We start from the raw sequence: 46134 nt of genomic DNA on the forward strand, positions 1-46134 counted from the left end.
AGAGCCAGAACAGGTCTGCCATCATCGCCTCCATGCTGAAAACCGCGAACGTGAATCATAAAACTGCAGCGTCAGCAATATCTTGGTTCGGTTCAGACCCTAGAATGGAGGACCCCGGAGCGATCCGGGGCCATTTTTCTGTCGATGGGCGAGACATCACCCAAGCCACGACTTCAGGCGCCGCACGGCTTCCACGCAATCCCCTTCGGATCCCGCGAAGGAGAACCGTACATGGTGGCCTCCCTCGGCAGCGTCGAAATCGAGGCCAGGGGTCGCGGCTACCCCAGCCTGCTCCAACATCCGGCGGCAGAAGGACGATGCGTCGTCGGTGAGGCCGGCGACATCAGCGTAGAGATAGAAGGCCCCATCGGCCGGATGTGTTCGCCCCAGGCCGAGAGAGGGAAACGCGTCGAGCAGCAACGCCCGGTTCGCGGCGTAGCCGAGGCGGATCGTCTCTGCCTCCTCCGTCGCATCAAAGGCCGCCAGTGCCGCGACCTGCGACAGGTAGGGGGCCGAGATGTAGAGGTTCTGCGCCAATCGCTCGACCGGCCTGACCAGCCAGGGCGGGACAACCATCCAGCCGATGCGCCAACCTGTCATGCAAAAGGTCTTCGAGAACGAATTGATGACGATGGCGTTGGCATCGAATTTCAGCGCGGTCTCAGTGGGAATGCCGTAGCTGAGCCCGTGATAGATCTCGTCCGAAATGAAAGGCAGCCCAAGATCTCGGGCAGTAGTACAGAGCTCCGCCAGACGGGCAGGCTCGATGACCGTGCCCGACGGGTTGGCAGGGCTCATCACCAGGATTCCGGAGAGGGCCTCGCGGCGATGGAGGGCGCGCAAAGCCTCGCTCGTCGGAGCGAAGCGGTCCTTCTCTCGCTGGATCATGGGCGCGGGAACGAGGTCCAATGCGTGGAGGATGCTGCGATAGGCGGGATAGCCTGGCTGCGGCACCGCAATACGCGCCCCGGCATCGAACAGGCTGAGGAAAGCCAGCACGAAGCCTGCCGAGGAGCCGGTGGTGACCACAATTCGATCGGGTGCCACAGCGACGTCATAGGTGTCGCGATAATATCGGGCGATGCGCTCGCGCAAGGCCGGGATTCCGCAGGCATCGGTATATGGCAGCCTGCCAACTTCCAGAGCACGTTGCGCGGCCTCGATCACGCGGCGCGGCGCTGGAGCAGAGGGTTGGCCAATTTCCATATGGATCACGCCGTCGCCCTGCCTGTCGCGGATCGCGGCGGCCGCCATGATGTCCATGGCAAGGAAGGGCGCCACGCGACTCGCGCGGAGAGAGGTCTTGGCGGAAATGCTGATGTCTGGGCGATCGTCGGCTGGTGTCATGGCGCTGGCTTACTCTCCTGCGCCCTCCCCTTCCAGGCCACCGATCCGTTCCGCGTCTACGATGGGGGATCTGGTGAGTCGGGCGAACAATTGACCCGCCGCCGCGAAAACGCCTAACCCGGTGGCTAACGACCGGTTGTCCCGCGCCTGATCACGGCCGACGGGACGCGACCCCGCGAGGATCAATGCGCCTGCTTCGCCACCTTCTTTCGTCCGTTGCCCTCGTCGGCGCGCTCGCTTCCGGCGTTTCGAGCGCTATCGCGCAGGCCCCTGCTCCCGTGCAAACGGCCCCGGCCCCGGCTGCTGCCTTCACCGATGTGCAGCGCCAGGCGATTGAAGCGATCATCAAGGACTATCTCGTCAAGAATCCTGATGTCCTGCAGGAGGCCATCGCCGAGGGTGAGCGGCGCCAACAGGAGACGCAGAAGCTGGCGCAATCCGCCGCTCTGAAGGAATCCCGAGAGGCTCTGGTCAACTCACCTCACGGCGTCGTGGTCGGCAACCCGGCCGGCGACGTCACTCTGGTGGAGTTCTTCGACTACAATTGTGGTTATTGCCGAAAGGCACTCGCCGACATTCAAACGCTGCTGAAAGGTGATCCCAAGCTGCGCGTGGTTCTGAAGGATTTCCCCGTCCTCGGCGCGGAATCCCTCGAAGCAAGCAAGATCTCACTGGCAGCCAAGCAGCAGCTGAAGAGCGACAAGCTTTTCGAGTTCCACGTCAAGTTGCTGGAGAGCAAGGGTCGGGTCAATGGCGAGCGCGCAATCGCCCTGGCCAAGGAGATGGGCCTCGATATCGCCAAGCTGCAGAGGGATGCACAGGGGGCGGAGGTGAAGGCAGCGCTCGCGGAGAATGTCGGCCTCGGTGACAAGCTCGGCCTTTCCGGCACGCCCGCTTTCATCATCGGCGACGAGATCATCCCCGGCGCTGTCGGCGTCGACCCGATCCGCAAGACCATCGGTGACATCCGCCAGTGCGGCCACGGGAGTTGCTGAAGGCGTATGCTCCTCGGCGATTGTTCCGGCCTGCGCCTGTCGCTATCCGGAACGATCGTCTACGACCACTGCCCCGACCGCTTGGCTCAGCCGGCGCTTCGAACGCGATATCATGATCCCGATCCACGTCCTTCATGGACCGAACCTGAACCTTCTCGGCCGCCGTGAGCCCGGCATCTACGGGACCGCGACGCTCGACGACATCGAGCGTGACCTTCGTGCGCGCGCGGAGACACTCGGCGTAGCGCTGACCGTGCGTCAGACCAATCACGAGGGCGAACTAGTGGGTTTCGTGCAGGAGGCGGGCTTTGCCGGCGCCGGCGTGCTCATCAACGCTGCTGCCTACACCCATACATCCGTCGCCTTGCGTGATGCCATTGCCGGTAGCGGCGCTATTGCGGTCGAAGTGCATCTCTCGAACGTGCATGCGCGGGAAGCCTTCCGGCATGTCTCGCTCATCGCGCCGGTCTGTGCCGGAATTATCTGCGGTTTCGGTCCGCACAGTTACGGGCTGGGCCTGGAAGCCCTGGTGCGGCTGCTCCAGTCCCGTCTGCCCTCTCTCCCCTCGCTCTTGTCCGACGCTTCGTCGGACGCCAACTCTCAAGACTGACCGGAATGGCCAAGGTGCCGATGCCTAAGAACGAACCTTTCGATCCCGAGCTCGTTCGCGAACTCGCCAAACTCGTGACCGAGACGGATCTGACCGAAATCGAAGTGGAGAAGGGTGACCTGCGTATCCGCGTGGTCCGCCGGATCGAGCCCGTGCATGTCCAAGTGGCGGCACCTGCACCTGCCGTGGCGGCGGCCGCACCCGCGGCGGTGGCGCTGCCCGTGGCGGGCCCCGGCGCCGCCGGCGAACGGGCCAAGGCCGGGGCTGGTCATCCGGGCGCCGTGCCCTCCCCCATGGTCGGCACCGCCTATCGCCGGCCCTCGCCGGATGCAAAGGCCTTCGTCGATATCGGCTCCCAAGTGGCGGCAGGCGAGAAACTGCTTCTGATCGAGGCGATGAAGACCTTCAACGAGATCGTCGCGCCCCGCGCCGGAACGGTGACCGCGATCTTCTTCGAGGATGGTCAGCCGGTCGAGTTCGGCGAACCTCTCCTCGTCATCGAGTGATAGCGCCCCCCATGTTCGAAAAGATCCTGATCGCCAATCGTGGCGAGATCGCCCTGCGCGTCCTGCGCGCGGCCAAGGAACTCGGGATCGCCACCGTGGCGGTGCATTCGACTGCGGATGCCGATGCCATGCATGTGCGGCTCGCCGACGAGAGTGTCTGTATCGGTCCGCCTTCGGCCCGGGACAGCTACCTCAACATTCCCTCGATCATCGCCGCCTGTGAGATCACCGGCGCGGATGCGGTGCATCCGGGCTACGGGTTCCTGTCGGAGAATGCGCGCTTCGCAGAAGTGCTGGCGCATCACAATATCGGCTTCATCGGCCCCAAGGCCGAGCACATCCGCATCATGGGCGACAAGATCGAGGCCAAGCGGACAGCCAAGCGGCTCGGTATCCCTTGTGTGCCCGGCTCCGAGGGCGGTGTCGACGATCCGGTCGAGGCCAAGCGAATCGCGGCGGAGATCGGATATCCGGTCCTGGTGAAGGCCGCCTCCGGTGGCGGTGGCCGAGGCATGAAGGTGGCGCGTACGGAGGCCGATCTCGAACAGGCCCTCGACATGGCGCGAACCGAAGCGAAAGCGGCGTTCGGTGACGATGCCGTCTATCTCGAAAAATATCTCGAGAAGCCGCGCCACATCGAAGTTCAGGTTCTGGGCGATGGTCGCGGCAAGGCAGTCCACCTAGCCGAGCGCGATTGCTCGCTCCAGCGCCGTCACCAGAAAGTCTGGGAGGAAGGCGGATCACCGGTGATCGACGAGGCGACCCGTGCCGAAATCGGCGGTATCTGCGCCCGGGCGATGCAGGAGCTGCAATATATCGGCGCCGGAACGGTCGAGTTTCTCTACGAAGACGGCCGGTTCTACTTCATCGAGATGAATACCCGTATCCAGGTGGAGCATCCCGTAACGGAGATGATTACCGGGGTCGATCTCGTGTCCGAGCAAATCCGTGTGGCCGCTGGCCTGCCCCTCTCGGTGACGCAGGAGGACATCAAGGTCACGGGTCATGCCATCGAGTGCCGGATCAACGCCGAGCATCCGGCGACCTTCCGTCCGTCGCCTGGCCTCATCACCTACTTCCACCCGCCCGGCGGGCTCGGCGTACGCGTCGATTCTGCCGCCTATCAGGGATATCGCATCCCGCCGAACTACGATTCGCTGATCGGAAAGCTCATCGTTCACGGGCGTACCCGCCAGGAATGCCTCATGCGCCTGCGTCGCGCCCTCGACGAGTTCGTGGTCGCCGGCGTTGACACGACGCTTCCGCTGTTCCGAACGCTGGTGCGCAATCCGGAGGTCCTCGCGGGGGCCTACGACATCCATTGGCTGGAGAGCTTCCTCGAAAGCGGTGGCCTCTCGGAGACGACGACCTGAATGGCGCCGACAAACGGCTGAGAGGAACTGCTCCGCTTAAAGCTCGTTCTCTGGATAAGAAGTTTCTTATTGCGCGCAATCGAGGGTGACCGCCCGGCGCAATGGGAGCACGAACCCAGAAGGACGAACGTCATGCGCATTGCAAAGCTTACCGTCGCTGCCCTACTCCTCGCAGCCTCCCCCGCCTTGGCGCAGTCACCCTCAGGCAACGTCTCGCAGCCGGAACGGGCTGTGCCACAGGCCGGCACGACGACGGGTGGGCCGCTCGACAATCCGTCCACGCGGGATATGCCGCCGGCCACCGGCAGCACGAGCCGCCCAGTCGGCGAGAACGGGATGTCCCCGGGAGCCGGCGCAGTCGATTCGGCAAAGGGCGGCAATGCCGATCAGACCAACAAGGGCATGGGAGCCAACACCGGTTCCACCTCCGGCGGGCCGGCGCGCTAGTCACAGCGCTTTCTCGTTGCTTGATTTAGAACAGCCTGCCCCAAGGGGCAGGCTGTTTTGTTTTGACCAGCAGCACAGATAGTTCTTCTGCCTTGCGAATTGTTACGACGAAAGAATGTTTTCTTCGCCTCCGTACTCGAAGCTTATTGGTATCCTCATCCAAAAATAGAATTTGCAGCGCACTGGGACAGAAGAATCTACTCCCTTCAATGCTCGTTCCGAAGGAATGGGTCTTTGATGTCTGTTTTCACCCCCGGTGAGATGCGACACATTGCCGGCTCAATACATTTGGAACGTCTGGCGGCGATGAAACTTATCCGAACAGTCCGGCCCGGCCAGCGCCTCTTCTGACATCAATAGGCAGCTACCGAGAGGCCGATCACCTTCATGATAATCGAGATCTTCATGCGCACCCTGACCATCGCCGTGTTGGCCGTTTCCTTGAGCGCCACCGCCGCCTTCGCCCAGTCTTCATCCGCTTATACCGGTGCTTCCGACCGCATCGTCCCGCTGACTGCTACGCAAGCCGACGGTGCGAACGATCAGCCGCCGGTTTACGGCGCTTACCGTGATGCCGAAGGTCGCGTCGACGTCGAGGATACCGGCAGCGTGCGTAGCGGCCCCTTCATCTCGAATCGCGAGGCGGTGTTCGAGGATTCCGCGAAGGGCGGCAATGCCGAGCAGAATCAGCGTTCCAACCCCAATCTCGGCACGACTTCGGGCGGCCCCGAATTCTAAGATCGATCTTTTTCACAGGACGGGTCGGCGGAGCGAAAGCTCCGCCGTTTTTTGTTCGAAGCGACGCTGGGTGATGCATCGTCCCTCTGGCTTTCGCGCGCCCGAGGCGTCACATTGGGCGCCATGCAGCACGACCACGACGGCGACCGCGTGGACATCACTCCGCAGATCTTGCTGAAGGCCTATGCCGCCGGAATCTTTCCCATGGCGGAAGATGCTGATGACCCGACCATCTATTGGGTCGAGCCGAAAGCGCGCGGGGTTCTGCCGATCGACCGTTTCCACGTCTCTCGTCGGCTCGCCCGTACAATACGGTCTAACCGTTACGAGGTTCGAACAGACCTTTATTTCGATGGCGTCATCGCCGGCTGCGCCGCTCCGCGAGGAGACGGGGAGAAGACCTGGATCAACGCACGGATCCGAGAACTCTACCGCGCCCTCTACGATGCCGGCCACGCACATACGATCGAAGTCTATTCGGAAGGACGGATCGTCGGCGGACTTTACGGCGTCTCGCTCGGAGCGGCATTCTTCGGTGAAAGCATGTTCCACGTCTCCCGCGACGCATCTAAGGTTGCCCTTGTCCATCTGATGGCGAGGTTGCGGATGGGTGGATATCGCCTCGCCGACACGCAGTTCGTCACGGACCATCTGATCCAGTTCGGAGCCGAGGAGGTGCCGCGCCATGTCTACAAACGTCGGCTCGCGGAGGCGATCGCTGAGGAGGCAGTTTGGGATATCTGGCCGAAAGAGCGGGCCGTGAGCGGCGAGGAGGTGCTCGCCACGATAGCCCGGGAGACCTGAATCGCTGTGCGCGTCAGCGGGTTCTGTCGAGCGCCATGCGCAGGGCGAGACTTCCGAGCACACCGCCCATGATCCAGCGCTGGGCTCTCAGCCATCCGGGATTGCGCGACAGAAAGACGGCGATCGATCCTGCCGCCAAAGCGATCAGCGCATTCACCGCGACGCTGATCGAGATCTGGACAGAGCCCAGCATCAGTGTCTGTCGCAGCACCGAGCCGCCCGAGGGTGTCACGAATTGCGGCAGAAGCGCGAGATAAAGCATCGCGATCTTCGGATTGAGGAGGTTGGTGAGGAAGCCCATGGCGAAGAGCCGGCCCCGGCTATCGGGGGCGAGCCGGCTCACCTCGAACGGTGAGCGGCCGCCGGGCTTTAGCGCCTGCCAGGCAAGGTAACCGAGATAGAGGGCGCCAGTCAGTCTCAGCGCGTCGTATGCATAGGGGATCGCCAGGATCAGAGCGGTGATGCCGAAGGCGGCACAAAGCATGTAGACGACGAAACCCAGCGCGACCCCGCCGAGGGAGACCAGAGCCGCCCCGCGGCCCTGGCAGATCGCACGGGAGACCAAGTAGGCCATGTTCGGCCCCGGCGTCAGCACCATTCCGAGGGAGACGCCCGCGAAGGTCAGGAGGGTGACGGCGTCGGGCATGCTCTAAAACTCCGTTGCCCGGCCGATCCTACCGGAAGATGGCGTCGAAGATCGATTGCGGCTGCTGCGGCGGCGGAGCCGGAGCCGGGCCTTCGTTGGTCGGGAAGAATTTCCGCGACGGCTTCTGCTTCGGCTGCACCGGAACTCCGCGCGGGGCCTCCACATCGACCTGCCCGTTCGGGTTGACCTGTTGGGCCGTACGCGTCGGGTCCGAGTTTCGCTGGCGCTTCGTCCTCTCCGGCTTCGAGGCCATGGCGGGCACGTCTTCCTGCTCGCGGGCCTCGGCGATGATGTCGTTGCCACCTTTGCAATCCACGAGCCACACATCGTAGATCGGATGCTCGATGGCATGCAGACCCGGGCTCGCCGCGAACATCCAGCCAGTGAAGATGCGGCGGTACTTGTTGTCGAGGGTTACCTCGTCGACTTCGAGGAAGGCCGTGGTCTTCGGGCTCTCGGTGGGCGGGCGGCTGTAGCAGACGCGCGGGGTCATCTGCAGTGCGCCGAACTGCACGGTCTCGTCCACTGCGACTTCGAACGACACGATCCGCCCCGTGATCTTGTCGAGGCCGGAGAACACCGCGGTCGGGTTCTTGATCTTGTCGGCGAGAGCATGGCCGGTCATCGGTAGGCTGAGCGCCGCGGCACCCGCGAACAGAAGGCCGGCTCCGATGGCGGGATGCAGATGGCGGTGAAAGAGCATGCGGCTTACCCGGCGCGGGACGATGAGGCGTCTGCCCTAAGTCAGGGCGGTCGCGATGTCATGCACCGATAGACAGGCCAAGCATGGTGTAAAAAGGGCGGCCCCACAATGGGTATTGGATCCGGCATCGGCGGCCGCTCTCATTCGGCGAAGCGCTATTCCGGGCTCCAGGCCGCGTAGTCACCGCCCGTCACGGCCTTGTTGCCCGGATTGAGTTGAGACCCCTTCGGACGGTACGCCGCGTTGGTTCCGGTGAGATTCTCCACATGCGGCTTCTGCCACTCGCGCGGGGTGTAGCTCTCCTCACTCGGGGGAACGTCACCGTTATGGCAGAGCCAGCCGCGCCAGCCGGGCGGGACCTTCGATGCATCGGCATAGCCGTTATAGACGACCCAGCGGCGCTCCGGCCCGACCGAGCGGTCGATCAGCGGTCCGATGGCCTTGTAATAGGTGTTTCCGAAATCGTCTTTGCCGACCAGCTGGCCGTGCCGGGCCGTCATGACGGCAAGCGACATGGTCTGCCCGTTCCACCATGTGAAGATCCGCAGAAGCGTGTCCTTGAGAGCCATCGCACTTGCCTGAACCGGACCGGCGCGACCGCCCGTCCTTCGTTGGCCGGACTATGGTCAGGGGCTGGCACGAAGTCCAGCGCGACTCGGACGGGGGAGAGCTATCGGCGCGCGATCAGCGATCCGGCTTCTCGGGTGGTGCGGCGGGAATCACACAGCCGACGCGTCTTAACCAAAAGCTTACATCACCGAGGCGGCGTCCGCCCTGTGAACGCAGAAATTTTCCAGCCGGATTCCTGCAACGGAAAACAGCACTTATCGCCGCCGCCGCGATATCCACAGGTTTTACCGCAGCACCACAACATATAGCGCGGAACGTAGCCGGCACACACAAGTTGTTGACGTGGAGGGAGTGTCCGAGATAGCTTTCAAAGGTGGCCGGGACGACGGGTTCGGTCCGGTAGCCCTAAGCATTTTCGGCCATCTGACAGCGCGTCGCGAGCGTTCGCGAGCGCTAGCCTTCGTCAGACTTCAGTGAATCGGCGGCTGCGCAGGGCGCGGCGGCATCGTCGACTCTTCGACAAGGGATACAGGGTTCATGCGGTTCGAGCGGCGTTACACCACGGCCGGGCAATCCCCCTACGCGACCATCGCCTTCCGCAAGGCGTTGAGCGAAATTCGCAATCCGGACGGATCGATTGTGTTCCGGCTGGACGGCATCTCGGTGCCGGAGAGCTGGAGCCAGGTCGCCAGCGACGTGCTGGCGCAGAAGTACTTCCGCAAGGCCGGCGTGCCGGCGCGCCTGAAGAAGGTCGAGGAGAACGACGTTCCCTCCTTCTTGTGGCGCTCCGTGGCCGACGAGGCCGCCCTGGCGGAACTGCCGGAGGCCGAGCGCTCCGGCTCGGAGATCTCATCCACTCAGGTGTTCGACCGGCTCGCCGGCTGCTGGACCTATTGGGGCTGGAAGGGCGGCTACTTCACTTCGGAGGAGGACGCCTCCGCCTTCCTCGACGAGCTTCGCTTCATGCTGGCGAAACAGATGGTGGCGCCGAACTCGCCGCAATGGTTCAACACCGGCCTCCACTGGGCCTACGGCATCGACGGTCCGGCGCAGGGCCATCACTATGTCGATTACCGCACCGGCGAGTTGGTGAAGTCGGCCTCGTCTTACGAGCACCCGCAGCCGCATGCTTGCTTCATCCAGGGTGTGCAGGACGACCTCGTCAACGAGGGCGGCATCATGGACCTGTGGGTCCGCGAGGCGCGCCTTTTCAAGTATGGCTCGGGCACCGGCTCCAACTTCTCCATGCTGCGCGGTGAAAACGAAAAGCTCGGCGGGGGCGGCAAGTCGTCGGGCCTGATGTCGTTCCTGAAGATCGGCGACCGGGCGGCCGGCGCGATCAAGTCCGGTGGCACCACCCGGCGCGCAGCCAAGATGGTCATCGTCGACATCGACCACCCGGATATCGAGCAGTACATCGATTGGAAGGTGAAGGAGGAGCAGAAGGTCGCCGCCCTCGTCACAGGCTCCAAGATCGTTTCCAAGCACCTCCAGGCGGTGATGAAGGCCTGCACACAGTGCGAGGCCGAGGGTGATGCCTGTTTTGACATCGAGCGCAATCCCGTCCTCAAGAAGGCTGTGAAGGCCGCCCGCAAGGAGATGGTGCCGGACGGCTACACCAAGCGCGTCATCCAGTTCGCCCGCCAGGGTTTCACCAAGATCGATTTCCCCGTCTACGACACCGACTGGGATTCCGAGGCCTATCTGACGGTTGCCGGCCAGAACTCGAACAACTCCGTCTCGCTCACCGACGACTTTTTGCGCGCGGTGGAGCGTGACGAGGAATGGCATCTGACGGCTCGGACCACCGGCAAGTCCGTGAAGACGGTCCAGGCCCGCGAGCTCTGGGATAAGATCGGCGAAGCCGCTTGGGCATCTGCCGATCCGGGCCTGCATTTCAATACGACCATGAACGATTGGCACACCTGCCCGTCCGCTGGCCGGATCCGCGCGTCGAACCCATGCTCCGAGTACATGTTCCTCGACGACACGGCCTGCAATCTCGCGTCCGCCAACCTGCTGACGATGTACGATCAGGCCAGCGGCGAGTTCGACGTAGCTGCCTTCGAGCACCTCAACCGGCTTTGGACCGTGGTCCTTGAGATCTCGGTGATGATGGCGCAGTTCCCGTCGCGGGAGATCGCGGAGCTTTCCTATCGCTACCGTACCCTGGGTCTCGGTTACGCCAATATCGGCGGCCTGTTGATGAGCATGGGCCTGCCCTACGATTCGCATAAGGGTCGGGCGCTGGCCGGTGCCCTGACCGCCATCATGACCGGTGTCGCCTACGCCACCTCGGCGGAAATGGCTGCCGAACTCGGGCCATTCCCGGGCTACGACGAGAACGCGGATGCCATGCTGAAGGTCATCCGTAACCATCGCCGCGCGGCGCATGGCGAGGCTGCGGGATACGAGTTCCTTTCGATCGCGCCCGTCCCCCTCGACATCGCCAACATCCCTCAGCAGAATTTGGCGGAACGCGCCAAAGTGGCGTGGGACCGCGCCCTTTCGCTGGGCGAGGAGCATGGCTACCGCAACGCCCAGGCGACCGTCATCGCGCCCACCGGCACGATCGGTCTCGTGATGGATTGCGACACCACCGGTATCGAACCGGACTTCGCCCTGGTGAAGTTCAAGAAGCTCGCCGGCGGCGGTTACTTCAAGATCATCAACCGCGCCGTGCCGGACGCTTTGCGTTCCCTCGGCTACCGCGAATCGGAGATTGCCGAGATCGAGGCCTATGCCGTCGGCCATGGCTCGATGGGGCAGGCTCCCGCCATCAACCCGGGCTCCCTACGCGCCAAAGGCTTCACCGACGACAAGATCGCCGCCATCGAGGCAGGCCTGAAATCGGCCTTCGACATCAAGTTCGTGTTCAACCGCTGGACCCTCGGCGACGACTTCCTCAAGGACGTGCTTCAGGTTCCGGCCGACAAGCTCGCCGACCCGACCTTCGAGATCCTGCCTTTCCTCGGCTATTCGAGAAAGGACATCGAGGCGGCCAACACGCATATCTGCGGCGCGATGACCCTGGAGGGAGCCCCCTTCCTAAAGCAGGAGCATTACGCGGTCTTCGATTGCGCCAACCCGTGCGGGCGCATCGGCAAGCGCTACCTCTCGGTGGAGAGCCACATCCGTATGATGGCGGCGGCGCAGCCCTTCATCTCGGGCGCCATCTCGAAGACCATCAACATGCCCAACGACGCCACGGTCGAAGATTGCAAGAACGCCTACAAACTGTCCTGGACGCTGGCCCTCAAGGCCAACGCCCTCTACCGCGACGGCTCAAAACTCTCTCAGCCCCTGAACTCGGCCCTTATCGCCGACGAGGAGGAGGATACTGAGGAGGCCATCGAAGCTCTGGTGGCGCAACCGGCTACCGCCAAGGCCGCACAGCTCGCGGAAAAGATTGTCGAGCGGGTGATCGAGCGCGTCGAGCGTATCCGCTCGCGCGAGAAGCTGCCCGATCGGCGCAAGGGTTATACTCAGAAGGCCGTGGTCGGCGGCCACAAGGTCTATCTGCGGACCGGCGAATATGAGGATGGCCGCATCGGCGAAATCTTCATTGACATGCACAAGGAAGGCGCCGCCTTCCGATCGCTGATGAACAACTTCGCCATCGCGATCTCGATCGGCCTTCAATACGGCGTGCCGATGGAAGAGTATGTCGACGCTTTCACCTTTACCCGGTTCGAGCCGGCCGGATTTGTCCAGGGCAACGACGCGATCAAGAACGCTACCTCGATCCTCGACTACGTGTTCCGAGAACTGGCGATCTCGTATCTCGGCAGGATGGACCTCGCCCATGTCGACCCCTCGGAAATCGGCAATACGGTGATGGGCAAGGGCGAGGGCGAAGGGAGCCGCAGCGGCGGCGACAGGCCGGATCCGGTGGCGTCCAGCGTCGTCTCGCGCGGCCTGCTGCGCGGATCGGCCGACCGGCTCACCCTCATCCAGGGCGGCCCTGGCGGCGGCACCGTGGGCATCGGCTCCGGTAATTCCGGAACGAGCGCCCCGGCCGGCGGCATCGTTCACGCCCTGCGGGGAGCAACGGCATTGAAGGCCGAACCGGAGCTCGCGGGCCAAGCCGAAAACCTCATCACCGCCCTCCCCTTCGCCAAGGCCGAGCGCACTGTCTCGGATCGGCGGGCGGAGGCCAAGATGAAGGGCTATGTCGGAGAATCCTGCCCCGAATGCGCGAACTTCACCCTCGTGCGTAACGGAACTTGCTTGAAATGCGATACGTGTGGCGGGACGACAGGCTGCTCGTGATGGTGTTAGAGAAAAACTGCTATTACGACGGGCAATAGAGCATTGCGGTTTTATTAGTGTTTCTGTCTATTCGAATGACATGAAGCTGCGTTTGAAAGGACGGCGCGCGGAGAAATCCGCGCGCCGTCCTCTATTTACAATGTATTATAAGTTCCGAGCCTGATTGAGGCCCAGGAGCAAGAGCTTCGGAAAGCCTCTGGCCTGCTTGATCTGCACAAACACTGGCTCGACGATATGCTTCCTCAGGCGGTAGCGGCTCCGGCGGCCAGCACGTTTCATCCACGCGGCCATCGCTCGCATCGGGGGAGTCTTTCGTCAGCGTGAGAAGGCCGGCCGCATCCGCCTTTCTATGACTCGCCCGACCCGGAGCCAGCTACGCAGTAATCGGCCGCTCCCCCAGAGCAGCCAAGTTTACCTCGGTTGGTAAAGCATGCATCGCCGGAGAACGCGAACGGCTGACGCCTGAAATGACTGCGGACTTCGTCGATAATCGGCACCAGGGCGCGGGAGTCGGCGGAGGTCGTAAAAGGGCGATGCGCTACGATGATCTCATTCGCGTCATCGACGGCAATCTGCCCGTTGTCGCCCTGCACGAGGCCATCGCGCCTGCAGGATCCGGCTGTCCGGGTCGGTAAACGTGCGCTGTGCTCGGTCGGGCTGCCCCCGTCCACACCGGCCAAATGATGAAAAGGGTGGCTGTATCTCTTGCCCCGATCAAGAAAGCGAACGCCGCGATATCTCGCCGACACCTATTGGTCGACAGGAATCGACATCACGTCAACGTATGGCCGTAACGAACGCCCCGATCTGCGCTTTGGCAAGGGTCAAGGTATGGCCAAGTGGCTGATCGTTCAAATAAACCCGCCCCGCAGTCAAAGTCAGGGCGAGTGTCCAGAAGATCGCGATAGCGGCATTGCGCGCCCGACGATCGCCCTGCACCATGTGCGTGGTGCGGTCTTCTCCCACCGGCTCGCCATACGGATCGAAGCTGGTGACGTTGGCATCGGAACACGTGGTCATGGGCATTAAGATCGGGCTTTGCGTGCCAGCGATCAATGGATAAGACTTTTGAAATTCCCGCGGTATGGAGCGCGACTTTCTCTTTTCGTCGAGCCATGTGGAAGTTTTTTTCGGGGAGCCTAGAGGCAACTCCGAGCGGGTGGAATGGGCGTGAAGGCATCCTCGAATCTGACAATCCCGACGGGAGCGGCCACGTCGCATAGGCGATCGGCGCTTCTGCCGGGCATCGTCCTCTGCCTCGGTGTCACCGGGATCGCCATAGCCATCCAAGCCTGGGAGGAGCGGGCCACCGGGCACCCCTATATCGAAGCGCTCGTGATCGCGATCCTGTTCGGCATTGCGATCCGCACCGTCTGGATGCCGGGAGAGCGCTTCCGGGCAGGGATTGCCTTCAGCGCGAAGCAACTGCTCGAACTGGCCGTGACGTTGATGGGAGCGTCGGTCAGCCTCGGCGCCATCGTCGCCTCAGGACCCGCACTTCTCACCGGCATCGTCGGCACGGTGTTGCTGGCGATCGTCTCGAGTTACGCGATCTGCCGCGGTCTCGGCCTGCCGGCCCGGATGGCGATCCTGGTTGCCTGCGGCAACGCCATCTGCGGAAATTCGGCCATCGCCGCCGTGGCGCCGGTGATCGGAGCCGATAGCAAGGACGTCGCCGGCTCCATCGCCTTTACCGCCGTGCTCGGCGTGCTGATGGTGCTCGGCCTGCCCCTCTTCATCCCCCTCGTTGGCCTATCGGATCACCAGTACGGGGTGCTGGCGGGCCTAACCGTCTACGCTGTGCCGCAGGTGCTCGCCGCCACGGTGCCGGTGGGGCTGCTCAGCACCCAAGTCGGCACGCTGGTCAAGCTGGTGCGTGTATTGATGCTCGGCCCCGTCGTCATCGCCTTCTCGCTCATCGCCCATCGGCTTCCTTTGGAAGACGGAGTTCGGAAAGCATCGACGGGGCGGCTCGGCTTCACCAAGCTCGTACCCTGGTTCATTCTGGGTTTTCTCGGGCTGGCAAGCCTGCGTTCCCTCGGCCTGATCCCTGAGGCGGCCTCCGGGCCGGTGAGGCAACTGGCTGGATTCTTGACGATCATGTCCATGGCCGCCCTGGGCCTGGGCGTCGATGTCCGGGTACTGGCCCGCATGGGCGGGCGGGTGACGCTTGCCGTCACCGGCTCTCTGGCCGTCCTCCTCGCCATCAGCCTTCTTCTCATCCGCGCCCTCGGCATCTCTTGATCGCCTGATCCGCGGTGCGCCGAAATCGAGATCTTCGACCTCTCGCACCTGTACGGCGCCCGGCGTCTTCTCGATGAGGGGTTGAAGAATGCCCGTCCCCGCGTCCCTTCGTCACCCGCCTGAAGAACGCTCTTCCTGCCAATGAGCGCCTCCTCGACCTGCTCCTCGAGGAGCTGAAACGGATCCTGCCCCCGGGCGACCTGGACCGCCGCCGGCACCGGCCGGCATCCGGCCGAGGTATTGGATTGGGCGCATGCGCGCGAGGACGATGCGGTGCGGACTGGAAGACAAGATCCGTGTCCCGGAGCACCAATTGGCAGCCAGCAGCGCTGAACTCGTCGGGCTAGCCATCGAACGGGGTTTCGCCGCGGCCGGGACGTCGCCGACCCCTACGCGGCTCGGGAGCTTCTCGGTCTCGCGACCTGTGCCTTCTGTGCCAAGAGGGCTGCAGGCGAAGCTCTTCACCGCCTGCAGCCGCACCGGACGCGTCTTTCAGGGCTCCCGGTACCTCAAGGTTAGGACCGGGGCCGCGCCGTTCTCCAGCCGGCCTTCAGTTCACGCCGAGCAGTTCGACGTCGAAGATGAGCGTGGCGTTCGGGGGGATCAGGCCACCGGCGCCGCGTGCGCCATAGCCGAGGTCGGATGGGATGATGAGCGTGCGCTTGCCGCCGACCTTCATCGTGGCGACCCCCTGGTCCCAGCCGCCGATGACCTGTCCGATACCGAGGGTGAAGCTGAAGGGCTGGCCCCGGTCGCGGGAGGAGTCGAACTTCTTGCCGGGCTTGCCACCATCGTCGAGCCAGCCGGTGTAATGGACGCTGACCTTCTTGCCGGTCTGTGGCGAGGGGCCGGTGCCGACGACTTCGTCGCGATATTGAAGGCCCGAAGGCGTGGTCACGGTCTCGGCGGATGCGGAAGCGGTCATGGCGATCAACAAGGCTCCGGTGAGGGCAAGAAGCGGACGACGCATGCGGATGGTTCCTGTCTGGCGTGCCGAACGGGCCGAGTAGCACGGCTGCGCCCGCGCGTCAGCGCCTGCCCAAGACCCGCTTGATCAGCGCCTTGCAATCGCGTTCGATCATGACAAGGCGAATCCGTCGATCTACGGGAAGCAAGCGGGACGCCCGGCGCGGGGCGGCGACGACCTCGCAGATCGTCTCCCGGTCCGGAAAGAGATCCTCTAGGACGGAACCGGCCAATGTCGCCGAATCGAGCCGCTGGGCGAACCCCGTCTCGTGCAGCATCTCGATGATCCGTGCCTCGAGCAGGAGCCCCGGAGCGTTGGAGCGCTCGGTCTCGTCATAGGTCGTCTTCAGAAGCGTGGCCGTGCCGCCTGTCAGAAGGGCGAGGCTGATCGAGAGGGGGCGACCGTCGAGCCGAAGGATATCGGCGCGTAGGCCGATCGGGCCGCTCCCGTCGGCGAAGAGGGCTCGCGCAAAAGCCTCGTGCTGTGGCTGACAAGTCAGCGCCGTTCTGGCTCTGCCCTTCCATCCGGCCCGTTCGAGACTGAGGAAGCTGGTGACGGCATCGCGCAGGTGTGCGCCATCGGTGGCGACATCGAGGATGAGCGTACCACGCTTCGATAGACGCCGATCGCGACGGTTCAGATCCTTCAGGCGCGACCGGTTCGGATGACCTACGAGGAAGGCGTCATATGAGGTGCGGCGCTCTACGATCGGTCGTTCGAAACTGTGTGCGGTGCCATGCTGCCAGCCCGCCCGATCCATCGCCGCGAGCAGTTCGCCACCGAGCCTCGTCGAGGTGGGAAGCAGCGGCCAGCGCCAGAGATGGCCGCCGGAGGCGGATTGTAGACCCGCCACCAGAAGATCGAGAATTTCCTCCAGGTCCGGGTCGTCGGCAACGAGCGGACTCGTCTGCGTGATGAAGGGTGAGAGGAAGGGGCGTGCCACCTTCATTCCGAGCCCGCAGACATCGCGCTTGCATGCGAACGGTAGTAGCGCATCGAGGCCGCTCGGACCCCGCACGGCAACGAAAGCGAGATCCGTATCGCCTAGTCCCGCAGCGTGGTGGGCGGCGATGACGTGGCGGCTGTAATGCGGATGCGTGGTGAGCGCCCGGGCCATCAGCGCGTCCCAGGCACCGGGATCGGCAGCCAATTCCGAATATGTGACGATCGAGGCGGAGCGTCGGCCGTTCGTCCCTCGATGCTCGGTCTTCATGAACCCGCGCGGCTTGGGAACCGCAGAACCGGCGTCACGATGCCGTGTACGAGGAAAGCCGCCATCGCCATGCCGGCTCCGCGAAGGATGGTGGCCAGTGCCATGGCGATGGCGGCCCCCATGGCGCCCATCGACGGGACGAGGACCACACACAGAAAGGCTGCCACGGCCAGCGTTGCCAGTGTGATGGCGGCGCACAGACGTTCGCCGTCGATCATGGTCAGCAGGTCCTCCCCCGGCCCGAACAGGCTTGCACCGACATTGCCCAAAACCAGCACGGCGAGGAGCGGGAAGCTCGCGCCGAATTCCGGCCCGAACATCGCGAGCAGGAACGGTCCCGCCGCCACGATGACGAGACCGACCGTCACCGTGGCGGCGAATGTGAGCCGGGCCTGGATGCGGACGAAGCGTTTCAGGCCCGGAGCATCCCGGGACGCATGGATGGCGGCGAAACGCTGAGCGGTGGCCGCGGATGCGGCGTAATGCACGAAGGGGACGAATTGCTGGATCCGGGTCGCGACGAAATAGAGGGCCACCGCAGTCGGCGGCATCATCATACTCAGGATGACCACATCGATCATGGTGAAGGCGGAATGGGCAAGATCACCCGCCGCGATTGGCAGGCATGCCCGGAGCCAGATCCGCCAACGGTATCGCGGTGGCTCCGAGGGCAGAACGGCGCGAAGGCGCAGGATCAGAAGCCACGCTTGGATCGCCAGGGCGATCCCGGTGGCGACCAAGGTGCACGCGACGGCAACCCAAGCCTGCGCCGGCGCTCCCGCGGCGACGGCTCCCGCCATGGCGGCCATGATCAGGCACTGGCGGAGGAGATAGGGTGGCGCGATGGCGAGCACCGCCCAGTTCTGGCTGCGGGCGACGCCCTCGAGATAGTCTTGCAGGGTGAAGAGCGGCAGGACCAGCGCGGCGACGAGCAGTGGTCCGGCATACGGTCCTCCGAGGAGGGTACCCTGCATCCAGACCAGTGCGAGGCCGAGACATGCGACGGTGCAGGCGCACGCGGCACTCACCCAAGCGCCCCCGATGAGGAACCCCCGGACATGGACGAGGTCGGCCCGTGCTTGGTCGGCGGGCAGGAAACGGCAGGCGCCCTGGGCGAAACCCAGTGTCGAGGAATGCCCGAGGATGGCGATCCAGACCCAGATCGAGGCGAATATCCCGTATTCCGTCCGCCCCATCAGGCGCGCCATCAGCACTTGCGCCCCGTAGGCGAAGACGGCGGCAGCGATACGGATGGTGAAGACGTCGAGTGCCGCTCCCGCGGCACCTGCGCGGAACGTCTTGAAGCGGACGATCACCGCTCCGAAGGTGCGACCCTCCGTCCCATCAGTTGCTAAGCTCACGTCGCCCCTTCGAGATCTCAAGTCAGGCCCTGGCCTCGTTCCGGAAACAGGACGCCTGTCTTCGGACGAGGTCACGCAATAACCGGGGCTTTTTTTCGCATCGTTCCGGCGTCGGTGTTCAGAGCGACACCCGTTGCGGCCGGGCTAAAAGAAACCAAGTGCGCATGTCACCGTGCGCATCAGGGCTTGTCCTCCAGCGATGCACCGCCGCTCCGTGGGGGCGACGGCTTGACCGAAGCATCCTTCGGCGGCGCGACGATCAGGGCCGGCGCGCCGGCCGTCCCCGTCGCCGCAGGGTCGGGCTGTAGCAGGGAGAGAGTGATGGCCCGCGTCACGTGTTCGGCCATGCAGCGCAGGCCGAGGTCGTTGAGGCGGAACTGGCGCCCCAGCATGTGCGCTTCGCCCTTGTCGCTACTGCCGGACAGGTAGCGCATCGCCTCGTAGCGCTGTACCAGCGGAACGCCTTCGCGCAGGGCCACTTCCTGCACCTTGCGGACGATGCTGCTGTAATATTCGTCCTGGGCCAGCGACGCCGTGTAGACGGGATTGACCAGCACCACGTCGATATCGTGCGACTTAATCCACTGAACCGTTTCGTCGAGAGCGCTCGCGAAGGCATCGAGATCGACGCGGGCGAGTGCATCGTGGGTGCCGACTTGCCAGACCACGAGATCGGGCTCCACCTCTGCCACCATACTGCGCAGACGCTCCGCCGCGCCGGAGGCTATCTCACCCTGCATGCCCCGGCTCTCGACTTCCACATCCACATTGGGAAGCGAGCGTTCCAGTGCCGTCTCCAGCTTGACCGGATAGGTCGCCGAGGCCCCGGCACCGGCCGAGGACGAACCGATGGCCAGAACGCGGACCGGACGCTTCTCCTTGAGCGCCGCTTTGACCGAGTTCAACCGGGCGAGGGTGTAGAGCTTGGAGCCGGGAACCCGGCATTCGGGCGACAGGCTCACATCGACGGCCTCCGACGCCTCGCCGCCCGGAGCGGGCGCCGCTGCGGTCGGTGGTGAGACGATCGTCGCACCGCCCTCCGCCCTGGTCTGCGATGATCCGACGATCATTCCCAGTAAGGCGAGGCCGAGGGAAATCAGGAGTGCCGAGGTTTGCGCGAGCGCCATTCGACGAACCATGCAGTGAAGCCCAGAGCGAACAAGCCGAATCCCATGACGCCGACATCAACCAGGATGCCGCCCCCCGTCCAGAACCGCACGAGTTGTGCGGCTAGGCTCAGGAGCGAGCCGATGGAGAAGACTGCCAGTGAATTACGACCGAGTCCCGTCAAATATCGACCGACCGCGCCGACATGCGGGACGATGAGCGCGTAGACCCCCTGGAAGGCCAGCAGCACTCCGATGAAGTGGATCAGCCGGGCGGGCGCCAGGTAGGTCTTGTCGAAAGAGAAGACGAGGCGTGGATCGGGAACGAGCAACGGGTCGGGCCTGAGATCGAACACCGATAGCACGATGCCGAGCACGACGATGACGACACCCAGGGGCATCAGCCGCTTTGACCAGCGCCGGAGCGTGTCTGATTCGCGGTTCAGATCCTGGCCGACGAAGCCGAGTACGAGCAGGAGCTGCCAGCACAGAGGATCGAAGAACCAATCCCCCTCCCCCGGCCAGGATGGCAGGTTCCATTCAAAGACGAGGCTTGCGGCATAGAGGGAGAAGGACAGTCCGAGCGCCGCGACGCGGCTTACCCGGCCCAACAAGATAAAGACGGGCGCGATGCCGAGAAGCACCACATAGAGCGGCAGGATGTTGAAGAAGCCGAGCTGATGCGTGAGCAGCACGAAACCGACGGTGGTCTGTATAGGATCGGCGAAGAAGCCGCCGGCGTTGTGCCACTCCAGAAGAAGCGGATTATCGAGAAGTAACGCCGTCCCGGCGATCATGGCCAATGCGATCGCCATCGTCGTGATCTGGGCACGATAGACTTCGATCGTGCGTGAGAGCAGCCTCAAGATACTTTTGAGCCGCGATTCCGGCTGTCCGTCGCGCCCGCGCGTTGCGATCCCGATCGACCATCCGGCCAGGAAGACGAACAGCTCCGCCGCATCCGAAATGCCGTATTGCGAGTAGGTGTAGCGCTCGAACGTGTTGCCCGGGATGTGGTTGACGTAGATCGTCACGAGGGCGAGGCCGCGCCAGAAATCGATCGCGTTCGGTTCGCGCATAAGGGATCCGAACTCCGGAATGTCGGGCGGGTTGGAGGAGCGCGAAGCGGAATCGGAGGCCGCCTCGCCGCGCAACGGCACGGTCTGATAATGCGGTACGCCGCAATCTGCAAAGGCGGTATCCGATCCGTCCCGTACGGGATGGATCCGCACTGTGGCCGATTTATCGGGGACAGGGCCGGCGCGGAAACTTATGCTGCGATCATGCCGTACCCACCGGACACGACGATGTCAGCCAGTTCCGCCCCCGATGCCCAACCGATTCCCACGGGAGTTCCGGGGCTTGATGTGATCCTGGCGGGAGGATACGCGGCCCAGCGTGCCCATCTCATCGAGGGACGGCCCGGTGGCGGCAAGACGACCCTCGGCCTCCAGTTTCTTCTCGACGGCGCCGCGCGGGGCGAGACATGCCTCTACATCACCCTGTCGGAGAGCCGCCGCGAGTTGATGTCCGTCTCCGAGCGGCATGGCTGGTCGCTGGAGGGGATCGAGATCTACGAACTCGTTCCGCCGGAACTCAGCCTTGATTCGAAGCTGCAGCAGAGCCTCGTCCATTCGTCCGATCTCGAGCTCGGTGAAACCGTGCGCATGGCCTTGAGCGAGATGGAGCGGGTGAAGCCGAGTCGAGTCGTGTTCGACAGCCTGTCTGAGATCAGGCTGCTGTCACAAGGGTCGCTGCGCTACCGGCGCCAGGTACTCGCACTGAAGAGCTACTTCCTGCTCAACGACATCACAGCGGTGATGCTCGACGATCTCAGCGCCGAGCATGACGACCTCAACCTGCATTCCATCAGTCACGCCGTGATCCGGCTCGATCAGATAACGCCGGCCTATGGTGCCCCGCGGCGGCGCGTCCACGTCATCAAGATGCGGGGCACGGAGTACCAGGGCGGCTACCACGATTTCGTCATCCGTAAGGGCGGCATCCTGGTGCATCCGCGCCTGATCGCGAGCGACCATCCGAGCAGCTTCAAGACCGGCTCGGTGGAAAGCGGCGTCGCCGAACTTGATCGGGTTCTGGGCGGCGGCCTCGACCGGGGGACCACGAGCCTCATCGTCGGGCCGTCGGGCGCCGGAAAATCCACGCTCGCCATGAGCTACCTGGTGGCCGCCCTCGGGCGCGGCGAACGCGGTCTGATCATCAGCTTCGACGAGACGCGCGGCATCCTGCTGCAGCGTGCCCGGAGCGTAGGAATGCCCCTGGCGGATTTCGTCGAGGCCGGATCGCTGCAGATCGAGCAGATCGACCCCGCCGACGTATCGCCCGGCGATTTCGCGGGACGTATCCGCGCCGCTGTGGAGAACGATGCGGCTAGGATCGTCATCATCGACAGCCTGACCGGCTACATGACCGCCATGGCGGGCCAGCCCTACCTCGTCATGCAGATGCACGAGCTCGTCACCTACCTGAACCAGCAGGGCGTGGTGACGATCCTGATCCTCGCCCAGCACGGCATGGTGGGGAAGATGGAATCGCCAGTGGACTTGACCTATGTCAGCGACACCGTCGTGATGCTGCGGTTCTTCGAGGCCGGCGGCCGGGTTCGCCGGGCCTTGTCAGTCCTGAAGAAGCGAACTGGTCCGCACGAGGACACGATCCGCGAGTTCAAGATCGACGCCGGTGGATTGCGGGTCGGCGAGCCCCTGCGGAAATTCCGCGGCGTCCTGACGGGCGTGCCCACCTATGACGGGAACGGCGACAATCTCCTCGTCGAACGGGTCGGGGCGGATGGACAGGACCTCGACGAGCCCGGACGCGATGCCGCATCCTGAACCGGTCGTCCTGATCCTCGCCCCTTTGGGACGTGACGCGTCAGTGGCCTCGGCGATCCTGGCGGAAGTCGGTATCGCTTCGGAAGCGATCTCGACCCTCGACGCCCTGGTGGCCGGCCTCGACGGCGCCGCCTGCGCGGTGATGACCGAGGAAGCCTTGCTGCGCTGGGACCGCAACGCCATCGCCCAATGGGTCGAACGGCAGCCGCCCTGGTCGGATTTTCCCTTCGTGCTGCTCAGCTCTCGCGGCGGCTCGCCGGATGTGCGGCTCACCGATCTCCTGGGCAACGTGACCGTGCTGGAACGTCCCTTCCACCCGGCGGTGCTGGCCAATGCCGTGCGCTCCGCCCTGCGCGCCCGGCGGCGGCAGCGCGAGGTTCAAGCCTATCTGGAGGAACGCCAGCGGACGCACGAGCGGCAGGCCCTGCTGATCCGCGAGCTTCACCACCGCGTCAAGAACACCCTTGCCACCGTCCAGGGGCTGCTCGGAGCGACGGCGCGCTCTACCAAGGATGTGAACACGTTCTATCATTCGTTCTCGGACCGGATCGTCTCGCTGGGCAAGACGCACAACCTGCTCACCGAGGATTACTGGCAGACGGCCCCGCTGCGCGAGCTGCTGCAGAACGAACTCGGTCATTACAACGATGCGACGACCAGTCGGATCATCCTTGATGGACCGGCGATCGAACTGGCCGCGGACCTCGCCGTCCCCACCGGCATGGCGATCCACGAGTTGACCACGAACGCCACCAAGCACGGCGCTCTGTCGCTGCCATCCGGGCGGATCGCGGTGCGCTGGAGCGTCGATCGGCGAGAGGCCGGGCGGGTGCTCGACCTGAGCTGGACGGAAACGGGTGGTCCCCCCGTGACGCCGCCGGAGCGCAAGGGATTCGGCTCGACGCTGCTCCAGCGCGTGCTCGCGCAGCAATGCAATGCCGAAGTCGTCATCGCCTACGAGGTCGAGGGGCTACGGTTCCAGATGGTCGCCCCGCTGCCCGAGGATCGGCTGGTGCCAGCATATTGACCCGTCGGGATCAGGATTTCACGATTCGGTCGAGGCGGCCATTGACGAAGAAGTACAGCTCCTTGGCTCCCGGCTCGCTGTAGAGCACCTGGACCTCGCGGCCGGAGCGCCCCTCCCCGACCAGGACGTCCGTTGCGGGCTTCGCCTTTAGCCGGACGAGATCGCACTCGCCGATTCCGGGCTCGATCACGGTCGCGGTACCCGGCGCTGCCTGGCTGCAGGTGCCGTCGGCATTGAGCACCGGCCCTGTGACACCGGGCGACGGGACCGGCGTCACGGCGACGGGGACCGGCACGCTAACCGGCGCTTCGCGCTCGCCGGTGGTGCAGGCGCCGAGGAGGACGAGACTCGCGAGATACGCGGCGGCCGTGCCCCATCGTGGAGAGGCGTTCGTCACTTCACGTCCTTCGAAGTGCCGGACCGCGCCTTCAGCGCAGCCGCGTAAAGATCGGAGGCATCCTTGTGGAAGGCCGCGCGAGAATCGGGCCGCGAATAGAACATATGGCCTCCCGGATAGACCGCGAGGTCGATCCGCCTGTCGCCGCCGAAGGCCGGCAACTGGTCGATGAGGAGCTTCGAGGTGAAGTACGGGGTCACGAGATCGGTGAAACCGTGGGCCACGAGGACGCGCAGGTTACCGTCGAGGGCCATGACGCCGCGGAGGGCACCGAGGGATTCCGGCGCCATGCGCCCAGAACCCCAGCCCCAGCTCCGGCTCACAGCGCCATTGAGGAGTTCGTAGCGCAGGTCGGGCACACGGTAGTTCAGCTTCGCGGCGTAGAGTTCGATCATGGCGCTGGTCAGCGGCGCCTGCATAGCCGTGAGCAGCGGGTCCTCGAAGCCTGAGAAGGTCGCGGCCGGGTCGGGGTCCCATCCGGTGATGCCGGTATCGTAGGCGCTGGCGACGCGGCCCTCATCCGCGCCGATCTCGCGCTGGACGCTGTTGGAGCTCAAGCGTCCGGCCTGACGGCGGACGAAGGCCGGATCGAGCCCCGTGATGGCTCCCACCCTGTCGCCGAGCCGGGCAACGGCGGCCTGGTCGGACGGCCCCTTGAGCAGGTCGGCGAGATAGTCGCCGGTGGCATAGGCCTCGGTCTCGGCCAGAGCTTTCCTGCTCGGCGTGCCGCCGGCCCGCTCGATGGCGGCGGCGGCATAGGATGGCAGCTTCGTCACGTGGCCCCAGGGGGTCGAGCGCGGCGATTGCAGCCAGGCGAAATCGAGCACCGGCGACAGGAGGACCATGCCGGAGAGGCCGATGCCGATCTCTTCCTGCAGCTTTGCCGCGATGAGCGGCCCGCGAAAGCCGCCGTAGCTCTCCCCGACGAAGAATTTGGGCGCCGCGATCCGGTCGTTCGTGCGCAGCCAACGGGCAATGGCCGAGGACAGGACCGACGCATCCGCATCGACGCTCCAATAGCGTTTGGCATCGCCATCCGTCGCGCGGCTGTATCCCGTTCCCACGGGATCGAGGAAGACGAGGTCGGTGAAATCCAGCCATGTGCCGTCGTTGGGGACGAGGCTCACGGGCGTGGACGGGCTGATGCTCGTGCCGTCGAGTGGGAGGCGCCAGGGGCCGATCGCGCCGATATTGAGATAGGCCGAGGCCGCGCCGGGGCCGCCGTTGATTGCGAAGGTCACGGGCCGGGTCGCATCGCTCCCGTCCACTAGACGATAGGCGATGAAGGCGATCTCCGCCTGAAGCTTTCCGCCCTCGTCCACGAGGGGCAGGCTGCCGGCCGTGGCGGTAAAGCGCAGGATACGGCCACCCGGCAGGGTGACGCTGTGCTCGGTGGTAACGTCGGATGGAAGTTTGCGCCCTTCCGGGCCTCGCTGCTCGGCGGCACGCCTTTCCTGCGGCCTGTCGCCCCCCTGAGGCGATTGCGCCATGCTGGGCTGGGTGGTGATGAGGAGGATTGCGGACAAGGCGAAGGCGAGCAGCCTGGCGCCGCCCTCGCCACGGATCAGGGACGGGACGATCGAACCTCGAATCATGCAGCTTCCTTTGAGGTGATGGGCCAGAGCGCTCACGCCTTCTTCTGCCAGCGCCCGGATTCGTCCTGCTGCCAATAGGCTATGGTATGGCCCGCCTCCTTGGCCTGCTTCCATTGCGCCCGCGCACCGAGCAGGGCGTCCTGATCGTTCCCGTCGAACAGGATACAGATCCGCTGGTACTCCGACGCATCCGGCGGCAGCGGCACACCGTCCACGAGAAAACGGATGGCGGCGGCGTTGGGGTTGCCGTCCTGCAGGGTCAGAACGACGGGCTGGCTCGCCGCCTGCGGGTCACGGTCCGTCCCGTGCGGCAGGAAACTGTCGTCGCTATAGGTCCAGAGGTGATCGTCCAGCGCCTGGAGCCGCTCTTCCCCCGAGACCTGAATCGCCGCGCGCCATTGGCGCTCCAACGATCGCTCGACGAGGGTCGGCAGAACCTTCTCGAGGGGTTGCTGCTGGAGATGATAGAACAGGATTTCGGTCACAGGGGTCAGGATAGGCCAATGCCGCCGTTTTGGAAGCGGCGGGATGCCGCTCTTCAGGCCGGCCCGATGAAATGGGGGACGAACACGGCGGCATTGCCGGTGATCGGTCCTGCGCTCTCTCGGATGCAGAGGCCCGCGGCTTCGTCCCCCACCATCCACGAGCCGATTACGGGGCGGCGGCCATCGAAATCCGGCAGCTCGGCCAGCGCCTGTCGGATATGCCGGCCGCCGCCATACGGGCCGTGATCCTGCGCCAGGACGGCACCGTCGCGTACCATGAGGATGTTGGCACCTTCCCGCGAGACCAGTGGTTTCTTGACGAAGGACGTTCCGAGCGAAGCCTTTCGCGGGTCGTCCTCGAAGAAAGCCGGCAGCAGGTTCGGGTGAGTGGGCTCGCGAGCATGGAGATGCGCCAGCAAGCCCTTGTTCGACAGGATGGCCTTCCAGGGTGGTTCGAGAAAACGCGTCGTCGTGGCATCGAGCCCCTCGCCGAATGCATCAGCGAACGCCCATTCCCATGGGTAGAGCTTGAACAACCTCGGGATCGGCGCATGGACCCGGTCGACGAAGCGTCCGTCCTCGTCCCGTCCGATGTCGGAAATGTCGAGAAAGCGTGTCGCGAGCCCCGCTTGTCGCGCGCAATCTTCAAGATAGGCCACCGTGCCTCTGTCCTCGGGCGCATCGGCATAGGCGGTGAAGGCGAGCGCCCCGTCACCGCGAAGCGCGCGAAACCGGGCGACCAGCTTCTCGTGGAGGGAGTTGAACTGGTCGGCTGTCTCGGGCAGCGAGCCGGTTCGCAGCCCTTCCTCCAGCCAGAGCCATTGGAACACGCCGGACTCGTAGAGGGCGGTGGGCGTGTCGGCATTGTATTCGAGGAGCTTTGCCGGCCCGGCGGATGCCCCGCCATAGGAGAAATCCAGGCGTCCGTAGAGGGAGGGGTCTCCCCGCTTCCAGCTCGCGCGGATCACGTCCCAGGCGTGGCGAGGAATGTCGAGCGAGGTCAGGATCCGCTCGTCCTCAACCGCATCGGCGACGAAGGCGAGGCACAGAGCGTGGATCTCCGCGCTCGGCGCTTCGAGATCGTTCTCGATCTCGGACAACGTAAAGGCGTAAGCGTGGCTCTCGGACCAATACGCTGCGCCATCGAGGGTGTGGAAGGTAAAACCATGCCGGCGCGCGGTCTCCCGCCAATCCGGTCGCTCGCCGATGGGCACGCGCCACATCAGCCGCCGCTTCCGTGGCTGGACCAGCCGTGCGACGAGAACGACCGGCCCGTGCTTCCAAAGCCACCGTATGCGACCTTGCGCACCGCCGAAGAGGCGACCCGCGCGCTGGAGGACGTACCGCCCGAAGACGTGGTGATCCGTCCGCCCCAACTCGTGCAATAGCCAGCGCCACCCGAGTGGCCGGCGCTTCCGCTATGCGAGGTTTCCGACTTCGGAGCATGGTCGAAGATCGGCTGTGGAGTCAGGTTCTGATCGACCCGCCTGCCGATGACGTAGCCGGCCATCCTCGGCACGAAGCGTCCGGCGGCACTCATGGCGACGCCGTCTCCGGGCAGGCAATGCGATGAGCCGTGATGCGCCTCGCAATCGCTCACTGTCGCGTAACGCGGTGCGACCTCGGGATAGGCGGCACGCGCCGTCAGGTACTCGCTCCGGCAATCCTCCTCCGTTCGCCTGTTTCCGGCGATACAGGCGTCCGCATTCGCATAGACGAGCACGGATTCCTCGTCCTGCGACGGATCGAGATGGGCGAGCCCGAAGGCGGCGGCGCCCGCGCCCGCCAGCATGACGAGGGTCACCGTCTGCGAGCGCATGAGGCGCGGCGGCTTTACGGGTGTCGGAGTATCGGCCTCGGATGGCATCCCACTAAGGACCGCCTTCCGACGATCCGCTCCCTCACAGCACAATGCCGCACTGACCCGAATGTAGGATCGAGCTTGGCCGTTTGAAACCGGCGGCGGGGCATTTCCCCGAGTGCCGGCTCAGTAGGTCATCGACGCCGCGTTGACGATGCCCCCGGCCAGGGACGATGCGGCGAGCAGGATGGACGCGGCGATCTCACCGGCTTCGATGCGACGCGACAGGTCCGGCAGGATCAGCCGCACGACGAAGTAGACCAGGATCTGCACGATGAGGGCGACGAGGCCCCAGACGATGCAGTCGAGGATCGACTGAGCGTTATAGATCGCCACCGAGAGCGGCAGCGTGTAGCCGATGAGGCTTCCGCCCAGCGCAATGGCGGCCGAGGCATTGTTGGCCCGCATTAGCGCGATCTCACGATGGGACGTCGCCGACAGGTAGACCGCGAGATAGACCGCCACCAGGCCGAACGCCGCCGCGACATAGGCGATGAAGGCGGGCAGACCCGAGATCGAGACCATGGCGCCCGCCCCTCCCTCAGACCAGTCGGCTCTGCACGATGGCGGCCGAGATGAAGCTCTCGAACAGTGGATGCGGCTCGAACGGCCGCGACTTCAGTTCCGGGTGGAACTGCACGCCGATGAACCAGGGGTGGCCTGCATGTTCCACCGTCTCGGGAAGCAGACCGTCCGGTGACAGCCCCGAGAACCGCAGGCCCTTGGCTTCCAGCCGCTCGCGATAGGCCATGTTGACCTCGTAGCGGTGCCGGTGACGCTCGGAAATCTCGGTGCCGCCGTAGATTTCGGCGATCTTGGTATCCGCGCCGAGGGTCGCCTTGTAGGCGCCGAGCCGCATGGTGCCGCCGAGATCGCCCTGGGCGGCGCGCCGCTCCAGGTCGTTGCCCTTGAGCCATTCGGTGAGCAGGCCGACCACCGGTTCTTCAGTTTCCCCGAACTCCGTGGAATTGGCATCCTCGACGCCGGCAAGGGAGCGGGCCGCCTCGATCACGGCCATCTGCATGCCGAAACAGATGCCGAAATACGGGATCTTGCGCTCACGGGCATAGCGGGCCGCGCGGATCTTGCCCTCGGCACCGCGCTGGCCGAAGCCGCCCGGCACGAGGATGCCGTTGATTCCCTCGAGAAACGGCGCCGGATCCTCGCCCTCGAACACCTCGGCCTCGATCCACTCGAGGTTCACCTTCACCCGGTTGGCGATACCGCCATGGGTGAGGGCCTCGGACAGGGATTTGTAAGCGTCCTTGAGGCCCGTATACTTGCCCACGATGGCGATGGAGACCTCGCCTTCCGGATTGCGCACGCGCTCGGAAATCGTCGTCCAGCGCGCGAGATCGGGCTCGCCCTTGGGCTCGATGCCGAAATGCGCCAGGACTTCCCGGTCCAGCCCGGCTTCGCGGTAGGAGAGCGGCACGTCGTAGATCGAGGCGACGTCGCGCGCCTCGATGACGGCGGTCTCGCGCACGTTGCAGAACAGGCCGAGCTTGCGGCGCTCCTCCACCGGAATCGGTCGGTCGCAGCGGCAGAGCAGGATGTCGGGCTGGATGCCGATGGAGCGCAGTTCCTTGACGGAATGCTGCGTCGGCTTTGTCTTCAACTCGCCGGCCGAAGGGATGTAGGGCAGCAGCGTCAGGTGCACGAAGGCGACTGTGCCGCGCGGCAATTCCTGGCCGAGCTGGCGGATCGCCTCGAAGAACGGCAGGCCCTCGATGTCGCCCACCGTGCCGCCGATCTCCACGAGGACGAAATCGAACGCCTCGTTGCCCTCGAGCACGAACGCCTTGATGGCGTTCGTGACGTGCGGGATCACCTGGATCGTCGCGCCGAGATAGTCGCCGCGCCGCTCCTTGGTGATGATGTCGAGATAGATCCGGCCGGTGGTGATGTTATCGGCCTTGGTGGCGGCGAGGCCGGTGAAGCGCTCGTAATGGCCGAGGTCGAGGTCCGTCTCCGCACCGTCGTCGGTGACGAACACCTCTCCGTGCTGGGTCGGGCTCATCGTGCCCGGATCGACGTTCAGGTAGGGGTCGAGCTTGCGCAGACGGACCGTATGGCCGCGCGCCTGCAGGAGGGCTGCCAGCGCCGCGGAAGCGAGGCCCTTGCCGAGCGAGGAGACCACGCCGCCGGTGATGAATACGTACCGCGTCATGGGCTTCGGCTCATAAACAAGGGTGGGTGATTCGCCAAACTTCAAACGACCCCGCCGCCAACGGCGGCAGGGCGAAATCGACGCGGACTGTGGACAAGGCGGATCGGCGACGGTTCCATGCGAGGGGTGAGCGGTCCGCCACGCCTCGCTGGTCTGTGATCAGCGCGACTGGGGCGCCTCGGGGGTGGCGGGCTGAGCCGCGCCCTGTCCCGGACGAAGGGTCTCGAGCAGGTTGCCGTTGGGCGCCACCGGTTGCGTCGTCGCGGCTCCGTCGAGGATCGACTTCGGCGCGGCGCTACGATGGGAAATGACCGCCAGCGTCATGCTGGTGGTGAAGAACAGGGCCGCCAGGATCGCCGTGGCCCGCGTCAGCGCGTTGGCCTGTCCGCGTCCGGTCATGAAGCCCGACACGCCGCCGCCGCTGCTGCCACTGCCGAGCCCGAGTCCACCTTCAGAGCGCTGCAGCAGGACCACGGCGATGAGGGCGAGAACCACGATGAGGTGAATGGAGATCAGGACGGCATTCATGTCGTTTCAGTCCGATGTTCCTGGTCCGTGAACCACGTAAGGCCGCATACGGCGCCCGGTGAGGCCCGTCGAGGAACGTCTGCGAAGGGCAGGCTCCTACACGAGATGGTGTCCCGCGCCAAATCCTGCATGGAGTTTAGAAGAGGAGAATCGCCTCAGGCATAAGCGGCGGCTATCCCCAGGAAGTCAGAGGCGACGAGACTCGCGCCGCCCACCAGCGCGCCGTCCACATTCTCCACCGCCATCAACTCGCGGGCGTTGCCGGGCTTCACCGAGCCTCCGTAGAGGATGCGCACCTTTGCCGCTTCCGCCCCGATGAGCTGGCCGAGCATTTCGCGAAGCGAGGCATGGACCTCGGCGATGTCGGCGGGTGTCGGGGTCAGGCCGGTGCCGATCGCCCAGACCGGCTCGTAGGCGATGACCGTATCGGAGGCCTTCGCACCTTTCGGCACGCCGATGGCGAGCTGCGCCCGGACGATATCGAGGGTGCGACCCTCTTCGCGCTCTTCCTGCGTCTCGCCGACGCAGATGATGCCGCAGAGGCCGGCCCGGCGGGCGCCCAGAGCCTTGGCATGAACGCCGTCATCGGTCTCGTGGTGATAGGCGCGGCGCTCCGAATGGCCGACGATGACGTAGGTCGCCCCGAGATCGGCCAGCATCTCGGCGGAAATGCTGCCGGTGAAGGCGCCGCTGGCCTTGGCATGCAGGTTCTGGCCACCGATAGCGATGGCAGACCCGTAGACAGCCGCCACACAGGAGGAAATCAGCGTCGAGGGGGGGCAGACAAGGACGTCGATCCGGGATGTGAGTTCGGGCGAGAGCCCGTCGCGGATGGCCTCGACCACCGGAACCGAACTGCGCAGGCCGTTCATCTTCCAGTTGCCGGCGATCAGCGGCCGCCGTCCCGACTTCGACATCGTATCCCTCGCGTTCAGATCATCCTGGTCCGGCTTCACCGGATCGTGAGCGGGGCCGTAACAGAGCCGACTTGCCGGCGCAAACATGCGCTCGCGGATCGCCCCGGCCTTTGCGGAGGCGAGCGGATGGTCTATCGCGGGCGGCTTGGAGCCGTGCCCCGGCGCGCCATCACGACGGATTTTCGAACCTTCCGATGCTGCAGAACATGCGTAGTGCGAGCCAGCATTGGCTCGGCAAGATCATTCTCACCGTGGTCTTCACCTTCCTCATCGCCGGCGTCGCGATCTTCGGCGTGGAGGATTTCTTCCGCTCGAACTCCGCCACGACCGTGGCCACGGTGGGCAAGACGCAGATCACCTCGGAGGCGGTACGGTCGGCCTACCAGCTGCAGCTGCAGCGCTACCAGAGCCAGCTCCAGCGCAGCCTGACGCCCGATCAGGCCAGAGGCCTCGGTCTCGATCGGCAGGTCCTCTCTCAGCTGATCAGCGAGGCCTCCCTCGACCAGCAGGCCAAGGATCTCGGGCTCGTGATCCCCGATTCGGCGGTGCTGCGCGCGATTCAGGAAGAGCCGACCTTCAAGGGTGCCAACGGCTCCTTCGACCAGACCCTCTTCTTCCAGACGCTGCAGCGCGCCGGGATCAACGAGGCGATGTTCGTGCGTGACCAGCGCGCCGCCGCCGGACGGCTCCAGATCGCCGAGGCCGTGGCCGCGGACATCCACGTCCCCGCCGCCCTGCGCGAGGCCGTGCATCGCTACACCACCGAGCGCCGCGCGGCGTCTTTCCTGATGCTGCCCCCGTCCGTGGCGGGTGACATTCCCGCACCGACCGACGAGGAGGTGAAGACCTTCTACGACGAGAACAAGAGCGCTTTCCGCGCACCGGACTACCGGGCCGTGACCCTCCTGGCCCTCGATCCGCAGGCGATGGCCAAGCCCGACGCGGTCACTGAGGAGGACGTGCAGAAGCGCTACGATCTCGCCAAGGCGCAATACGGCACGCCGGAGCGGCGCACGATCCAGCAGATCGTGTTCCCCGACGAGGCCTCCGCCGAGGCGGCGCGCAAGGAGATCGAATCCGGCGAGAAGCCATTCGAGGCCGTCGCGGTCGCGCGCGGCGTCGATGCGAAGGAACTGTCCCTCGGCAACCTCACGAAGGCCGACCTGTTCGACCCGGCCGTCGCGGATGCCGCGTTCTCGCTTGCTCAGAACACCGTGAGCGCCCCGGTCAAGGGTCGCTTCGGCACCGTGCTTCTCCGCGTCACCGCCATCGAACCCGAGACACGCAAGCCCCTCGTCGACGTGGCGCCGGAGATCCGCAAGACGATCGCTCTCGAGCGCGCGAGGACCGCCGTCGAGAAGGACCACGACGCGATCGAGGACGAGCGCGCCAACAGCAAGCCGCTGGCCGAGATCGCCAAGGAGCGGGGCCTCACCCTCGTGACGGTGCCGGCGGTGAGCGCCCAGGGGCTCGACCCGTCGGGCAAGCTCGTCGATTCCATCCCGGATCGCGACACGACGCTGCCGATCGTGTTCCGCTCCGAGATCGGGAGCGACACCGAGGCGCTTCGCCTGAAGTCGGGCGGCTACGTCTGGGTCGACGTTACCGGCATCGACCACGCCCACGACAAGCCCCTCGACCAGGTGCGCGACCAGGCCGTTGCGCAATGGCGTGCCGCAGAGGTGGCCAAGCGCCTGTCGGAGAAGGCTCGCAGCCTCACCGAGCGCCTGGACAAGGGCGAGGCCATCGACACGCTGGCGACGGAAGTCGGCGTGCAGGTGCAGACCTCCACGGACATCGCCCGCAGCCAGGCCAAGGACGGCCTCTCGGCCGACGTGGTCAACCGCCTCTTCGCCGTCCCGGTGGACAAGGCCGTCTCGGTGGAATCCGGCGAGTCGCGCGTGGTCGCCAAGGTCACGGCGGCGACGATGCCCGCCTTCGTGCCCGGCAGCGCCTCCGACGCGGCGATCTCGAAGCGGTTCCAGGCGACCCTCATCGACGACATCCTCGGCGAGTACATCGCCGACGTTCAGAAGAGCGTGGGGATCACCGTCAACCAGACGGCGTTCCGGCGCGCGATCGGCGGCGAGTACTGAACCGACCATGTTTCAGGAGCCGGATTACGCCGCCTTCGCGGAGGCCTACGAGGCAGGGCGGCCGACCCTCCTCAACCTGACCATGGTGGCCGATCTGGAGACTCCGGTCGCGGCTTTCCTCAAGCTGCGCGCGGTTCATGCCGGGCCGGCCTTCCTGCTCGAATCCGTCGAAGGCGGTGCGGTGCGCGGCCGCTATTCGATGATCGGCCTCGACCCCGACCTCGCCTGGCGCTGCCGCGACGGCCGGCCGGAGACCGCGCGGGGCAGCGACCTGTCGGTGTTCGAGCCCGACGACGCCTCGCCGCTGGCGAGCCTCCGCTCCCTCATCGCCGAGAGCGCCATCGGAGCCGATGACGGCACCGAGCTTCCCCCCATGGCGGCGGGACTCTTCGGCTATCTCGGCTACGACATGGTCCGGGCCATGGAACGGCTCGGGGAGTCGAACCCGGATCCCCTCGGCGTTCCCGACGCGATCCTCGTCCGGCCGCGCGTCATGGTGGTGTTCGATGCCGTGCGCGACATCATCACCGTGGTCGGCCCGGTGCGCCCGAGCGCAGGGGTTTCGGCGCGCGCGGCCTATGAGGGCGCCCTCGCCCGTCTGGAACGTGTGGCCGATGTCCTGGAAGGTCCGCTTCCGGTGGAATCGCGGATCGACCCGCGCTCCATCGCCCATCCCGAGCCGGTCTCGAACACGACGCCCGATGCCTATCTGGACATGGTCGCGCGGGCGAAAGAGTACATCGTCGCCGGTGACGTCTTCCAGGTCGTACTGTCCCAGCGTTTCGAAGCGCCGTTCACGCTTCCGGCCTTCGCCCTCTACCGTTCCCTGCGGCGGACCAACCCGGCTCCCTTCCTGTGCTACCTCGACTTCGAGGATTTCCAGGTCGTGTGCTCCTCGCCCGAGATCCTAGTTCGGGTGCGCGAGGGCCGCGTCACGATCCGCCCCATCGCCGGCACGCGCCGGCGCGGTGCCACGCCGTCCGAGGACAAGGCCCTGGCCGAGGAACTGCTGGCCGATCCGAAGGAACGCTCAGAGCACCTGATGCTGCTCGATCTCGGCCGCAACGATGTCGGTCGGGTCTCGCGCCTCGGCAGCGTGACCGTGACGGGGTCGTTCTTCCTCGAATTTTACAGCCAGGTCATGCACATCGTCTCGAATGTCGAGGGCGATCTCGATCCGAGCCACGACGCGCTGGATGCCCTCTCGGCCGGGTTTCCGGCGGGCACGGTCTCCGGTGCGCCCAAGGTCCGGGCGATGGAGATCATCGACGAACTCGAACGTGAGAAGCGCGGACCCTATGGCGGCTGCATCGGCTATTTCGGCGCGCGCGGCGAGATGGACACCTGCATCGTGCTGCGCACCGCCATCGTGAAGGACGGGCGGATGCATGTTCAGGCTGGCGCCGGCATCGTCTACGATTCCGATCCGGCCTCCGAGCAACAGGAATGCGTGAACAAGGCCAAAGCCCTTTTCCGCGCCGCAGAGGATGCGGTGATGTTCGCGAGCCGGGCGCGGCGGGGGCAGTAGTCCTTCCGCGTACCAAGGCAGCCCTTCCGCTCGTCCCGCGATTGCCGATAGACATCGAAGCGGTCGTATATCGGCCAATTGCGATGACGGAGGGACGTGATGGCTGGGACCGAGATCGATGCCGTCAGGGATCTCCTCGCGGCCAGTCCACGATCTTCGAACCTCGCCGAGCGCCGTGAGCGGCTCGATGGATTCGGCGCGCATTATCCCGTCCCCCACGATATGACGGTCGTGCCCGTCGATGCCGGCGGGGTGGCGGCCGAATGGACCGTGAGCCCGGAGGCCGACCCGGCCCGCGTCGTCCTCTTCCTGCATGGCGGCGGATACGTGTCCGGCTCGCTCAACAGTCACCGGCACATGATGGCCGAGACGGGCCGCGCCGCCGGAGCGCGCACGCTCGCCCTGGATTACCGGCTCGCGCCGGAACATCCGTTTCCCGCGGCCCTCGATGACGCCCTAACGGGCTACCGCTTCCTCTTGGATTCGGGCGTCAGCCCGGGAAACATCGTCCTGTCCGGGGAGAGCGCTGGCGGCGGACTTGCCGTTGCGACGGCCCTCTCGCTGCGTGATGCCGGCCTGCCGCTTCCGCGCTGTCTTTGGCTCACGTCGCCCTGGGTCGATCTGGAGATGACCGGTGACAGCATGGACACCAAGGCGGCGGTCGATCCCCTGATCCAGCGGGAATACCTGACGGAACTCGCGGAGGCCTATTGCGCAGGAAAGAATGCTGCGACCCCGCTGATCTCGCCGCTTAACGCCGACCTCGGCGGCCTGCCGCCGATGCTGATCCAGGTCGGCAGCGCCGAGACCCTGCTGGACGATTCCCTTCGCCTCGCCGGGGTGGCCGCCTCGGCGGACGTCGCCGTGACGCTCCAAGTCTGGCCGCACATGATCCATGCCTGGCACATGTTCTATCCGCAACTCGCCGAGGGGCGGCAATCGCTTGCGAGCGCCGGTGCCTTTATCCGCGCGCATCTGGGGGACGGCACCGCCGTCCGGCATCCGACGATCGGGACCTGAGAGCGGGCGCGGCGCGAGAACGCTTGACCCTCTCGGCTCACCTCGTCACACGAGGGGGATCAAGAGAAGCGCGATCATGGCCAACGTCCTCGTCATCGACAACTACGATTCCTTCACCTGGAATCTCGTCCATCTCATCGGGCCGCTTTGCGGATCGATCGATGTCGTGCGCAACGACCGGATCACCATCGACGAGATCCGCGAGCGCACCCCCGATGCGGTGGTGCTGTCGCCGGGGCCGTGCACACCCAACGAGGCCGGCATCTGCCTCGACGTGGTGCGCGACCTCTCCGGCGAGGTGCCGATCTTCGGAGTCTGCCTCGGCCTCCAGGCGATCGGGCAGGCCTTCGGCGGTGACGTGGTGCGGGCGCCAAAGCCCATGCATGGCAAGGTCTCGAGCATCACCCACAGGGCGACGGGAGTCTTTCGCGGACTGAATGGCCCTTTCGATGCCACGCGCTATCACTCGCTCGTGGTGGAGCGTGGCGGGTGTCCGCAGGATCTCGTCGTCACCGCCGAGGCGGACGGGCTCATCATGGCGCTGGAACACGCCACACTGCCGGTCCACGGCGTGCAGTTCCACCCGGAGAGCATCCTGTCGCATCACGGCTCGCAGATCCTGCGTAACTTCCTCGACATCGCCGCCGCATGGAACGCAACACGTGACAAGCGCGGGTCCGGCGTGCATTGACGCAACAATCAACGTTGATTGACGCCTCCAAGCCATGGACACCTTCAAGCCGCTCCTCGCGAAAGTCGCGGCCGGGTCGAGTCTCGACCGGGCGGAGGCGCGCGCCGCCTTCGACGACCTGCTCTCGGGCGAGGTGACGCCGGTCCAGGCCAGCGCCTTCCTCATCGCCCTGAAGGTCCGTGGCGAAGCCGAGGACGAGATCGTCGGCGCGGTGGAGGCCATGCGGGCGCGGATGATGCGCGTGGCCCCGGTGCCCGGCGCCATCGACATCGTTGGCACCGGTGGCGATCATTCGGGCAGCTACAACGTCTCGACTCTCGCCGCGATCCTCACCGCCGCCTGCGGCGTGCCCGTGGCCAAGCACGGCAACCGCGCGGCCACCTCACGCTCGGGCGCGGCCGACGTTCTCGTTTCCCTCGGCGTCAGGATCGGTCTCGACCCGGACGGGCTGGCCCGCTGCCTCGCGCAGGCCGGCCTCTGCTTCATGTTCGCCCAGACCCATCACGGCGCCATGCGCCACGTGGCACCGGTCCGCTCCGAACTGCCGACGCGGACGATCTTCAACCTGCTGGGGCCGCTCTCCAATCCGGCCGGTGTCGAGCGCCAGCTTCTGGGCGTCTCCACCGAGGCCTGGGCCGAACCCCTGACGCGTGTGCTGGGTGAACTCGGCAGTACGCGGGTCTGGACAGTGCACGGGTCGGACGGTCTCGACGAGATCACCGTCACCGGGCCGACGCCGGTGGTCACCCTGGAGGACGGGCGGATCGGCCGCTTCACCATCGATCCGCGCGACGTCGGCCTGCCGCTCTGGACCCTCGAGGATCTGCGCGGGGGCGATCCCGACCATAACGCGCATGCGCTGAACGCCGTCCTCGCAGGCGAGCGCAACGCCTATCGCGACATCGCCGTTCTCAATGCGGGGGCCGGCCTCGTCGTCGCCGGCTCCGCTCAGACTCTGGCGGAAGGTGTGGCTCGTGCCGCTTCCGCCATCGATGACGGCGCAGCCAGAGCGACCCTTGCACGCCTCGTGGCGGTCTCGAACACATGAAAGATGCCCCGATGAGCGAGGCGAAACCTGTGGCGGACGTGGTTGCGGCTCCGGTCACCACCGACCGGCGAGACGTGCTCTCGCGGATCGAGGCCTACAAGCGCCGTGAGATCGCGGAAGCCAAGCTGCGCGTCCCCCTCGCCAAACTCGAGAAGCGCATCGAGAAGGCCGCGCCCGTCCGCCCCTTCGCCGACGCCATCGCCGCCCATATCGCGGAAAAACGTCCGGCCCTCATCGCCGAGGTAAAGAAGGCCTCGCCGTCCAAGGGCCTGATCCGCGAGGATTTCGACCCCGCCACCCTCGCCGCCGCCTACGAGGCGGGAGGCGCCACATGTCTCTCGGTGCTCACCGACACGCCCTCCTTCCAGGGCAAGCCGGAATACCTCACCGAGGCACGCGACGCCTGTTCGCTGCCGGTGCTGCGCAAGGACTTCCTGTTCGAGCCGTACCAAGTGTTCGAGGCGCGGGCCTGGGGCGCCGATTGCGTGCTGGCCATCATGGCGTGCCTCGATGACGACGAGGCGCTGGCCATCGTCGAGACCGCGCACGATCTCGGCATGGATGTGCTGGTCGAGGTTCATGACGAGGAGGAACTCGCCCGCGCCATTCCGCTGGGCACCCGGCTTCTGGGCATTAACAACCGCAACCTGAAGACCTTCGAGGTCTCGTTCGATACGGCGATCCGTGTGGCCAAAGGAGTGCCTTCCGATCGTATCGCCGTTGCCGAGAGCGGAATCACCGACCACGCCGACGTGATCCGCCTGGAGAAAGGCGGGCTCCGCACGATCCTCGTCGGCGAGAGCCTGATGCGGGAGGCGGACGTGACCAAGGCGACGAAGCGCCTCCTGTTCGGCAAGGCCGGCAAATGAGCACCCTCACGCATCTCGATGCGGCCGGTGCCGCCAACATGGTCGATGTCTCCGACAAGGCCGCCACCACCCGCACTGCCCGCGCCCAGGGCGTGGTGGTGATGCTGCCCGAGACCCTGCGCCTGATCCGCGAAGGCGATGCCAAGAAAGGCGACGTGATCGGCACGGCGCGGCTCGCCGGCATCATGGCCTCGAAGCGCACGCATGAGCTCATCCCGCTCTGCCATCCGATCCTGATCTCAAAGGTCCGGGTGGAGTGCGAGCCGGACGATTCCCTGCCCGGTCTACGCGTCACCGCTGAGGTCAAGGTGATCGGCCCGACAGGGGTCGAGATGGAGGCTCTCACGGCCGTCTCGGTCGCCTGCCTGACGATCTACGACATGGTGAAGGCCGCCGATCGCGGCATGCGGATCGAAGGCATTCACCTGCTCGCCAAGGATGGCGGAAAGTCCGGCTCGTACCGGGCCGAGGACGCCTCGTGAGTACGCTCATTCCGGTGGAGGAGGCGCTCGCGCGCATCCTCGCCAGTGCCGCCGAGCCGGTATCGGCCGAGACGGTGGCGGTGGCTGAGGCTTTCGGCCGGACACTGGCCGAGGATGTGGCCGCCCTGCGCACCCAGCCGCCCTTCCCGGCTTCCGCCATGGACGGCTATGCGGTACGCGCCGAGGATGTCGCCACCGTTCCGGCGACGCTGAGGCTCATCGGCATGAGCGCGGCGGGCCATGGCTTTTCCGGCACGATCGGCCCCGGCGAGACGGTGCGGATCCTCACGGGGGCTCCGGTTCCGGCGGGGGCCGACACCATCCTCATCCAGGAGAATGCCGACGTCTCGGACACTGTGGTCACGGCGATGGAGACGGTGGCCGCCATGCGCCACATCCGCGTTCCGGGCCTCGATTTCCGGGCCGGCGATCCGCTCCTGCGCGCGGGTGAGAGCCTGGATGCCCGCCGCCTCGCCCTCGCGGCGGCCGGCGGCCACGCGACCCTGTCGGTTCGCCGCAGGCCGCGGGTGGCGATCCTCGCCACCGGCGACGAACTCGTGGCACCGGGCGAACCGGCCCGCTGGGACCAGATCGTCGCGTCGAATGGGTTGGCGGTGGCGAGCCTCGCCCGCGAGGCAGGCGCCGAACCGATCGATCTCGGCATTGCCGGCGACAGCCTCGCATCCCTCGAAGTGGCCCTCGGACGGGCGCGGGACGCGAACGCCGATCTCCTCGTGACTCTCGGCGGCGCCTCGGTCGGCGATCACGACCTCGTCCAAGCTGCCCTGCATCGCGAGGGCCTCGAACTCGGTTTCTGGCGCGTCGCCCTGCGCCCCGGCAAGCCGCTAATGCATGGCCGCCTCGGGTCCATGATGGTCATCGGATTGCCGGGCAATCCGGTTTCCGCCGTGGTCTGCGGCTTGCTCTTCGTCGTGCCGGCGATCCGTGCCCTTCTCGGCGACCCAAAGGCCGGGGCCGACCGCAGCGAGCCGGCGATTCTCGGCGCCGACATGCCGGCCAACGATGTCCGCCAGGATTACATGCGCGCGAGGGTGGAGGCCGATGCGGGCGGCTTTCCCACGGTCCATGCCGAGACGCGCCAGGATTCCTCAATGCTCTCGGTACTCGGCCAGTCCGAGGCGCTCCTCGTGCGCCCGCCCGGCGCTCCCGCGGCAAAGCGCGGTGACCCGTGCCGGATCATCCGTCTGGACCGGACGCTGCTCTGATCGACGCCTGCCGGTAACCGCCCGCTACGGACCGTCACTCTCGGGCCGGAACACAAAGTCCATCGCCCGTGCCACGATGGCCGGCTGGTAGGCATGCGGGCCGTCATACTCCACGGACGTGACGTCATAGCCAGCCTCCCTCAGTTGAGCGGTATGCGCCCTCGCACTGCGATCGATGGGGATCTGCTCGTCTCGTGTCCCGTGCGAGAGGAAGATGCGCGGCGACCCGGATTGCAGGTGCACCGACAGGAACCCCGCCGACGACACGATGAGGTGGGTGACCACATGGCCATTGGCGAGGCCGGTGGAAAGCGCGTAACTGCCCCCATCCGAATGGCCAGCGAAGACGATGTGCAACGGATCGAGCATGAAGCGCGACGCCACGTCGGTCAAAGCGAGGTCGAGCCGTTCGCGGTCCGGCCCATGACCGCCGATGACGAGGTCCCAGGTCGGGAACAGGGATTGCGGGGCGAGAAGCAGAAAGCCGCGCGCCACCGCGTGCTCCTCCAGCATGGGCAGGATTTTTTCGGCGCTCCCGCCTCCGCCATGGAAGAGCACGACCAGCGGCGTCGGACGGCGTGGCTTGATCCCAGTCGGCACGATCAGCATGGCATCGCGCTCGTTGAAGAGGCCGAGCCGATGCCGACCGGGGGGAAGCGGTTCCACGCTCGGAAAGCGATGCGTGAAGGTGAGCCGCCCGGCAAGGCGTGGATCGAGCATGGGGTGAATCTCCCGGCGGCCGGTTTCGTGAGCGCTATTCCGCCTTGGCATCGGCCGACGGCTTGATCTTCAACTGGTCGATGATCCACAGCCAGCCACCATCGTCCTGCAGCCGGGCCGTCTCGACCGAGATTGTGCCGTTCGGCAGGCGCGCGAAGGTCATCGCGATCGCCCCGTTGCGGATGCTGGGCAGCGCTTCCGCGGCCGGGAATTCGGAGCGCCGGGCGAGAAGGTCTGTGTAGAAAGCGCGGATCTCCTGCTGTCCCGTCGCCACGATCTTGCCGGCGGCGAGCACGGCATCCTGTTCGTAGAGGTTGACCAAGCCCTCCACGTCGCCGGCATTGGCCCGTTCATTGAAGAGACGGGCGAGGTCTTCGGGTGAATGCGCGCGCATGTGCGCCATGGCTTTTCCTTCCTCTTGAGCGGCTATTTCAACAGCGTTCCGTCCGAATCGCGCACCGCAACGGTGACGGGAATCCCCGCTTTGACGCTCTCGGACACGGTGCAGAAGCGCTCGAACTGTTCGAGAACCTGATCGAGGCGCGGCATGGTGCCTGCGGGAGCGCCAAGCGCGATCCCGACCTCGATCCCGCTGATCCTCAGGCGGCCCTCCGCGTTGCGCTCCACGCGAAAGCTCGATCGTGCGGCAAGCCCGGGGGCATCCTGTTTAAACTTGCCCAGAGCGAAGACTAGGCTGGCGCAGAGGCAGTTGGTGACGCCCGCGACCAGTATCTGCTCGGGGAAAGGCCCCTCCCCGCTGCCATAGGGCGGAGACTCGTCGACGGCGAGGTTCGGGAAGGCCTCCCCGAAATCGATCTCGAAGCGATAACGCTCGATCTGCCGGATGGTGATGCTGCCGTCACTGCCCATACGGGATGTCTCCTCGAGACTCGCTTGGCCACCGCATGCGAGGCACGGCGGTAAGGCAACGTCCCGAGAGCGAGGGCAAGTTCCATTTCATCCGCCACTCCTGTCCCCGTGTTGACAGCCAACGATCATTGGCATACCAAATACCAACAGTAGACGCACAGAAAAAGCAAGTGCGCGGAACATCTCTCGGATGGGGTTTGACCTTTCCGCGAAATGGAGGAAGCGATTACAATGATGCATTGCAGCATTCGCGCCCGCAACACGTCTTGGGCTAAATCCGGTCTTGCGACGTCTTCGGACTTCGCGCCGCGTCGCCGCAGCGAAACGTTCTATCGCGCCTGACGGCCTGGCCAGCCGGCGAAGTCGATGAACACAGTTTCGATCGAAGACGCGAAGCAAGCCATGTCGGACCAAGCTAATCCCGCCGGCATCGATTTTTCGCAACTGGTGGAAGCCGCCGGAGATGCCATCGTCGTCTCCGATCCCGACGGGGCGATCATCGTCTGGAACGCGTCGGCGGAGCGGATCTTTGGGTTCTCGTCATCCGAGGCGCTCGGCCAATCCCTCGACCTGATCACCCCCGAACGCCAGCGCCAGCGTCACTGGGATGGTTACGCCAAGACGATGCGAACCGGCATCACACGCTACGGCACCGAGGTGCTGCGGGTACCGGCGCTTCACAAGGACGGCCGATCGCTATCGATCGCCTTCACCGTCGGTCTTCTTCACGGTCCCGACGGCACGGTGACCGGTATCCTCGCCATCATCCGCGATGAGACCCGGCGCTGGAACGACGAACGCCAGATGCGCAAGCGTCTGAGCGAGCTCGAAAGCGCCGCCGCTTGAGTGGAGGCGCGCAGATCTCAAGGTTTCGCCGGACTACGGGCCAACATGAGTTCCGGATTAGAACCGGACAGTCGAACTATCCGATCCATTATCGTTGCAAGACGATCGAAAGGGAGAACGTCGAGATGAGCAAGCCGCTTGAAGGCACCAAGATCATCGATTTCACGCACGTCCAGGCTGGCCCCGCCTGCACGCAGCTCCTCGCCTGGTTCGGCGCCGACGTGATCAAGGTCGAGCGTCCCGGTTCCGGCGACGTGACGCGCAACCAGCTTCGCCACGTGGAGGATGCCGACGCGCTCTACTTCACAATGCTCAACTCCAACAAGCGTTCGCTGACGCTGGACACCAAGACCCCCGAGGGCAAGGAAGTCCTCGAGAATCTGATCAAGCAATCCGACGTCATGGTCGAGAATTTCGGACCCGGCGCCCTCGACCGGATGGGCTTCTCCTGGGCTCGCATCCAGGAACTCAACCCGGGCATGATCCTCGCCTCGGTGAAGGGCTTCTCGGACGGCCACCATTACGAGGACCTGAAGGTCTACGAGAACGTGGCTCAGTGCGCCGGCGGTGCGGCGTCCACCACCGGCTTCTGGGACGGCCCGCCCACCGTGAGCGCCGCGGCCCTCGGCGATTCCAACACCGGCATGCATCTCGCCATCGGCATCCTCACGGCGCTTCACCAGAAGAACAAGACCGGCAAGGGCCAGAAGGTCGCCGTGTCGATGCAGGATTCGGTGCTGAACCTCTGCCGCGTGAAGCTGCGCGACCAACAGCGCCTCGACGCCCTCGGCTATCTTGAAGAGTACCCGCAGTACCCGCATGGCGAGTTCACCGACGTGGTGCCGCGCGGCGGCAATGCGGGCGGCGGCGGCCAGCCGGGCTGGGTGCTGAAGTGCAAGGGCTGGGAGACCGACCCCAACGCCTACATCTACTTCACCATCCAGGGCCATGCCTGGGCCCCGATCTGCAAGGCGATCGGCAAGGAAGAGTGGATCGACGATCCGGCCTACAACACCGCCCGAGCCCGGCAGGACAAGATCATGGACATCTTCGGCACGATCGAGGAATGGCTCGCCGACAAGACCAAGTTCGAGGCCGTCGACATCCTGCGCAAGTTCGACATCCCGTGCTCGCCGGTGCTGTCGATGAAGGAACTCTCGGTCGATCCCTCACTGCGCGCCAGCGGCACCATCGTCGAGGTCCAGCACCCGAAGCTCGGCACCTACCTGACCGTCGGCAGCCCAATCAAGTTCTCGGACATGCCGGTGGAGATCAAGTCCTCGCCCCTGCTCGGCGAGCATACCGACGAGGTTCTGCTCGACCTCGGCTACACCCAGCAGCAGATCGAGCGGCTGCATCAGGCGAACGCTGTCTGAGCCGGATACGCGGCGGCCCGTCCCAGGACGGGCCGCAAAATCGAGGAGAACGGCGCACCGCAAGGCGCGCCGTTTTTGTTTGGGAGGGGACCGGCCCGGCCCATCCTCATGGCCGCCCGTAAGGGCGCTCGGCGATCGACTGGCCTCGTCCCTGTGAAGGATCTACGGGCCGGAACGCGAGGCTTCCTGCCACGACGACGTCCTCAAGCGCCGCAGGTCGGCGGCGAGGATCAGGCGATGGATCGGCGCGACCGCCACCATGTAGGCCCGACCGAAGGCATTGTGGACGACGACCGACGACGTGATCGTGAGACGATGACCGGACGTCGCAAGGCAGATCATGACGTCCAGGTGCCGGTCCCGCTCGGTGAGGACCAGCATATCCGGCGCGCTGTGTTCCACGAGGAAGAAATCCAGCGTGTCGCCCTCGCGGACAGGCAGCCGTCGTTCTCCTGAAAAGCCGCCGATGGCGTTCACACCGAAGCGCGCCGCGATCGCATTCCTCACGCGAAAGGCGGACGCCATGAGCGGTCGCGGTTCTGAGGAGATGACGTTCCAGGCGTGGAGCGGTGTCACCGCCGACGAGAGGACGACCGATCGCGTGTCGTAAAAATCGAGCTGATCGCGTGGCCGCAGAATGCGAACCGGCGGGTCGGCAGCCAAGCTCTCTCTCCCAGCTCATCGGTGGGACAGCCTTAGCATGACCGGCGTTGGGAGTCGGCTCGTTCGATGGGCGGAACGAGGGCGACCTCCGTCATTCCGGGTCCGGCAGCCGTGCAGTCTATCCGCCAAAGGAGGCGGTGCGGCCCCGCTGCCCCGCAACGGGAAGCGAATCTGGGAGGCCGTGAGGCGTGGCATCCAGGGCGGCTGCGTCTTCCTCCTCAGCCGCGAGCGCAGCGTAGGGGAGCCAGCCGGCGAAGGGTTCAAGAGTGTCCGGTCCGACCGGACGGTACCAACGCCAGACTTGCCGGGCCGCGCTCGGGGCGTACCAGCGGCCGGGGCGGCCCTCGGCTAGGATCGGGCCGAGTGTCAGATGGTTGAGCCAGATCCGCTCGACGATCTGCGGAGCCGTGTGCATCGGGTGCCAGGTCTGCGGCATCGGACATCTCCTGCGGAGGCGATCACGGGGGGCTGAAACGGGTGCGGGGGCCAGGACTTGGCGTCCGGGCCCCGCACCTTGTCATTGTCGGTGGTTCAGCCCGGGATCAGGCGGCGACCACGCGGGGGGCGGGCTTCGCCTCGTCGGAGACGGCAAGTGCCTGGGCCACCACGCGCTTGCGCCAGGGCTTGAGCACGCCGATGGCCAGCAGCGAGGCCAGGATGTTGGCGCCTGCGGCGACGAGGAAGACGCCGTCCCAGCTGTTGGTGGCCTGCTGGAGGTAGTTGGCGACCGGGACCAGGAGGGCGGCGGTGCCCTTGGCGGTGTAGAGCAGGCCGGCATTGGTGGCGGCGAACTTGGTGCCGAAGGTGTCGGTGCAGGTGGAGGGGAAGAGGGAGTAGATCTCGCCCCAGGCGAAGAACACGAACCCTGAGAGCAGGACGAACCACAGGGGATCGTGGCCCCAGAGGTAGAGCATGTAGATGCCGAAGCCTTCCATGGCGAAGGCGATGAACATGGTGTTCTCGCG

General features: G+C 65.4%; 45 protein-coding genes and 3 pseudogenes. 22 read left to right on the forward strand and 26 right to left on the reverse strand.

Annotated elements, in window-relative coordinates:
- Window positions 1-156: 156 nt before the first annotated feature.
- Window positions 157-1347: an aminotransferase class I/II-fold pyridoxal phosphate-dependent enzyme gene (locus ASF26_RS10915; protein WP_056253470.1), complete on the reverse strand. Its 1191-nt coding sequence runs from the start codon at window positions 1345-1347 to the stop codon at window positions 157-159.
- Window positions 1348-1532: 185 nt separating this feature from the next.
- Between ASF26_RS10915 and ASF26_RS10920 the strand changes: the two genes are divergently transcribed.
- The 7 genes from ASF26_RS10920 (at window position 1533) to aat (ending at window position 6820) form a co-directional block, all read left to right on the forward strand.
- Window positions 1533-2342 carry a DsbA family protein gene (locus ASF26_RS10920; RefSeq protein ID WP_056253473.1) on the forward strand — a complete coding sequence of 270 codons (810 nt, stop codon included), beginning with the start codon at window positions 1533-1535 and terminating at the stop codon, window positions 2340-2342.
- A gap of 112 nt (window positions 2343-2454) precedes the next feature.
- Entirely contained in the window at window positions 2455-2952 is a 498-nt protein-coding gene (gene aroQ, locus ASF26_RS10925; RefSeq protein WP_056253476.1) for a type II 3-dehydroquinate dehydratase, read from the forward strand.
- Between the two features lie 20 nt (window positions 2953-2972).
- Complete coding sequence (gene accB, locus ASF26_RS10930) at window positions 2973-3458, forward strand: acetyl-CoA carboxylase biotin carboxyl carrier protein (protein WP_056253572.1); 486 nt, start codon at window positions 2973-2975, stop codon at window positions 3456-3458.
- Between the two features lie 11 nt (window positions 3459-3469).
- Window positions 3470-4831: an acetyl-CoA carboxylase biotin carboxylase subunit gene (accC, locus tag ASF26_RS10935; RefSeq protein WP_056253478.1), complete on the forward strand. Its 1362-nt coding sequence runs from the start codon at window positions 3470-3472 to the stop codon at window positions 4829-4831.
- 132 nt (window positions 4832-4963) lie between these two features.
- Entirely contained in the window at window positions 4964-5278 is a 315-nt protein-coding gene (locus ASF26_RS22665; RefSeq protein ID WP_156462954.1) for a hypothetical protein, read from the forward strand.
- A gap of 405 nt (window positions 5279-5683) precedes the next feature.
- A complete protein-coding gene (locus tag ASF26_RS10940; RefSeq protein ID WP_244475896.1) occupies window positions 5684-6016 on the forward strand; it encodes a hypothetical protein in 333 nt (110 codons plus the stop codon).
- A gap of 123 nt (window positions 6017-6139) precedes the next feature.
- Complete coding sequence (aat, locus tag ASF26_RS10945) at window positions 6140-6820, forward strand: leucyl/phenylalanyl-tRNA--protein transferase (RefSeq protein ID WP_056253483.1); 681 nt, start codon at window positions 6140-6142, stop codon at window positions 6818-6820.
- A gap of 13 nt (window positions 6821-6833) precedes the next feature.
- Here aat and ASF26_RS10950 read toward each other — a convergent pair whose 3' ends face one another.
- The 3 genes from ASF26_RS10950 to ASF26_RS10960 form a co-directional block, all read right to left on the reverse strand.
- On the reverse strand, window positions 6834-7466 hold the full coding sequence (locus ASF26_RS10950) for a LysE family translocator (RefSeq protein ID WP_056253484.1): 633 nt from the start codon (window positions 7464-7466) through the stop codon (window positions 6834-6836).
- A 28-nt stretch (window positions 7467-7494) separates the two neighbouring features.
- A complete protein-coding gene (locus tag ASF26_RS10955; protein WP_244475897.1) occupies window positions 7495-8091 on the reverse strand; it encodes a DUF2155 domain-containing protein in 597 nt (198 codons plus the stop codon).
- A 233-nt stretch (window positions 8092-8324) separates the two neighbouring features.
- Window positions 8325-8738, reverse strand: coding sequence for an NADH:ubiquinone oxidoreductase subunit NDUFA12 (locus ASF26_RS10960; protein ID WP_056253487.1), 414 nt, complete (start codon window positions 8736-8738; stop codon window positions 8325-8327).
- A gap of 538 nt (window positions 8739-9276) precedes the next feature.
- Here ASF26_RS10960 and ASF26_RS10965 point away from each other — a divergent pair.
- Window positions 9277-13011 carry a vitamin B12-dependent ribonucleotide reductase gene (locus ASF26_RS10965; protein ID WP_056253490.1) on the forward strand — a complete coding sequence of 1245 codons (3735 nt, stop codon included), beginning with the start codon at window positions 9277-9279 and terminating at the stop codon, window positions 13009-13011.
- A 144-nt stretch (window positions 13012-13155) separates the two neighbouring features.
- On the opposite strand, the pseudogene ASF26_RS23395 reads toward ASF26_RS10965, so the two are convergent.
- Together ASF26_RS23395 and ASF26_RS10970 are read right to left on the reverse strand one after the other, a co-directional pair.
- Window positions 13156-13668, reverse strand: a pseudogene (locus ASF26_RS23395) (IS5/IS1182 family transposase); the annotation flags it as partial.
- 120 nt (window positions 13669-13788) lie between these two features.
- The gene (locus ASF26_RS10970; protein ID WP_056253581.1) at window positions 13789-14031 is read right to left on the reverse strand and encodes a hypothetical protein; all 243 of its coding nucleotides are present in this window, start codon (window positions 14029-14031) and stop codon (window positions 13789-13791) included.
- A gap of 144 nt (window positions 14032-14175) precedes the next feature.
- On the opposite strand from ASF26_RS10970, the gene ASF26_RS10975 reads away from it, so the two are divergent.
- The gene (locus ASF26_RS10975) at window positions 14176-15255 is read left to right on the forward strand and encodes a YeiH family protein (protein WP_056253493.1); all 1080 of its coding nucleotides are present in this window, start codon (window positions 14176-14178) and stop codon (window positions 15253-15255) included.
- Window positions 15256-15276: 21 nt separating this feature from the next.
- Window positions 15277-15675, forward strand: a pseudogene (locus ASF26_RS23400) (3-keto-5-aminohexanoate cleavage protein); the annotation flags it as partial.
- Window positions 15676-15805: 130 nt separating this feature from the next.
- On the opposite strand, the gene ASF26_RS10980 reads toward ASF26_RS23400, so the two are convergent.
- The 5 genes from ASF26_RS10980 to ASF26_RS11000 form a co-directional block, all read right to left on the reverse strand.
- A complete protein-coding gene (locus ASF26_RS10980; protein ID WP_027172428.1) occupies window positions 15806-16225 on the reverse strand; it encodes an FKBP-type peptidyl-prolyl cis-trans isomerase in 420 nt (139 codons plus the stop codon).
- Window positions 16226-16283: 58 nt separating this feature from the next.
- Entirely contained in the window at window positions 16284-17435 is a 1152-nt protein-coding gene (locus tag ASF26_RS10985; protein WP_056145661.1) for a GNAT family N-acetyltransferase, read from the reverse strand.
- Window positions 17432-18796 carry a lipopolysaccharide biosynthesis protein gene (locus tag ASF26_RS10990; RefSeq protein WP_056253497.1) on the reverse strand — a complete coding sequence of 455 codons (1365 nt, stop codon included), beginning with the start codon at window positions 18794-18796 and terminating at the stop codon, window positions 17432-17434. Before ASF26_RS10990 ends, ASF26_RS10985 begins: the two co-directional genes overlap by 4 nt.
- Before the next feature lie 179 nt (window positions 18797-18975).
- Window positions 18976-19923: a GDSL-type esterase/lipase family protein gene (locus tag ASF26_RS10995; RefSeq protein ID WP_056253500.1), complete on the reverse strand. Its 948-nt coding sequence runs from the start codon at window positions 19921-19923 to the stop codon at window positions 18976-18978.
- Entirely contained in the window at window positions 19893-20981 is a 1089-nt protein-coding gene (locus ASF26_RS11000; protein ID WP_056253585.1) for an OpgC domain-containing protein, read from the reverse strand. Before ASF26_RS11000 ends, ASF26_RS10995 begins: the two co-directional genes overlap by 31 nt.
- 228 nt (window positions 20982-21209) lie before the next feature.
- On the opposite strand from ASF26_RS11000, the gene ASF26_RS11005 reads away from it, so the two are divergent.
- On the forward strand, window positions 21210-22754 hold the full coding sequence (locus tag ASF26_RS11005; RefSeq protein WP_056253504.1) for an ATPase domain-containing protein: 1545 nt from the start codon (window positions 21210-21212) through the stop codon (window positions 22752-22754).
- Entirely contained in the window at window positions 22741-23781 is a 1041-nt protein-coding gene (locus ASF26_RS11010) for a sensor histidine kinase (protein WP_056253589.1), read from the forward strand. The genes ASF26_RS11005 and ASF26_RS11010 overlap by 14 nt, the downstream gene beginning before the upstream one ends.
- Window positions 23782-23791: 10 nt before the next feature.
- Here the strand turns inward: ASF26_RS11010 and ASF26_RS11015 are convergent, their stop codons facing one another.
- The 9 genes from ASF26_RS11015 to tpiA form a co-directional block, all read right to left on the reverse strand.
- Window positions 23792-24178, reverse strand: coding sequence for a hypothetical protein (locus tag ASF26_RS11015; protein WP_056253506.1), 387 nt, complete (start codon window positions 24176-24178; stop codon window positions 23792-23794).
- Window positions 24175-25773, reverse strand: a complete 1599-nt coding sequence (locus ASF26_RS11020; protein ID WP_056253509.1) for a peptidase S10 — start codon at window positions 25771-25773, stop codon at window positions 24175-24177. Before ASF26_RS11020 ends, ASF26_RS11015 begins: the two co-directional genes overlap by 4 nt.
- 32 nt (window positions 25774-25805) lie before the next feature.
- Window positions 25806-26258 carry a DNA polymerase III subunit chi gene (locus ASF26_RS11025; protein WP_056253512.1) on the reverse strand — a complete coding sequence of 151 codons (453 nt, stop codon included), beginning with the start codon at window positions 26256-26258 and terminating at the stop codon, window positions 25806-25808.
- Window positions 26259-26311: 53 nt separating this feature from the next.
- Window positions 26312-27481 (reverse strand): glutathionylspermidine synthase family protein, encoded by a 1170-nt coding sequence (locus tag ASF26_RS11030; RefSeq protein ID WP_056253514.1) that lies wholly within the window; start codon window positions 27479-27481, stop codon window positions 26312-26314.
- Window positions 27481-28077, reverse strand: a complete 597-nt coding sequence (locus tag ASF26_RS11035; RefSeq protein WP_056253516.1) for a DUF1190 domain-containing protein — start codon at window positions 28075-28077, stop codon at window positions 27481-27483. Before ASF26_RS11035 ends, ASF26_RS11030 begins: the two co-directional genes overlap by 1 nt.
- Before the next feature lie 168 nt (window positions 28078-28245).
- A complete protein-coding gene (locus tag ASF26_RS11040) occupies window positions 28246-28644 on the reverse strand; it encodes a DUF350 domain-containing protein (RefSeq protein ID WP_056253520.1) in 399 nt (132 codons plus the stop codon).
- A 16-nt stretch (window positions 28645-28660) separates the two neighbouring features.
- On the reverse strand, window positions 28661-30289 hold the full coding sequence (locus ASF26_RS11045) for a CTP synthase (RefSeq protein ID WP_056253523.1): 1629 nt from the start codon (window positions 30287-30289) through the stop codon (window positions 28661-28663).
- Window positions 30290-30448: 159 nt separating this feature from the next.
- Window positions 30449-30817 (reverse strand): preprotein translocase subunit SecG, encoded by a 369-nt coding sequence (gene secG / locus ASF26_RS11050; RefSeq protein ID WP_018044740.1) that lies wholly within the window; start codon window positions 30815-30817, stop codon window positions 30449-30451.
- A 155-nt stretch (window positions 30818-30972) separates the two neighbouring features.
- Window positions 30973-31734: a triose-phosphate isomerase gene (gene tpiA / locus ASF26_RS11055; protein WP_056146506.1), complete on the reverse strand. Its 762-nt coding sequence runs from the start codon at window positions 31732-31734 to the stop codon at window positions 30973-30975.
- A 194-nt stretch (window positions 31735-31928) separates the two neighbouring features.
- Here tpiA and ASF26_RS11060 point away from each other — a divergent pair, with 194 nt between their 5' ends.
- From ASF26_RS11060 to glp, 8 genes are all read left to right on the forward strand, one after another.
- Window positions 31929-33830 (forward strand): peptidylprolyl isomerase, encoded by a 1902-nt coding sequence (locus ASF26_RS11060; protein ID WP_056253526.1) that lies wholly within the window; start codon window positions 31929-31931, stop codon window positions 33828-33830.
- 7 nt (window positions 33831-33837) lie between these two features.
- Complete coding sequence (trpE, locus tag ASF26_RS11065; RefSeq protein ID WP_056253529.1) at window positions 33838-35358, forward strand: anthranilate synthase component I; 1521 nt, start codon at window positions 33838-33840, stop codon at window positions 35356-35358.
- Between the two features lie 99 nt (window positions 35359-35457).
- A complete protein-coding gene (locus tag ASF26_RS11070; RefSeq protein WP_056253532.1) occupies window positions 35458-36378 on the forward strand; it encodes an alpha/beta hydrolase in 921 nt (306 codons plus the stop codon).
- 76 nt (window positions 36379-36454) lie between these two features.
- Window positions 36455-37069, forward strand: a complete 615-nt coding sequence (locus tag ASF26_RS11075; protein ID WP_056253535.1) for an aminodeoxychorismate/anthranilate synthase component II — start codon at window positions 36455-36457, stop codon at window positions 37067-37069.
- A gap of 34 nt (window positions 37070-37103) precedes the next feature.
- Complete coding sequence (trpD, locus tag ASF26_RS11080; RefSeq protein ID WP_056253538.1) at window positions 37104-38117, forward strand: anthranilate phosphoribosyltransferase; 1014 nt, start codon at window positions 37104-37106, stop codon at window positions 38115-38117.
- 11 nt (window positions 38118-38128) lie between these two features.
- On the forward strand, window positions 38129-38986 hold the full coding sequence (gene trpC, locus ASF26_RS11085; RefSeq protein ID WP_056253593.1) for an indole-3-glycerol phosphate synthase TrpC: 858 nt from the start codon (window positions 38129-38131) through the stop codon (window positions 38984-38986).
- On the forward strand, window positions 38983-39468 hold the full coding sequence (gene moaC, locus ASF26_RS11090) for a cyclic pyranopterin monophosphate synthase MoaC (RefSeq protein WP_056253541.1): 486 nt from the start codon (window positions 38983-38985) through the stop codon (window positions 39466-39468). The genes trpC and moaC overlap by 4 nt, the downstream gene beginning before the upstream one ends.
- A complete protein-coding gene (glp, locus tag ASF26_RS11095) occupies window positions 39465-40694 on the forward strand; it encodes a gephyrin-like molybdotransferase Glp (RefSeq protein ID WP_056253546.1) in 1230 nt (409 codons plus the stop codon). The genes moaC and glp overlap by 4 nt, the downstream gene beginning before the upstream one ends.
- A gap of 24 nt (window positions 40695-40718) precedes the next feature.
- On the opposite strand, the gene ASF26_RS11100 is transcribed toward glp, so the two are convergent.
- Genes ASF26_RS11100 through ASF26_RS11110 form a run of 3 tightly spaced genes read right to left on the reverse strand, consistent with a single transcriptional unit; the run spans window position 40719 to window position 42284 of the window.
- Window positions 40719-41414: an esterase gene (locus ASF26_RS11100; protein WP_056253549.1), complete on the reverse strand. Its 696-nt coding sequence runs from the start codon at window positions 41412-41414 to the stop codon at window positions 40719-40721.
- A 34-nt stretch (window positions 41415-41448) separates the two neighbouring features.
- Window positions 41449-41817 (reverse strand): hypothetical protein, encoded by a 369-nt coding sequence (locus tag ASF26_RS11105; protein WP_056253553.1) that lies wholly within the window; start codon window positions 41815-41817, stop codon window positions 41449-41451.
- Between the two features lie 23 nt (window positions 41818-41840).
- Entirely contained in the window at window positions 41841-42284 is a 444-nt protein-coding gene (locus tag ASF26_RS11110; protein WP_056253555.1) for an OsmC family protein, read from the reverse strand.
- Between the two features lie 402 nt (window positions 42285-42686).
- Between ASF26_RS11110 and ASF26_RS11115 the strand changes: the two genes are divergently transcribed.
- Together ASF26_RS11115 and frc are read left to right on the forward strand one after the other, a co-directional pair.
- On the forward strand, window positions 42687-43130 hold the full coding sequence (locus ASF26_RS11115) for a PAS domain S-box protein (RefSeq protein ID WP_056253559.1): 444 nt from the start codon (window positions 42687-42689) through the stop codon (window positions 43128-43130).
- A gap of 125 nt (window positions 43131-43255) precedes the next feature.
- Window positions 43256-44506 (forward strand): formyl-CoA transferase, encoded by a 1251-nt coding sequence (gene frc, locus ASF26_RS11120; protein WP_018044754.1) that lies wholly within the window; start codon window positions 43256-43258, stop codon window positions 44504-44506.
- A 162-nt stretch (window positions 44507-44668) separates the two neighbouring features.
- On the opposite strand, the gene ASF26_RS11125 is transcribed toward frc, so the two are convergent.
- The 3 genes and pseudogenes from ASF26_RS11125 to ASF26_RS11135 form a co-directional block, all read right to left on the reverse strand.
- Window positions 44669-45169 (reverse strand): DUF2867 domain-containing protein, encoded by a 501-nt coding sequence (locus ASF26_RS11125; RefSeq protein ID WP_056253562.1) that lies wholly within the window; start codon window positions 45167-45169, stop codon window positions 44669-44671.
- A 118-nt stretch (window positions 45170-45287) separates the two neighbouring features.
- Entirely contained in the window at window positions 45288-45605 is a 318-nt protein-coding gene (locus tag ASF26_RS11130; RefSeq protein ID WP_056253565.1) for a hypothetical protein, read from the reverse strand.
- A gap of 106 nt (window positions 45606-45711) precedes the next feature.
- Window positions 45712-46134: pseudogene (locus ASF26_RS11135) on the reverse strand (oxalate/formate MFS antiporter); the annotation flags it as partial.

Origin of the sequence: Methylobacterium sp. Leaf93 (assembly GCF_001422345.1) — a bacterium.
GTDB classification, from domain to species: Bacteria; Pseudomonadota; Alphaproteobacteria; order Rhizobiales; family Beijerinckiaceae; genus Methylobacterium; species Methylobacterium bullatum.

Bases quoted from the DNA above. Each gene is read 5' to 3' on its own strand.
- ASF26_RS11070 (WP_056253532.1), top strand. From the start codon at position 35,458: ATGGCTGGGACCGAGATCGATGCCGTCAGGGATCTCCTCGCGGCCAGT.
- ASF26_RS10985 (WP_056145661.1), bottom strand. From the start codon at position 17,435: ATGAAGACCGAGCATCGAGGGACGAACGGCCGACGCTCCGCCTCGATC.
- ASF26_RS10980 (WP_027172428.1), bottom strand. From the start codon at position 16,225: ATGCGTCGTCCGCTTCTTGCCCTCACCGGAGCCTTGTTGATCGCCATG.
- aroQ (WP_056253476.1), top strand. From the start codon at position 2,455: ATGATCCCGATCCACGTCCTTCATGGACCGAACCTGAACCTTCTCGGC.
- ASF26_RS11005 (WP_056253504.1), top strand. From the start codon at position 21,210: ATGTCAGCCAGTTCCGCCCCCGATGCCCAACCGATTCCCACGGGAGTT.
- ASF26_RS11010 (WP_056253589.1), top strand. From the start codon at position 22,741: ATGCCGCATCCTGAACCGGTCGTCCTGATCCTCGCCCCTTTGGGACGT.
- ASF26_RS11000 (WP_056253585.1), bottom strand. From the start codon at position 20,981: ATGCGCGAACCGAACGCGATCGATTTCTGGCGCGGCCTCGCCCTCGTG.
- trpE (WP_056253529.1), top strand. From the start codon at position 33,838: ATGTTTCAGGAGCCGGATTACGCCGCCTTCGCGGAGGCCTACGAGGCA.
- moaC (WP_056253541.1), top strand. From the start codon at position 38,983: ATGAGCACCCTCACGCATCTCGATGCGGCCGGTGCCGCCAACATGGTC.
- ASF26_RS11035 (WP_056253516.1), bottom strand. From the start codon at position 28,077: ATGCGCTCGCAGACGGTGACCCTCGTCATGCTGGCGGGCGCGGGCGCC.
- ASF26_RS10950 (WP_056253484.1), bottom strand. From the start codon at position 7,466: ATGCCCGACGCCGTCACCCTCCTGACCTTCGCGGGCGTCTCCCTCGGA.
- tpiA (WP_056146506.1), bottom strand. From the start codon at position 31,734: ATGTCGAAGTCGGGACGGCGGCCGCTGATCGCCGGCAACTGGAAGATG.
- ASF26_RS10955 (WP_244475897.1), bottom strand. From the start codon at position 8,091: ATGACCGGCCATGCTCTCGCCGACAAGATCAAGAACCCGACCGCGGTG.
- accC (WP_056253478.1), top strand. From the start codon at position 3,470: ATGTTCGAAAAGATCCTGATCGCCAATCGTGGCGAGATCGCCCTGCGC.
- ASF26_RS11115 (WP_056253559.1), top strand. From the start codon at position 42,687: ATGTCGGACCAAGCTAATCCCGCCGGCATCGATTTTTCGCAACTGGTG.
- ASF26_RS10940 (WP_244475896.1), top strand. From the start codon at position 5,684: ATGCGCACCCTGACCATCGCCGTGTTGGCCGTTTCCTTGAGCGCCACC.
- ASF26_RS10970 (WP_056253581.1), bottom strand. From the start codon at position 14,031: ATGACCACGTGTTCCGATGCCAACGTCACCAGCTTCGATCCGTATGGC.
- ASF26_RS11130 (WP_056253565.1), bottom strand. From the start codon at position 45,605: ATGCCGCAGACCTGGCACCCGATGCACACGGCTCCGCAGATCGTCGAG.
- ASF26_RS10915 (WP_056253470.1), bottom strand. From the start codon at position 1,347: ATGACACCAGCCGACGATCGCCCAGACATCAGCATTTCCGCCAAGACC.
- ASF26_RS10960 (WP_056253487.1), bottom strand. From the start codon at position 8,738: ATGGCTCTCAAGGACACGCTTCTGCGGATCTTCACATGGTGGAACGGG.
- trpD (WP_056253538.1), top strand. From the start codon at position 37,104: ATGGACACCTTCAAGCCGCTCCTCGCGAAAGTCGCGGCCGGGTCGAGT.
- frc (WP_018044754.1), top strand. From the start codon at position 43,256: ATGAGCAAGCCGCTTGAAGGCACCAAGATCATCGATTTCACGCACGTC.
- ASF26_RS11060 (WP_056253526.1), top strand. From the start codon at position 31,929: ATGCTGCAGAACATGCGTAGTGCGAGCCAGCATTGGCTCGGCAAGATC.
- accB (WP_056253572.1), top strand. From the start codon at position 2,973: ATGCCTAAGAACGAACCTTTCGATCCCGAGCTCGTTCGCGAACTCGCC.
- trpC (WP_056253593.1), top strand. From the start codon at position 38,129: ATGAGCGAGGCGAAACCTGTGGCGGACGTGGTTGCGGCTCCGGTCACC.
- ASF26_RS11110 (WP_056253555.1), bottom strand. From the start codon at position 42,284: ATGGGCAGTGACGGCAGCATCACCATCCGGCAGATCGAGCGTTATCGC.
- secG (WP_018044740.1), bottom strand. From the start codon at position 30,817: ATGAATGCCGTCCTGATCTCCATTCACCTCATCGTGGTTCTCGCCCTC.
- ASF26_RS10995 (WP_056253500.1), bottom strand. From the start codon at position 19,923: ATGGCGCTCGCGCAAACCTCGGCACTCCTGATTTCCCTCGGCCTCGCC.
- ASF26_RS22665 (WP_156462954.1), top strand. From the start codon at position 4,964: ATGCGCATTGCAAAGCTTACCGTCGCTGCCCTACTCCTCGCAGCCTCC.
- ASF26_RS10965 (WP_056253490.1), top strand. From the start codon at position 9,277: ATGCGGTTCGAGCGGCGTTACACCACGGCCGGGCAATCCCCCTACGCG.
- ASF26_RS11045 (WP_056253523.1), bottom strand. From the start codon at position 30,289: ATGACGCGGTACGTATTCATCACCGGCGGCGTGGTCTCCTCGCTCGGC.
- ASF26_RS11105 (WP_056253553.1), bottom strand. From the start codon at position 41,817: ATGGCGCACATGCGCGCGCATTCACCCGAAGACCTCGCCCGTCTCTTC.
- ASF26_RS11030 (WP_056253514.1), bottom strand. From the start codon at position 27,481: ATGTGGCGCGTGCCCATCGGCGAGCGACCGGATTGGCGGGAGACCGCG.
- aat (WP_056253483.1), top strand. From the start codon at position 6,140: ATGCAGCACGACCACGACGGCGACCGCGTGGACATCACTCCGCAGATC.
- ASF26_RS10975 (WP_056253493.1), top strand. From the start codon at position 14,176: ATGGGCGTGAAGGCATCCTCGAATCTGACAATCCCGACGGGAGCGGCC.
- ASF26_RS11100 (WP_056253549.1), bottom strand. From the start codon at position 41,414: ATGCTCGATCCACGCCTTGCCGGGCGGCTCACCTTCACGCATCGCTTT.
- ASF26_RS11040 (WP_056253520.1), bottom strand. From the start codon at position 28,644: ATGGTCTCGATCTCGGGTCTGCCCGCCTTCATCGCCTATGTCGCGGCG.
- ASF26_RS10920 (WP_056253473.1), top strand. From the start codon at position 1,533: ATGCGCCTGCTTCGCCACCTTCTTTCGTCCGTTGCCCTCGTCGGCGCG.
- ASF26_RS11020 (WP_056253509.1), bottom strand. From the start codon at position 25,773: ATGATTCGAGGTTCGATCGTCCCGTCCCTGATCCGTGGCGAGGGCGGC.
- ASF26_RS11075 (WP_056253535.1), top strand. From the start codon at position 36,455: ATGGCCAACGTCCTCGTCATCGACAACTACGATTCCTTCACCTGGAAT.